This window comes from Synechococcus sp. WH 8016, from assembly GCF_000230675.1.
Lineage (GTDB): Bacteria > Cyanobacteriota > Cyanobacteriia > PCC-6307 > Cyanobiaceae > Synechococcus_C.
The window spans coordinates 218074-273166 of record NZ_AGIK01000002.1 but is presented as its reverse complement, the minus strand read 5'-3'; the positions used below and the strand labels follow the sequence as shown (position 1 = coordinate 273166).

Genomic DNA, 55093 nt, shown 5'->3' with positions numbered 1-55093 from the left:
CAAATGGCATAAGTATGTCTGATTTAGATAGCAAGTTCGAATAATATCTTTGCTTTTCCTTAAGCTGAGCAAATTCGTACTCAGCTGTCTTTACTTGTTGTTCACTCTTTGCGATAACACTTTTCTGAGTATTAATATTATTTTTATCTATATTCATCTGCCTTTCAGTATCCCCTATCTTATTTAAAGACACACTCCCTGATTTGTATAAGCTATACTCTCTTTTGTACTTTTCAGAACTGTTACTATACAAATCTTGGTATTGCAATAGTTGCTTAGTGTCGACCTGTATTTGTGCTTGAAGTGTTAGTATTTTAGATTCTTGTGCTTGTATTTGCTCCTCAATTTCATACAGCTTTGTTTCTATCTGGTCTGACGATACTGTTGCGATTAATGTACCTTTTTTGATTTTATCATTAAACTCTTTTTCGTTTATCGTTTTTACTATTTCTCCATTAAATGGCGCTTGTAAATTTTGTTTACCTTCAGCTGTTACTGTAAACAACCCACCTGGTGAGCTCTTGTATGGGATTGACAATCCTATCAAAAGCAGAAATATATATGTCGATTGCTGTCTTTTAGTTTTGGGAGGAAATTTTAAGTATTTAGTTAAAAAGTTTGACATGATTTTTTTTATACTCATTTTTTTGTTGTGGGAATGCTTCCCAATTTAGCTTCTCTCGCATTGCTCATTGCTTTCCAAAATTTGTAAACCACATTAGCAACGTACAACGTTAGCCCTAGTGATATTAGCCACCGTGCCCCTTCACCGAAGACTTCCTTAACAAAAACATCCGATATCCCTCTCGACAAGAACGATATTAAGATATATATTATTATAAGCCCTTCTATCAGTCCTATTATTCCGATAACTTTAGAAATATTTATCCTTCTAGCTGATAGCTCCTTAGGCAAGCTTACTCCTTTAATAAGCATCAGCCAAATGCTTATTGTGCTTCGGATTACATCTTGTTTGTCTATTGCAGATATAAGGCTATAATATCCTGGTGATGGCCATAAAGGGAATGAATCAATTATCAAGCCTATAAAACCTGTAATTATGAAAATAATCGTATAAAACGGTAATGTGGTTCCATAGGTGTGACTTGTTTGCCATATATATACCGCTACCGATAACACAAACATTCTAACTTTAATAATTGATGAGAAAGCTATTCTTCTCTGCCTGCTTGTTAAATACTCAGACTTAAATCTTATTGCAACTTGTGGAATAAATCCCATTAGTAGGCCAAAGCTAATACTTGTAGGAGGGTTATTAAACGACTGTGTCACGATTCCTGATGCCAATCCCGCCAGTGATGCTTGAACTCCAGCCACTGTTAGCAAGCCGAAAATATTCGGAATGTTTTCAATGAGGTAAGTTGTATAATCGGCTTTGAGTTGGTCTATATTGTTTAGTATGGTTCCAATTGCTAATGGGAATAGTATGACTAATGAATATTGAGCTAGGTTTATAAACCCCCTGATCGATTTACTGAATTCGCTTGCCCCCTTTAATATATTCTGCGGATTTCTAGACTCCCATATCCATATCATTAAGCTTGGTTCTTCGATATTATTTTCATCGTCTATTTTTAATTCAGTCTCTCTTTTTGACTCTTTAAGTATATCAGCATATATCCTCGCTTCGTCTTCTATGTTTATAGTTTTTGACGATTCTATTTGAATTATCTTATCTATTATACCCTCTTTTTCTAGTTCTTGAAGAAATTCTATGAGTGATTCTCTGTCTACATCATCACCAGTTACTGTTGAGAAAGTTTCTATAATTGTATTTATTGTATTTTTTCCATTACAAAGTTTACACAGATAGTAGTCTTTTATGTCTAATTCGTACACTGTGTTTTTATCTTTGTTTATTAATTTGTATACTTTGCTCTTTTTTCCAGCGCAGTTGGCACAGATTACTTTGTTCACATTGTTGAATCTGTATACATCTGTTTTCATTGTATTACTTGATGTCATTGACTCATCCATACTTCAAGTCCACCTTCTGGGTTATCTATATATTCCCAATTTCCATTTATTTCTTTCGCTATTTTTGGCCCGAACGGATTTGCTGTACCTACAAATAGGCCCTTTGGTGTTGAAACTAAGTTTCTTATCCCATTATTAAAAATGCAACCAAAACCCTTTCGATCAACCGGTATCCAATTTTCACCATCGTAGCTTCTCCATAGTTCAAATCCTCTATTCTTCTTGATCATATCTAAGCCTATATGATTAAACAATTCTGCGTTTAATTTAGATAATTTATCTACTTCTATCCAATCTACAAGGCAACTAGCATCGTATGTCCCTAGATACAGCCATCCCTCATGACTTGTCATCCTCCAGAAATATCCATTGAATTTATTTCCAAAACCATCCGATAATCCTGATATCGGCATAACTACATCTCCATTTCTCTTATATGGTGTCCCTACAACTAATTCATTTTTTCCTGTTTCTTCGTTTATTCTGATTAATGTTGATGCTGCTGGACCAATCATGTTTACCCTGTCGTATCCTCCATTTTGAATTCCACTCCCTACATATAGATTGTTTTTGAAGTAACATATACTTAATGCTATTTGATTAGTGGACCCTCTACCTGCCCCATCTTTTACTACGCATTCCCAGTCGTGCTCTGCATACTTTCCTCCTTTTGTTCTCCATATCTGGTATCCATTGCAATTAAATGTACCTGCATATAGCCAATCTTTTGATACTCCCAGTGAAAATATACTTTCATTTTTTATGTCGCCAAATCCCGATATCATAGTTTGTTTCCAATTTCCTTTTGCTGGATCATCACTCGCATAGACCACTTGAATATCAGAGGTATTTGCATTACCCCCCCTGCTACCCGTAGGTGACATATATAATTTCCCTTTAAATTTTATAAGCGATCTTATGCTTGTAACTGGTAACCCTATTACGCCGTATTCTGAGACAATATCAAAGTTTTCTCCATCTTCAGTCCTAAGTATCAATGGTCCTGGTGCTAGACTTGGAGCCCACGAAGCTATATATAGCGCTTCCACTTTATCTGATTTTCCCTTAAAAACACACATTCCTCTATAGCCAATATCGCGCGGTACAAGGTCTTTTTTCGTACTTACCTTTCGCTCCTTTCCATCATTTCCTTTTAATGTTTCCATATATTTCTCGACGGGACTAACAAGTGGCGACCTATACACCATTTTCCATTCATTGAGTTCAGGCCTATACCTCCAGATCTGTGCTCTTCTATCTAATTCATATATTCCTTCTATTGTATCTGGGCATTCTACTGGCCAAATTTTCATTTCTTCAAGTGCTGTCTGAGAATTATGGGACACACTAAACTTGAGCATACACATGTTACATCGCGTAGTCCCCACATAGAGCGCTCCATTAAACCAAGCCGATGAGTGTGCATAACTATTGTTTCCATCGCCAAATCCATTTTTACTTATCTTTTCAAATTGCTTTCTTTGACATCCCTTTTGTGGGCATGGGTTATATATTTTTTTGTTATTAACTTTCATTAATTTGGAAGATAAAATGGATTTAATGTTTTGATCATTTTGTTCGATTCGATCATATCTGCTATTGATTTTGCCAGGTTTTTTGGTTTCATTGCTTTTCCGTCAAAAAGTGTTTTTAGTGCTGTGTTTTCCGTTAATGGTGTCTCTACTAAACCAGGGCATATTGTTTGTACCGTTATCCCGTATTCTTCTAATTCGTGTGACAAGGATTTACCTAAGCCCATTACTGCAAATTTTGAAGCACAATATGCTGGAGCATATGGCTGGCCTCGTAGCCCATATTTTGTTGTTGATGAACCTATATTTATTATTTGCCCATACCGCTGTTTTTTCATAATGTTTGAAATGGCTTTATTTGTCAAGAACACTCCTTTTAGATTTACATTGAGAATAGAATCCCATTCATCTTTGGGTAGTTCTTGTATAGAATAAGGCATTACTCTTTCGGATTCTTTACTTTTACTAACTCCTGCACATGTGATTAATATAGAAACTGTTACTTTCAATTCTTCTACTTTTGTTATCATCTCTTTTACATCTTCTTCTTTGGTTACATCACATACTATCGCTTTGAGATTTTCACCATTTTTATTTTTTTGAATTTCTTCGTATGTATTATATAGTTTTTTCTTGTTACTGCTAGTAATAATCACTATATAACCCCTTTTTATGAATTCTCTACCTAGCTCTTTTCCTATCCCACTACTTCCTCCTGTGATTAAGACTAGTTCTTTGCTTTGTTCACACATTTCACTGACCTCTTGCTTCTATATCTTTTATGAATCTTGTTACTTCTATTATAAATCTATCAGGGTTTAACGCTGGATGAAAGTGACCTAAATTCTCTACCTCTATATTTTTACAATCTTTTGTTAGCTCTTTTATCTTCTTGCTCGTTGGAAGGCAATGTGACAACTCACCATATAAACATAATATTGGTAATCTCAATGAAGTAATAATTTCTCTTTTCAATGATGATTGATCTTCAAAATCCTTTTTGGCAGTAGTATTTTTAATTAATTGATGCCAACTCGTAGAAGCCTTGTTTTTTAATGATAATTTCTTTAACGACCTTTTTCCTTCTGCTTCTCCCCGTATTCCTGTTAATGTATTTAAGTATTGAAGCAATGTAAAGTCTATGTTGCTTGTATCCTCTGGTAATTTTTTTATACCATTATCTAGCAGTTCTTTTTTCCACCTCTGCCAGTGTGGCCATTCTTTTAATTGTAGTATTGGTTGTAAACTTGTTATCTGCATATCTGCAATTGTTAATGTTTTTACACTTTTTTGGTTTTTTGCTGCATGCAATATGCATATTCCAGCACCATAACTATGGCCGACTAAATGGTAACTTTTTACATCATTGATTCTTAACAGCTCTGCTAAATCCTTTTCCATCGTACTAGTATCGTAACCTGATGGAGTTGTATCACTATAACCATGACCCCGTAAGTCGTATATAATCACTTGCCTATCTTCTGTTAATTTTTTAGCTATTTTCATATACCAGAATGATATATTCGCACCTAGACCATGAACAAGTACTATTGGTGACTTGTCCTGTCTCGTACCTAATATCATATAATTTATTTTTGCTCCTAGACAATTTGCTTTTTTCATTTTGACTCCGATGTGTCTATTTGGTTAATCAATTGCATGAACTGAGTTCACAACAAATGCTTTTATTGAGTGCTAGTCCATATATCCTAACATTTTCAATTGAGCCATAAGAGCTTCTTTTTCCTCTTCTGATATTTCTTTTTTGTTTTCAGATTCTTTCCTTTCTGTATTCAATTTATCTGATACAGTTACTGGATTTTCCTTCAAGTATTCCGAATTAATTATATGTTTTGGCACCTCGCCGTCCAGACCAGTTGGTATCGAAGCTCCTAAGCCGTATAATAAGATTGGAGTAATATCATAAATCGACAATTCTTTTCCGGTTCCCTTATTAAACATTGGCCCGTAGCCTATAAATATGCCATTCGGCCTATGTGTTCCATCTATTACTTCACGTTTTCGTACTACTTCTGCTGATCTTAAGATAGAAACGAAACCGCTGTCTCTTAGACCAAGAGTTATATCGGGTGCACAGTTTAAATCTTCCTCTTTATTCATTCTTTTTTCGTTAAGATCGGCTTTGACGAAAATTTTGCCTCCATCAATCTCGCAACTATAGGCTAATAGTTCTTCTTGTATTTTTTTGCAAAATCCAGGGTAATCCTCCACACTTATGCCATTCTCATTGACTTCTGATTTTCTATTTATATAAATAGCGTTACTGCTTGGTGTGAGTACATATGCCATAGTATTTTTCCAATCAATCATTGATGAATGGTCTTTTATCCTATCCGCAGTTAGTTTTGTGTTATCTTCTTCTTCTGTGTCGTTGGCCCATTTTAAATATCCCTGTCTGTGTAGCCACTCATTTATGTATACTACTTCATCTGTTGGTCCAAAGCCATGATCTGATGTGATTACCAAATTCGTTTCACCACCAGATTCTTTTACCAAATCTCTAATTGAAATATCGATTTGCTTATAGTAATTAAGGCACTTTTCTCTTATACTCTTTGCCCATTCATTTGTTACCGTTTTTTGCTCAAGTTCTGGATCTAAATATCTCCAGAATAAATGTTGTATTTTATCAGTACCATCGTAAACTATTGCTGTAAGATCTGTTGGATCTTTTCTCATAAGATATTTCATTAGTTTTGTCCAGTTCTCATCTCGTACTGCTTGCATCTCTATCCATTCTTCATATTCTGATTCTGGCAATCCTTGGATGCATTTTTTTTCTTCACTTATATCCATACCAAGCTTCTTAATATCTATATCTTTACTTACTTTTATTTCATCAAATAATGATTCAGGTGTCGTAGCACTCCTTAGATGTTTCCAAGGTATGAAGCCAGATATTAGATAACCGTCAAGCTCAACAGGTGGAGACATTCCATAAAAGTTCATGCTTGTTATTTTTTTGCCCTGACGGCTTGCTATTGTCCAAACTGTATTGTTTTTGATATCTCTCGAATCATTCACCTTAAGATATACACCATTATTTGTAACTTCTGGTCTTAAAAAGTCGTATATTCCATGTGTCTCTGGTTTTACACCAGTGACTGTAGAGATCCAGCCAGGTGGTGTAAGTGGTACTGGAGTCGATATCAATTCAGCATGATAACCCTCTTTTAGGATTTCCCCTAAAAATGGCATATATCCTTGATTAATCAGGGGTTTCAGTAGTGAGAAAGTTGCCCCGTCAAGCCCTATCATTAGTACTTTTTTCATCAGTTGTCTCCTGTTGTTGCGTTTTCGTTTAAAAATGTTGCAATTTCATTTATTCTTAACTCTGATATGTATTCACCATCTTTCATGAATAGTTTTTCAAATGGAATTCCTCTACATTCAAAATGTTGCTCTAATGCTACGACTAATCTTACAATATCGATTGATTCAAACTCCAACTCTCCAATTAGCCCTGTTTCGTTACTTATTTTTTGCTCAGATTCAAGATCCCAATCTTTTATGATTTCCGCCACCACTTCAATCACTTCGTTTTGGAGGCTCTGTTCTGACAAAGTTTTCAGCTTGGACATTTGAACTCTGAGGATGAGCTCATTCTAGCATATACATCGATTTTGTTCTCATTTTTTGTTTTTTCTTAAGTGTATCCCAACTTTAGTCCCATCTTCTTTACATGAGGATAAAGTTTTCTGCCTTTCTCTACCCAATCAAGATTATCCTCTAGGCCACCGCTTATGATATTATTTTGTCTTAATTCTGGTGATCGTAAAAAATTAGGATCACTACCTAACTCAGCTCCAATTGGCCCAAATTGTGCATAGGGAGAGTTTTCGGGATGGATCATTTGTTCGTACGCATCTGTAGACCAACTCCAACTCATCCATGAGCATATTTTTCTTAGAGACTCCTTTCTATTGTTTATTATTTCCTCCCCTTTTATTGTTAACTTTTTTTCTTCACTAATATTTTTCAGAAACTCTAATATATTAGCGTTACAGGTATACCACATAAGTTGTGGGTCTATAAGTTCATTTTCTTTTGAGAAATCTATCGAATTTGATAATATTGCCAACAGTTTTCCCTTCTCAAGCTTATACATTGATTTGTTCATATCTATTGGGTGTCTTGTTATGTGTAGGTAGTAGGCATCAGGAAAATACTTTTTTATTCTCGCTAACCTCTGAGGAAGTAGTGCATATGCTGGGCTCTTGTCTATTAATGTTAACGGGTAAATTTTCTCACAAATTTCCTCATATATATCACTTGTTTTTCTATCTGCTCTTCTAATTATCCATCTGTGTGACATTGATATAGTTTCCATTGTTTGTTCGCCTGCATATAGTTCCGATACCGTTCTTAGCAATCCGTGTGTTTGTGGAATAAAAATATCCCTATACTCTTCCATGAACTTTTTCATGTTTTCTTTGATCAGTATGTTCAATTCCGGTACAGAGTATGCTTCGGGATGTCCTCCCAGTATAGAAGCTGATATTGATGAGAATGATCTAGGCGCTGATAATACAAATATTGGTGGTTTTCTTTTCAAGACCAATCTGCATATGTCTTATTTTACCCTAAAACCCCCTCTTTGTTTTACACTGTCATAACTTTTTTGGTTTTTTGTATTGTGTTTGCCTGTGTTACCCTGTATTATTATTCTTTAACTTATCTTTAATTTGCTTACCCCTTTTTTAATCAGTACTGTCTTTGGTCTTCATATTCTGGCCAATTCTGTTTCGTCTTTCGACAATTTTTCAAATATTATGGCTTCTTCTTTTCATGAACGACGCTTAGAGCGTCAGCTTAAGCGGCAGGAGCGACGTTTAGAGCGTCAGCTTAAGCGGCAGGAGCGACGCAATATGCTTTTTGGTTCTACACCTACTCGTGAAAATCAATCTTCCATTTCAACCACTTCGGTTCGTTATCTTGAGCAAGATGGTCTAAAAAGGTCATACCTTCTCCATAAACCCGCTGTTTCTTCTGATGTTCAACTCCCTCTCGTCATTGCTCTTCATGGCGGTAAAACCACTGCCGACAGACTTCGTAAGACTTCTCGTTTGAATGACTTGGCTGATAGCGAAAAATTTGTAGTTGTTTATCCTAATGCACATAAGAAAAACTGGAATGATGGACGTACATCTATTGGACATAATGCCAATGATGTTAGTTTCATTAATTCTCTTATAGATACGATCATTTTGAGTGAGAATGTTGATTCTTCACGAATTTATGCCATTGGAATATCTAATGGTGGCTTTATGTCTCAGCGTTTAGGTTGTGAATTGTCCAATAGAATTGCTGCCATTTCTGTCATAGCCGGTGCAATGCCAATAGATCTTGAACTATTCTGTAAGCCAAGTCGGCCCATGCCAGTTATCATGTTTTCGGGTACTTTGGACAGATTTGTCCCTTGGAAGGGTGGTACCTCTTCTAAAGGACGAGTCGGTACTTTTCTTTCTCCACTTTCAACTGCAAAATGGTGGGCAACTAATAACAATTGTAGTATCCAACCACGTCAAGAAGACGTAGTTTCGTCCTCATCTGTTTCAAAAGATTCTACAAATGTCATCAAATATTTATTTTCTGAATGTCAAGACTCGTCAAGCGTTGTTCTTTATAAGATTATTGGTGGTGGGCATACATGGCCCAGCGGTTCTTCACAGCCCAGATGGCTTGTTGGCACCACATCTTATAAAGTTGATGCTTCAATGTTAAGCTGGGATTTCTTCAAACAGTATAGGAGGTAAAGCTCATGACTTTTCCTGACAATGTGAATCTTCGTGGCTCTGTTTATCTTGTAGCTGGTGCTTCTGGTGGAATTGGAAAATCCCTTTCTACATTGTTACACAGTTTAAACGCAACAGTCGTCTTGGTCGATTTATCCACTGAATTATTAGTTGATTTAGTTGATGATCTATCGAAAAGCAATCCTAATGCTCCCAAACCTCAAGTCTTTGCAGCAGATATTTCTTCCGAGTCTTCACTAAAGGATTTAACAACATGGTATTCGGCGCATTTTCAGCATATAAATGGTCTTGTTAATTGTGTCGGCTTGCTTAGAACTGGAGAATCTCTCAAGCCTATATCCGAGACATCCCTCTCTGAATGGGAAACAATTATCAATGTTAACCTTACAGGTACATTTTTGCTAAATCGTGCTTTCATACCCATTATGCAGAAGCAGCGATTTGGCGACATAATCAACATTTCTTCAGTATCTGGTACGCAAGGTCGAGCCTTTGATGGTCCATACTGTTCGTCTAAATTTGGCATAATTGGGTTATCTGAGTCCATAGCCGCTGAGGTTTCTTCTAGCGGTATACGTGTTCAATGTCTTCTTCCTGATGCTGTCAATACTGATTTGTGGCTTCAAAATGGATCAACTTCTATTCAACCGTCACTAATGATGACTTCTGAGAATGTTGCCAGCGTTATTCTTTACATGCTTCAACTTCCTGCTGATATCTATATGTTGAATCCCATTATTGCTCCGATGAAACGACCTAAACGTCGTCGTAATAACAACTGAGTAGTATTTATATTGTTTCTTTCGTCAGTCTCTTTTTAATAATTTTTTGCACGTTAGAATGTACGACTTTTTGTTTTCTGCGCCTACCCTTTTCTTTTCTTGTTTTATTTAGCTCATTTCTTGTTTTCTGATTGGTTTCATGCGCAGCTATGTTCTTCATTCAGGCTTCTCGAGTAGTAGTAAGATAAAATTCATACTTTTTTTGTGACTCACTATTTGTCTGGCTATGTTTTCTATCAGTTTAATTAAATATTTCTTTTTTAGCCTTCATTCGTTTTCTTGTCTTGTTTTTTTATGCTTTCTAGGTTTCTATCTTTTTAGCCTAATAATCGCTTTATCTTTCTTTTTTGGAATCAGGTGTTTCTTTTATTCTTATACTATCGAGCTCGCTCACTGTTTTCTTTCCTTGTAGGTTTTATCATTCTTTGTGCTTGTCTATATGCTATTATCGATTTGATGGAATTCTTTATGTTGCCTCCCCATTGTGATCCTTTTGGCTTTTAACTAGTAGTGCTTACTGACTGCAATTGATATTATTGATTTGATCACGTCCCTTTCAATCCTTTTTGTTTTTTCATTATTTATCTTGTTATGCACAAACCAAGGCTTATCTGTACTCCTCTTACCCCTTTAACTGCAGTTCAGTACACTATGCAGAGTGCTAAGGATAAGCAATATGATATTTCTATTGATTTTCTTTTGAATTACATCGATAGAAACCCACCCTCCTCATTCCTTTCCCGTTGTTTATCTTATTTGTTTTGTCAGATTTATGATTTTGAAAATGCTTTTTTATGGATTAACAAGTCTTTGGACTTAGATTCAAGTTGTTCTGATACATATGCTCAGCAAGGTTTGATTTATATCTGTTTACAGCAACATGGTTGCGCTGAGACTGCTTATCGAAAATCTATTATAATTAATCCTACAAGTTCTCTTGCTAACTGTGGATTAGGATTAATCTATTGTGCTAAGAATGAAATTGAGCTCTCTGTTGAGTACTTTTCACGTGCTTATCACTTTTCCCCTCCCAATGAATCCCTCTCTATTTTATATGCCCGTGCTTTAATGGAGGCTAATCAGTATGAGACGGCACTTAAAGAACTTGACCACTTAATGATTGTTAATTTAGCCTCTTATCGTTCATTTGAGCTGTTAGGCGAACTTTATCTTATTATGGATAATGTTGATTTAGCAAAATCAATGTTCGAGGCTGCTCTTATTGATAGTCCTGACTCTGTGCGTTCCAAGCTCGGTCTTGCACGTACTTTGTTGCGTACTAATCATTTTGAGGATGCTGACTCTCTTTTGAATAATCTTATTGATTGAACAAACTTATTTGTTTCTTTCCATTTCGCCTCTGATTTGCTATAGTAAATTACCTTTTGCTTTGATCATGGCTAATAATCTTGTCTATATCATTCTCGATAGTTGTCGTTACGACAGTTTCCTTAGTGCTAATGCGTCTAATATTTTAAGTTTGGGTAAACTATCTAGAAGATTTACTTATGCTTCATGGACCTCACCTTCTCACCATACCATTTTAATGGGTTTATTGCCTCATGAAAGCCCTCGCAATGTTTTTGCTTCTGAGGTTTATAAAAACGAATTTTCTAAGTGGGTTGAGCGTCTTGATATTCCCAATTTATCCTTCAAGAGTTTTGTGCCTTATCTCTCCTTGCCACGAATGCTCAAGGACAATGGCTATCGCACAGTAGCTCGAGTTTCAATGCCTGTTCTTAATAAGTTTACACCTGCAAGTCAACATTTTGATGATTATGAGTTGATGTCTAATCATAATGACTTTCAGGGTATGATTGATATTGTTGATTTTGACAATGAATCACCTACTTTCTATTTTTTCAATTTAGGTGAAACCCATTATCCTTATATGTTAACTGATGAGACTCTTCCACATATTTCTGGAGTTCATGGAGTTTTTAAGGCAATGGATGATTTCATGCTTACTAATCGCTCAGAAACAAATAATGGCTCTAGTTTTTTTGAAGACCAACAAATGAAATTCTTGCATGAACAGCAATCTTTGTGCGTTAATCATGTTGACTCATTAATGGATTCACTATTCTCTAAATGTCCTTCCAATACTTATTTTATTGTTTCTGCTGATCATGGTGAACTTTTTGGTGAAGATGGTTATTTTGGTCACGGACCTATTATGCATAAGAAGTGTTTTGAGGTTCCTCTTGTTGAGGGTATGTGTCCTTAGGCCTGTTATGTATGTTTAATTAGAGTTTGTTATACATCTGTGTAATTATTTTTTTAAATTTATATCGGTTTTGCTTTATGCTTTTTGTATCAATTGCTTTGCAATTTTATTGTTTTTTAAAGTTTTTATATCAATTATTGATTTTTCTTTTTCTGACAATACTTTGTCCTCATTTTTCGTACAACTGGCATAGGTCTTTTTTTCACTTTAGGTCGAGTCATATTATTCTTTGTCTTTTATGAGTATCCATTTCCTAATTTAGGAAATGACTCTATGTATATTCTATATAGGTATTTGCAATCAATTGTTTCTTTTATTCTCATCTAGCTTCCCTTTTCTTCTTGTTTATCTGTAGTATTTGTTTTCTTTGCTTATTGCTCTTTGTGCCTGCTTTGATGACAGCTTTCACACGTTATCGTATTGCACTTTTCTGCCCTTTTTTAAGTCTTATATCTGTTGACTGCTATTGTTTTTTCTGCTAATTCTTATCTTATTTGTATGTTCCAATGCCTCATAAGTGAGGTGTACTGGTTTTTCTGGACAGGCCCCATCGTTAACCTCTGATGCGGGGCACCGCCCCTGATCGGGGCTTCCGCCAATGAGTAAGCGCCGCACCCACAGTCCCGAGTTCAAGGCCCGAGTCGCCATGGAGGCGATCAGTGGCCGCAAGACGATCTAGGAGATCACCGCTGACCATGCCATCCACTCGATCCAGGTAAGCCAGTGAAAGCGGCAGCTGCTGGACGGTGCCAGCGAGCTGTTCGCCAGGGGCAAGAGGAGCAAGGACAAGGAGGCAGAGCTGTTCCAGCAGATCGGCAAGCTGCAGATGGAGCTGGAGTGGCTCAAAAAAAGTCTTAGCTGCTCTGACGCCCGTGAACTGCGCAAGCTGGTCGATCCAGGCCACCCCGAGCTCAGCGTCAGCCACAATGTGCGCTGCTGGGTCTGTCCAGATCCATGCTGTATTACAGGCCCACGCCGGTGCGGGCATCGACACTACGGATCATGGCCAGGATTGACGCTCTCTACTTGGTGGCGATCGTTGATCTGTTCTCCAGAAATGTCCTCAGCTGGAAGCTCTCGAACAGCCTTGACACGGAGTTCTGTCTCGATGCCCTGGAGATGGCGTTGGCAGGGGATTGCAAACCAGAGATCTTCCGCTCCGACAAGGGCTGCTAATTCACCTCTAGCGACTTCGCGGCAAGGCTGCAGGCAGAGGAGATCAAGATCAGCTGGTCAGGAAGGAAACGCTGCTACGACAACATCTTGGTCGAACGGCTGTGGCACACAGTCAAATACGAGGAGGTGTATCTGCACGCCTACAGCGATGGTTGGGACGCTGAGATTAACCTGGCGCGATTCCTCTGGAGATACTGCCATGTAAGCCCACACAGCACTCTGGGAGGCAGAATTTCCCACGAGGCCTACGCTCAGATCGAACCCTGTTCCTCCCGCCCGGAGTTAACGATGTCAGGGGCCAGAACTTTCCAATAAAAGGCATCCACCTCAAAGTTCACGCCGTTTATTTTTCTCTAATTTGTTCGGTGTTGCTTAATCTTTGTCATTATACAATTTTCTTTTATATCTTCTAGTGCTCGCCGCTATTTCTTTCTTGAGTTTATTGTCATGTTTCTTGTGAATCTGCGTTTTAACTCTCTTTTCGCCTTGGCTTCTCTGCGCTTCCATTATTCTTCTGCATTCTAAAGTTTTTGATTAATTTCTCTGTGTCTATTTTTTCTTCATTTCTCTTTATGCATCTTTTGCTTTGCTAGGTGGTGAATGGATTGGCCTTTATGCATTTTCTGCCGCTCTATATCTTTTGTTTGATTAATCCAAATTTGTCATTTATTGCGCTTTCCCCGCGTTCTCTCTTTCGCTTTTGGTGTTATCCAACCTCAAGTATTTTTTGATAATCAATCTTCCTCTGTTTCCCCCTTTTTTTTTAGGTCAATCTCCAACAGCTGTTGATATGGTAATTATTATCATCTTTTTTTTTGAAGGTTTTATCTTCCTTTTTTAATGAGCCATTGGCTCTTGGCTTAATTTGCTAATCCTAATCCCTCTTTAATTTTTTGTTAATTGGTATATACTTTTTTTTTGTTCTTGCTTGATGTCTCTGTCTGAACTGATTACCCAGCTTCCAGAGCTGATTGGACAGGCCGTCGAGGCAAATCAATGGTTGGGGTATGGCGCCATTTTTGCGGCCATGTTTCTCGAAAATTTGTTTCCGCCTATTCCCTCTGAGCTGATCATGCCTTTGGGAGGCTTCTATGTGCAGCAAGGGCAACTGCAATTTGTCCCCGTTGTGCTGGCGGGTTTGATTGGAACGGTGCTGGGGGCGTTGCCTTGGCATGGCATAGGCCGTTTGATCAATGAACAACGCATTGAGCAATGGCTCGAGCGCCATGGCCGCTGGATCGGCATTAGCCCCGAGGAGTTGGCGCGGAGTCGCCGCTGGTTTAGCCGCTACGGCACGGCCCTCGTGTTTTGGGGACGGTTGGTGCCAGGCATTCGCACCTTGATTTCGGTTCCTGCAGGAATCGAGTTGATGCCGATGGCGCCATTTTTGATTTGGACCACGGCTGGCAGCCTGATTTGGACGCTGTTGCTCACCATCGCTGGGATGGTTCTTGGTGAGGGATACAGCAATGTTGAGGTCTGGATCGACCCTGTCTCCAAGGTGATCAAGGTGGGCTTGGTGATTGCCGTTTTGGCTGGTGGGATCTGGCTGGCCCTCAGGATTTGGCGTCGCCGCCAGTCGGCCGACTAACCAGCGGATAGGCGCCGGCGACCGGCTGTGTTGAGCCCCTCCACTCGAGGAAGTCGCCGGTCGCCGTGGGCCCCTGTTTCAGAAGGGAACTTCTTCGTCGCTCGGGCTCCCTCCCCCGAATCCACCGGTGCCCGCTTCGCTGTCGCGTTTGGAGCCGAGGAGTTCGAGGCGATCGACGCGAACAACAGGCTTGCTGCGTTCTTCACCGCTGTTGCGATCGGTCCAGCGATCCAATTTGAAGCTGCCGATGATGCCCAGGAGTGATCCTTTTTTGACGTAATCGGCGGCAACCTGGGCCTGTTTGCCCCAGATCTCAAGGTTGAACCAATCTGGTTCGTCGTCGCGGCTGCGGCGATTCACGGCAATGGTCAGGTTGGCCACCATGCTTCCCGATTCGAAGTAACGAACTTCGGGATCTCGGCCGGCGCGGCCGACCAGGGTTACGGAATTGACACCCATAAAGGTCTTGTTCTGTGTGGATCAATGATGCGCCACGGTTGACGTGGCTGCTTTTAAGGAGTTCCACCCTCAGCGCCGGATGTATCAGCCGATGGATCAGGCGATGCATGAGCCAGCGCATGACACCCCTCCTAAGATTCGGCGACTTGTGCCACAGCCAGTGCTTTTTCGTCGATTTCAACTCTCCCGTGACATCGGTATCGACCTCGGCACTGCCAACACCCTGATTTACGTCTCCGGAAAGGGGATCGTGTTGCAAGAGCCTTCTGTGGTGGCGATTGATCTGGAGAGGGGAGTGCCCCTGGCTGTCGGTGATGAAGCGAAGCTGATGCTGGGCCGGACGCCCGGGAACATTCGTGCCGTTCGGCCCCTACGTGATGGCGTGATCGCGGACTTTGATGCGGCTGAGCAGATGCTCAAAAGCTTCATTCAAAAAGGCAATGAGGGGCGCGGGATCATTGCGCCGCGTTTGGTGGTGGGCATCCCGAGTGGTGTGACGGGTGTGGAGCGCCGCGCCGTGCGTGAGGCGGGCCTGGCCGGTGCCAGAGAAGTGCATCTCATCGATGAGCCCGTGGCCGCGGCGATTGGTGCTGGGCTGCCGGTGACAGAGCCCGTCGGCACGATGATTGTGGACATCGGTGGTGGAACCACCGAAGTGGCGGTGCTCAGCCTCGGAGGCACCGTGCTGAGTGAATCCGTTCGCGTTGCTGGTGATGAAATCAGCGATTCGATTGGCGTCCATCTCAAAAAGGTTCACAACCTCGTGGTGGGTGAGCGCACGGCCGAAGACATCAAGATTCGAATCGGCTCTGCGTTCCCAGACAACGACTTCGACCAGACCGTGATGGATGTGCGTGGTTTGCACCTCTTGTCTGGTTTGCCGCGCACGATTCAGCTCCAAGCAGGTGATCTTCGTGAGGCGATTGCTGAGCCCCTCAACGTGATTGTTGAGGCGGTGAAGCGCACGCTTGAACGCACTCCCCCTGAGCTGGCCGCGGACATCGTCGATCGCGGAATCATGCTCGCGGGCGGTGGGGCTCTGGTGAGGGGGATTAGTGATCTGATCAGCCATGAAACCGGGATCTTCACCCACGTGGCGGAAGATCCGCTGCTGTGTGTGGTGAATGGCTGCGGACAGGTGCTGGAGGATTACAAGCGCCTGCAGCGTGTGTTGGATACCCCTGAATTCGTTCGCTCTGCCTCGAGCCTCTAATTCCGATGGGCTCCTCGCCGTGGCCGCAGGGAACACGTTCCCGGAGCCTGAAACGAATTTGGCCTTGGCTGGCTCTGCTTGGCGTGCTGGGGATGGTGCGTTGGAGCAAGGGCGCCGGTTTTGTCGACGCCTATGCCTTGCTCACGCGTCCGTTTTGGCCAGGTTCAGCTCAGAAAGAGTGGGTTCAGTCAGCGCAGCAGCAGGACGATGCCACGCGTTTGCAGTTGCTCGAGGTGGATAACGCCCGTTTGAGGGGGTTGCTTTCGTTGGATCGTCAAGGTGCCCAAGGGGCGATTTCTGCTGCTGTGATCTCCCGAACGCCTGAGGGCTGGTGGCAGCAAATCGTGCTGGGGAAGGGGGGGCTGGATGGCATCAAACAAGGGGATGCGGTGAGCGGTCCGGGTGGATTGATTGGTCGCGTGCAAAGTGCCACGCCAGCGACAAGCCTCGTGCGTTTGCTCACCGCCCCGGGAAGTCGTGTCGGCGTTTGGGTGCCTCGGACCCGTCAACATGCCCTCCTGGTGGGAATGGGCACGGCCCGTCCTGAACTGAAATTCATCGATAAAGACGTAAAGGTTCGTCCTGGTGATTTGGTGAGCACCTCCCCGGCCAGCACCCTGTTGCCTGCAAACCTTCCTGTGGCCGTTGTGCAGTCCTTGAACTCCAGAGCGGTTCCAGCTCCCACGGCCCTGGTTCAGTTGATTGCGCCTCCGGATGCGATCGACTGGGTGCAGGTGAGTCGGCGCTGATCGATGGCTCGTCTTCACAGCCAACCGATCTGTGTTGCCTCCGGATTGTTGGTGCCGTTGATCAGCTTGGCGGCACCGTCATGGCTGAGCTTGGGAGGTGTCTTGCCGAGCTGGGCGGTGCTGTGGCTGTTGCCCTGGGCTCTGGTGGATGGACCGGTATCGGGAGTGATCGCGGGCGCGGCGATGGGATTGGTCCTGGATGGCCTCAGTGTGGGAGATGTCAGTCAGGTGCCTGCTTTGATGCTGTTGGGCTGGTGGTGGGGACGGCTCGGGCGGCGGGGCCGACCGATTCAACGCAGTCTCAATCTGGGGTTGCTGGCTTGGATCGGCACGATGTTGCTTGGGTTGAGCCTTTGGGCGCAGCTGTTGGTTCAGGGTGTGGATGCTCCTTTGGCCCAAGCCTTTGCATTGCACACCTGTTTGGCCCAAGGCCTGATGACGGGCCTGATGGCCCCGATGATTGGGTCTTGGCAACTTCTGATCTGGCGACGGCGCACTCCCGCATGATTCAGCACACTTCTCATCGCCATAGGTCCCATCGCTTTAGGTGGCTCGCCTTGGCCGTTGTCAGCACGTCGTTGCTGATGGGGGGATGCCGGCGTGCCGCCGCTCCAGAAGGAGCTCTCCAGCTTTGGACGCTGCAACTAGCGCCCAAATTCAACACCTACATGGAACAGGTGATTGATCGCTGGGATGATGAGCATCCCGATGCGCCGGTGCGTTGGACCGACCTGCCCTGGGGTTCGGTGGAACGGAAGCTCCTGGCAGCCGTGTTTGCGCGCACCGCTCCGGATGTGGTGAATCTCAATCCCCCCTTCGCGGCCAATTTGGCAAGCAAGGGTGGGTTGACCGATCTCACGCCGCTGTTGCCGCCCGATGCCGCTCAGCGCTATTTGCCTTCGGTGTGGCGTGCCGCGCGCGATCCAAAGGCGGGTCAGATTGCCGTGCCCTGGTATCTCACGGTCCGCCTCAGCTTGGTCAACCAGCAGCTGCTTCAACAAGCTGGCGTGAAAGAGCCACCCCGTCGTTGGGAGGATGTCCCGGCCTTCGCCCGCCGCATTCGAGAGCGAACGGGACGCTACGGGCTGTTTGTCACGGCCGTGCCCGACGATTCCGCTGAATTGCTGGAGTCGATGGTGCAGATGGGTGTCGTGTTGCTCGATGAGCAACAGCGCGCTGGATTCGATTCGCCAGAAGGGCGCAAGGCGTTTGCGTTTTGGACCGATTTGTATCGAGAGGGGCTTCTTCCTCGGGAAGTGGTCAGTCAGGGGCAGCGCCGCGCGATTGAGCTTTACCAAAGTGGTGAGCTTGCCTTGCTGGCCAGTGGGGCTGAATTTTTACGCAGCATTCAGACCAATGCCCCTGGAGTGGCGGCGGTGACCATCCCTCAACCGCCTCTCACAGGAGACGACGGCACTGCCAACGTGGCTTTGATGACGCTCGCTGTTCCTCGCCAGAGTCAGCGACCGCAAGAGGCGTTGTCGTTCGCCCTGGATCTCACCAACGGACCGAACCAAGCGCGCTTTGCGCGCGAGGCCAGAGTGTTGCCCTCCTCCCTGGCGGCTCTCAGGCAGGTGCGTGCTGAGCTTGAGGCTGAGCGACCTGCCACTCCCGAGCAGGCTCAAATTCGAGAGGCGAGGTTGCTGTCGGCCAAGACGCTGGAGGGAGCGAGGGTCCTGGTGCCTGCGACGCCAGGGGTGAAGCGACTGCAAAGCATCGTTTACACCCAGCTTCAGAGGGCGATGTTGGGTCAGATCAGTAGTGAGGAGGCGGTGCGTACCGCTGCTGAACAGTGGAACCGTTATTCAGAGGCGCGCTGGCCCTAAGGGAGCCATTCACTGCCTTGAATTGAAAACATAAAGACAATCGAAAGCCTGAGTCGATAGCTTTTTGTCACTCACGAACCGTTTGCGCTGACCGGTAGAGTCGCTTCTCTTCACATTGTGTTGCGATGCCCACAGATGGGCCTTCTGTAAAAGGAACCATTCTTGTGGTTGACGACGAGCCCGCAGTCAGGCGGGTTTTGTTGATGCGTCTGCAATTAGCTGGTTACAACGTCATTTCCGCTGAGGACGGGGAAGAAGCGTTGGAGATGTTCCATAACGAAGCTCCAGATCTCGTTGTGCTCGACGTCATGCTTCCCAAAATGGACGGCTTTGCCGTGTGCAGGCGTCTGAGAGCGGAATCCTGCGTGCCCATCATTTTTCTCTCGGCGCTGGAATCGATTTCTGAACGCGTCGCTGGCCTCGACCTCGGAGCCGATGACTATCTGCCAAAACCTTTCAGTCCAAAAGAGCTGGAAGCCCGTATTTCCACGATTTTGAGACGGGTTGGCTCTGGCTCCGCCACCGTTGAGCCACGGGAAATTCCCAGTGGCCAAGGGGTGATGCGGGTTGGCGACCTCGTGGTTGATACCAATCGCCGTCAGGTGAATCGTGGAACCGAGCGGATCGCTCTTACCTACACAGAATTCAGCCTTCTTGAGTTGCTGTTTCGGGAGCCAGGTCACGTGGTGCCTAGGGCTGAAATCCTGGAGCAGCTCTGGGGATACCCGCCCAGACGTGCGGCCGATCTCCGGGTCGTTGATGTTTATGTCGCACGCCTGCGCGGCAAGCTTGAGCCCGACCCTCGCAATCCTGAATTGATTCTCACGGTGAGAGGGATTGGCTACGCGTCTCAACGCATGGGTGAGCCCGCGGGAGCACCGGCAGCAGTTTGATGAATTTGGCGTAATCCGCTCGCTCTCGTCCCCGTCGCGGGGCAGGATGGCGCCCGACTGCTTCTTCTCTCTTGTCTGAACTTCGTGAGACCCGCTTGGAGAAGGCGAATGCTCTCAAAGAACAGGGGCAAGAGCCGTATGCGTTGCGTTTTGATCTCACCGATCGCATGGCTCGCTTGCAAGCCGATCATGCAGATCTCCCGAACGGCACCGAGCGCGACCTGAAGGTCTCTGTGGCTGGTCGGGTGATGACGCGCCGGGTGATGGGCAAGCTTGCCTTCTTCACGCTGGCGGATGAAACGGGAACGATCCAGTTGTTTCTCGAAAAAGCAACGCTGGGAGACAGCTTTGCTCAGCTCAGTTCCTTGGTGGACGCAGGCGACCTGATCGGGGTACACGGCATCTTGCGCCGCACCGATCGCGGTGAATTGTCCGTCAAGGTGAGCGAATGGCAGATGCTCACCAAGTCGCTGCAGCCCCTGCCAGATAAATGGCATGGCCTCGCCGATGTGGAGAAGCGCTATCGCCAGCGTTATTTGGATTTGATCGTCACGCCGCAGTCTCGTGAGACCTTCCGGCGTCGAGCGATGGCCGTTAGTGCGATCCGCCGTTGGTTGGATGAACGCGACTTCCTAGAGATCGAAACACCGGTCTTGCAATCCGAAGCCGGTGGAGCTGAAGCGCGACCGTTCATCACGCATCACAACACCCTTGATCTGCCTCTCTACCTGCGGATTGCCACGGAGCTCCACCTCAAAAGGCTTGTGGTGGGTGGATTTGAACGGGTGTATGAGCTCGGGCGGATCTTTCGCAACGAAGGGGTGAGCACGCGCCATAACCCTGAATTCACCTCGGTGGAGGTGTATCAGGCCTATGCCGATTACAACGACATGATGACGCTCACCGAAGAGCTGATCGCCTCGGTTTGTGAGCAGGTTTGTGGGACGACCCGCATCACCTACCAGGGCGTGGAGGTGGACCTGACGCCTTCCTGGAGGCGCGCCACGATGCATGAACTTGTGCAGGAGGCCACCGGCCTGGATTTCGCCTCTTTCCAGACCCGTGAGGCGGCTGTGGAGGCGATGCGAGCCGCGAATCTCCCTGCACCGGATAAGGCCGACACGGTCGGACGGCTCTTGAACGAAGCGTTTGAGCATGCGGTGGAACCCAATTTGATCCAGCCAACCTTTGTGCTCGATTACCCGCAGGAAATTTCCCCCCTGGCGCGTAAACATCGCAGCAAGCCAGGTCTGGTGGAGCGGTTTGAGTTGTTCATCGTGGGCCGTGAAACGGCCAATGCCTTCAGTGAGCTCACGGATCCTTTGGATCAAAGAGGCCGCATGGAGCTCCAGCAGGAACGCCGTGCGGCAGGAGATGTGGAAGCCAGCGGCGTGGATGAGGATTTCATTCAGGCCCTGGAAGTGGGGATGCCCCCCACGGGTGGACTTGGAATCGGGATTGATCGCTTGGTGATGCTGCTCACGGATAGCCCCTCCATTCGGGATGTGATTGCCTTTCCGTTGATGCGACCGGAGGGGTGACCTGTCAGCATGGATAATTAAACCCAGTGGCAGGGTCCAATTCCCATGAGTGGTGAGCGCGTAGGTTTCCGCTTCAAACACGCCGATGCGGTGGTCAAGCGCAATCCGCAGGGGCGGTCCCGTCGCGGATGGGTGATGGAGCCCGTGGAGCAGACCACGAGCCGAGGCACCAAGATGCCCGCTTATCGCATCCGCTGGCGTGACAGTGAGCGTCCTGAGATCGTGCTTCAGCACATGCTGATTGCTGATCCAGACCCCACTCCTCCGCCTGAAAATGTGAGCCTCGAGCCACCCGCGCCGAAGGCTTGATCGAAAGCGATCAAACATGTGACGAGCTGAAGCCTTTTTAGCTAGGGCGCTTTCAGCTGAGGCCCTCTTAGCTGAGCCCTTTACGGCGCCTCAGCTCTTCGAGCCCTTGCTGTGCCTCGAAGAGGGCCCAGTCCTCATCAAGGCTTCGCCGAGATGTTGACTGCTTTTCCTGAGTTTTCAGGCTGTTGAGCTGCTCTTCGAGTTCGGCGAACTGAAGGCCAAGCGCCTCGAACTCTTCCCAGAGTTCACGACCTTGCTGCATCAGGGCAACCACGTGCTGATCCGCCCGTTGCGCCAGTTCAAGGGCGCCAGCCCTACGTGCTTTCTCTCCACGCTGAGTCCAGGCTTGGACTTGTTCAGCAAGCGTGAGCAGTTGTCGGCGCAATTCCCTCGCTTGGAGTTGCTGTTGCCCGCGACGGTTGTGAAGATCCCTTTGGCGGTCCTGCAGGTGTTGTTCGCGCAGGAGTTGATCTTGGCTTGGATTGCTGCGCAAAAACTGCTCAAGCCGTTCTTCCAAGCTGCGTTCGAGGTTGTCAATCCAGGAGGGACTCATGGGATTTGATCCGGTGCGCGCGTGATCAATGGAGCTTCGATCTCCTGCTCGAGCGGATTGATCGCCCCTTCCCTTGAACGCAGCAACAGCTGGGTGAGACGGGCGACCGAGCCCTCACCCAGCTCGAGTGCGCCTAGGCGATCAAAGGCATTGCGGTAGACCGTTTCCAGCTCTTCGATCAGGGTTTCACGTTGTAGGCGGACGGTGGCCCGTTGCTCGTCGCGACTCATGGCTCAGCAGGGATGAAGGTCTGGATCTCAGTCTGTGGGCTCTAAAAGATGCAAGGAGAGATCATCCTCTGGATCATGCCAGCGACGCAGCCAGCGCCATCCGGCCCGTTGCGCTAACGCAACAGCGCGTTTAGGGCTGTACTTGAGGCTGTATTCGGTGATCAGGGGTTCATTGCATTGGAAGCTCCAACGCTCACCGGCAATCCTGACCACTTGGTCGCAGCGGCTGATCAAGGCCATCTGCACGCGGTGTTGCTCGGCTTGCCAATCCGCTTGGTACGAAAAGGCTTGGGGGTCAAAATTTGCTCCCAAATCGGCATTGAGGCGATGCAGCAAATTGCGTGCAAAGGCGGCTGAGATCCCAGCGGCATCGTTGTAGGCCGCTTCGAGGCGAACCTTGCTCTTGGGTTGGTCAAGACCAAGAAGGAGAGGTCCCCCATTCAGCAACTGCTTGAACTGGCGCAGCACGCGGATGGCATCGTCCTGTTCAAAATTGCCGAGCGAGCTGCCAGGGAAGAAGCCGATCCGCCGTTGCTGTCGCAGCAATGGGTGCTCAGGCAGGGATGAAAGCGTGCTGTGATCGCAGCAAATGCCCAGCATGGGCACCCTTGGGTGGCGTTGTTGCAGGGCTGTGGTGGCCTTGCCTAAATGCTCGGCACTGATGTCCAATGCCACGTAGGCGGCGGGATGGGCCGCCTCGAGAAGAGGGCCTACTTTTTGGGCGCTGCCAGCACCGAATTCCACGATCACCCCTTCACCGATGGCGGCCGCAATCTCTGGGGCAGACGACTTGAGCAGGGCAATTTCGGTGCGGGTCAGGCTGTATTCGGGTTGCTCACAGATGCGATCGAACAGGCGCGACCCCTCCTCGTCATAGAGAAACCAGGCCGGCAGCTGGCGGGGACAACGATTGAGACCGACCCTGACGAGCTGTTCCATATCCGCTGCTGGCGGATGGAGGTCGATCAGTTCTGTTTTTTGATCGGTTGTGTAATGGGGCTGTTGAGAGGTGGTTGTCATCGGGCCAAGCGCAGGCCAGCCGCCATCCAGCGGCTAGAGGGAGCAAAAAAGTTGCGGTAGGTGTTGCGGGAGTGGCCATCCGGGGTGAGCTGACTGCTGCCCCGCAATACGAATTGGGAGGTCATGAACTTGCCGTTGTACTCGCCAACAGCTCCTTGGGCCGGCTGAAATCCGGGATAAGGCCTGTAGGGACTCGCTGTCCATTGCCAAAGCTCAGCATGGCTTTGCTTGAGCTGAAGCCCCTGCTCCTTGGCGCCCATCTCCCATTCGGCCTCCGTTGGTAGGCGAGATCCAGCCCAGCGTGCATAGGCATCGGCTTCAAACCAGCTGAGATGGCGTACCGGGCGATGGGCCTCCAATGGGCAGAGGCCTGCCAGGGTGAATTCCCAGGCCCAGGCTGAGGGGTCTCGCTGTTGTGGAGCACCCTTCTGTTCATTCCACTCTTGGCGCCAATAGCGCGGTGCTTGCCATTGCCGCTCTGAGCGGATGGCCCAGCCTTCACTCATCCAGAGTTCGGGGCGTTCATAGCCGCCGTCCGCGATAAAGGCCTTGTATTCGCCGTTGCTCACCAAGCGATCCGCTAGGGCATAGGGCTCGAGCCAAACGCGATGCCGGGGTTCCTCATTGTCGAAATGAAAGGGGTGGGCGTTGTGGGTGCTGTTTTGCTCGATGTCTTGGCCGATCTCCACCAGGCCCCCCGCACAGGGCAGCCAACCGGGAGCTGTCCCGTCGTTTGTTGTTCCCTTAGGAGAAGACTCTTCGGCCTCCGGCCAATCCGTTCGGTAGGCCGGTTCCAAGGGCTGACGGCTGAAGGCATCGAGAAGATCCATCAACATCAATTCCTGGTGCTGTTGCTCGTGTTGAAGGCCCAGTTCGACGAGTTGCAGCCAGGGGGAAGGGGAGTCGCCGTTGCTTTGAAGCAGGTCCTTCAGGGCCTGGTCCACTTTGTGGCGCCAAGCGATCACCTCTTTCATCGGCGGCCGGCTGAGTAAACCCCTCTGAGGTCTGGGTTGCCGAGGGCCAACCGCTTCGTAATAGGAATTGAATAAATAGTTCCAGCGGGGATCGGCTCCCTCGTAGCCAGGGCAGTGGGGGATCAGAACAAAGGTTTCGAAAAACCAGGTGGTGTGGGCGAGATGCCATTTAGGGGGGCTCGCATCGGCCATGCCCTGGAGGCAGAGATCTTCGGCTTCAAGCGGCTCAATCAACACTTCGCTGGTGCGGCGCACGTCCATCAGCCGGCGGATCAGCGTGCCGGAGTCCATGGCGGGTTGATGCACGAGATAGTGACCTTAGGGAGGCCAGGCTGCAGGTGCTTTCCCAAAACTCGCCCTAGCATCAACCCATTTAGGCAATGTCGTTGTGATCGGCACGCTGCTGGCTGAGCGCTACCGCTTGGATCAATGTCTGACGTCAGACACGTCCGCACCCCAGGGGCAGCTTTGGCGTGGAACGGATGTGTTGGCCTTAGATGCGCCCGTAGCACTGCGGCAGCTGCAGGATCCTGATGCGCAAGACCGCTTTCGCCAGCTTTGGCCGGCCATGCAATCGGTTCTTCACCCGCTGATCCCACGCTTCGGAGGACTGCTGGAGGAATTGGATTCGCTCTGGCTGGTGAGGGAGTGGCAGGAAGGATCCAGCTTTGGCCAAATCCAGCAGCAGCGTTGTGAGCGTCAGCTGGTGTTTGGTGGCGGTGAAGTGCTGTTGCTGTTGCGTCAGCTTCTTCCAGTGTTAGGCGTTCTCCATGGCAAGGGACTGGTCCATGGAGACATCAATCCCAGCAACCTTCTTCGCCGGGATCAGGATGGGCTGCCGGTTTTGCTGGATTTTGGCCTGCTTCAAAAACTCGGCACCGCCCCGCTCCTAGGAGCCACGGCTAGTTATGCCCCGAGGGCACAAGGCCGTGGCGAGCTGGCCGCTCCCTGGATGGATGTTCATGCTCTTGGCGTGACCGCACTGACGTTGCTAAGTGGACGGGCCCCGGAGGCCTTGCTGCCCGCTGATGCCAGTGAATGGCCATGCCCCCCAGATCTCGAACTCCATGAGGGCTTCCGCGACGTGTTGGAACGGATGCTGAGCGAGCTGCCAGGTCGCCGTTTTGAGCAGGCCGCGGAGGTCTTGCAGGCCTTGAAAGCGGTTCCCATGCCGGAATCGACGGGCCCCATGCCGAGTTCGGATCGAACGGTTGTGCTGGCGCCTGTGCTGCTGCCCTCTCCTGAACGTCCTGCCATGGAGCCGCAGGCTGTTGGCCCCTCGTCTCCTGAGCCTCGCCGGCGTCAGCGCGCCGATGAGCGCCAAATGGCGGCGGAAGGACGGCTATGGCCCGTGGTGATCGCCCTGTTGATGTCAGCGGTGGTGGGTACGGCCATCGGTTGGTTCCTCCTCAGCCGGGGCAACGCCCCGTCTGGCGTCCCCTCCACCGAGCGTGATGTGGTGGGCCGCTCGCCGACGGCCAGCCTGCCGCCGGCAGAAGTGGATCAGCGTCAACAACTGCTGAGTCGATTGAGAGCGTTGCAAGTCGACCGCAGCTGGTTCTTGGAGCTCGTGGATGTCAGCCTGTTGGCCCGTTTCCCGGAGCGGAGCGGTCGCTTGCCCAGTGATTCCCTCGAGGATGCTCCCCTGCGCCAGGTTTGGAATGCGTTGGCCAACGAGTGGCTGGCAAGGGTGGAACAGCTGCCTCCAGGGCTGCGGCGACGCCTGGGGAAACTCGATCAGAAGGATTGGCAGACCCAACGTCAGGCCCTTGTGGCGCAAGGGGTGAATGACAGGGTGGTGGAGCAGCTGGTCTCCGTGGCGGCCAACACCCTGTTGCCGGGTGTAGCCACGGGTACCAAGCCACCAGAACCCTTCCGGCAGCTTTGGTACGCCGCTGCCTTGCGCAGTCTGGAGGAGGTCAAGATTGAAAAGGTGAAGGCAGGGGCCGAGATGGCCACCGTGCTTTCCAGTCGGGTCCCAGCCGATAGCGCGCGCCTGATTTCCATTCAGGTGCCGGCCAATCGTCGGCTTGTGCTCGGCATTAACGGAACACCGTTGATGCAGATGACCGTCTATGCCGCTGACGGCTCTGTCGCGGCAGAAAGGGGCCCTTTGCGAGTGGTCACGCTGGAGGCTGATGTGGGCACGCCTGTGCAGGTGCTCGTGACGAATGAAGGTGTCGCATCCGGCCTGTTGACCTTGTCCTGTCGCGCTGATCTTCCGACTCCGACCCCTGCACCGAAAGCCGTGTCGAAACCGCTGCCAAGGGTGGATCTCAATCCGATTGCCGATCCGGCGACTGGAGCGCAGGGACCGGTGGAGGCTCTGCCAGAACCTCCTGGGCCGAAGCCAGCTGGCGTGAAGGAGAAGGTTTCCCAAGAGCCATCTGCCCAAGAGCAAGCGGTCCAAGAGCCCTCCGCTGAGCCAGAAGGGCTGAGGGGTCAGTAGCGGGCGATGGCCTCCCGTGTTTCTTTCTTGACCTGCTTGTCTTTGGCAGCGGCCCGTTTGTCATGCAGCTTGCGCCCCTTCCCCAAGCCGATGGTCACCTTGATCCAGGATCCCTGCAGGCGGAGGTTAAGTGGGATCAGGGCGAGTCCTTTTTGTTCGAGCTGACCCCGCAATTTGTCGATTTCGCGGCGATGGGCGAGCAGGCGTCTCACCCTCAGTGGGTCGTGATTGAAATAGCGGCTGGCGTGGGTGTGCGGGGAGATATGAACGTTGTGGAGGTGCAGTTCGCCGCGTCTAATCAGGCAGAAGCCATCGCGCAGATTGGCCTGTCCAGCGCGCACCGACTTCACTTCGGTCCCCAGAAGTTCGATTCCCGTTTCTAGGGTTTCGAGGATTTCGTACTGGTGTCTGGCCAGCCGATTGTCGGCCAGCAGGCGATTGGCCGCTGCTCTTGCCGCTGCACTCTTTTTGCCGCCTCCCTTGCCCATCTCGCGTCAGGCCCCACGGCCGATCGGTCTCCCGACCTTATCCAGCTATCGGTACCCTGCGACCATGGCGATTGTTTCTTCTAACGCTGGATCCTCCAAGGGAGCTCCCCGACCGAAGCCGTCGCGGGTGGTGGATGCAGCGCGTCAACAGGATGATTCGGCCGAGCTGAGCGCCACGAAAGAAGACGGTCTCCGGCCGCGTCGGCTGGACGATTACATCGGCCAGCGCGAACTCAAGCAAGTGCTGGGAATTGCCATTCAGGCAGCGATGGGCCGGGCGGAGGCCCTCGATCACGTGTTGCTGTATGGCCCTCCCGGCTTGGGCAAAACCACCATGGCGATGGTGTTGGCGGAAGAATTGGGGGTCACCTGCCGGATCACCAGCGCTCCGGCCTTGGAGCGCCCCCGCGACATTGTTGGCCTGCTCGTGAACCTGCAGCCAAGGGAGGTGTTGTTCATCGACGAAATTCATCGGCTCACCCGCGTTGCCGAGGAGCTTCTCTATCCAGCGATGGAAGACCGACGCCTGGATCTCACCGTTGGCAAAGGCAGTACGGCGCGAACGCGAGCCCTGGAGTTGCCGCCCTTCACGCTGGTGGGTGCCACCACCCGGGCCGGCGCGCTGAGCTCGCCCCTGCGTGATCGCTTTGGATTGATTCAGCGCCTGGAGTTCTACGGACAAGAGGATCTGCAAGCGATTGTGATGCGAGCGGCTGGTCTGTTGTCTTTGCAGCTTTCTGCTGAGGCTTGTGCCGAGATTGCCCGACGTTGTCGGGGCACACCCCGGATTGCCAATCGTCTGTTGCGCCGCGTGCGGGATGTGGCCTGTGTGCGGGAGGTGTCTGGTTGCATCGATGTGCAATTAGTGGATGAAGCACTCACCCTGCATCGTGTGGATGGCCGGGGCCTGGATGCCAGTGATCGTCGCCTTTTGGAGCTGTTGCTCCAGTCCCATGGAGGCGGACCCGTCGGTCTCGACACCTTGGCCGCGGCGCTCGGCGAGGATCCCACCACCCTGGAGGCCGTGGTGGAGCCCTATTTGCTCCAGCTCGGATTTCTTCAGCGCACCCCCCGTGGGCGTGTGGTCACCGCCGCGGGCCGAGGCCATCTGGGCTGGCCGGCGGACGAGGGAGATGCGGCATGAGCATCGATCTCAAGCGTTGTTTGTCGTTGTTGTTGGTTGCCTTCGGGGTTGTGCTGTTCCTGGGGGCCGATCCGGTTCTGGCTGAATCGCTTCCGAAGGACCAGCACCGGGAATTGTTTGAACAGGCCCTGCGCTTCAGCCGTCAGGGCGATCCGCAACAGGCCCTTGAGGGATGGGATCGGGTGCTGGAGCTGGCTCCAGAGGATGCGGCTGCCTGGAGCAACCGCGGCAATGTTCGTCTTGTTTTAGGTGACACCGAGGGGGCGATCGCCGATCAAACCAAGGCCATTGCGCTCGCTCCAGAAGAATCCGACCCCCATCTCAATCGAGGCACGGCTGAGGAGGCCTTGCAGCACTGGACGGACGCCGAGCAGGATTACAACTGGATCTTGAAGCGGGATCCACAAGATGCTTCGGCGCTCTACAACCTCGGCAATGTGCGCGGCTCCGAAGGCGATTGGGAATCGGCTGAAACTCTGTATGGGCGCGCCGCTGAGGCCCGTCCCGGTTTTGCCATGGCGCGCTCCAGCAGGGCGTTGGCCCTCTATCAACTTGAGGCCTTTGACGAGGCTGAGCGGGAGATGCGCAACTTGATCCGTCGTTATCCAATGTTTGCGGATGCGCGGGCTGGCTTGAGTGCTCTGCTTTGGATCCGGGGCTCTAAGGGGGAGGCTGAAAGCAACTGGGCGGCGGCTTCAGGCTTGGATCCGAGTTATCGCGAGGCCGATTGGTTGCTAGAGGTGCGTCGTTGGCCTCCACGACCTGTTGCTGATTTACAGCGTTTTCTGGCTTTGGAAAGTCCATGACCACCACCACCAATCCTCTCCTTAAAGCCCGGCTTGAGGCGATCTTGCCCGCGTTGATCGAGTTGCGACGCCATCTGCATTCCCATCCGGAATTGAGTGGGGAAGAGCATCAGACCGCGGCCCTGATTTCAGGGGAGTTGCGTCAGTGCGGCTGGCGTGTGCGAGAAGGGGTGGGGCGCACCGGTGTGCTGGCGGAGCTTGGTCCGCAGAGCGGTCCGCAGCTGGGCTTGCGCGTGGACATGGACGCTTTGCCGGTGGAGGAGCGCACGGGTTTGCCCTATGCCTCCTTGCAGCAGGGAGTCATGCACGCCTGCGGTCATGACATCCACAGCTGTATTGGTCTGGGGGTTGCGCGTTTGTTGGCGCAGGAGTCGTCCTTGCCCGTGGGGATGCGCCTGTTGTTTCAGCCTGCTGAGGAGCTTGCCCAAGGTGCTCGCTGGATGCGTGCTGATGGTGCCACCGCTGGGCTCAGTGCCCTGTTCGGCGTGCATGTGTTTCCCACCTTGCCGGTGGGCACGATCGGGGTGCGCAGCGGCAGCTTGACAGCGGCTGCGGGAGAACTGGAAATTGAGGTGATCGGTGAAGGCGGTCATGGAGCGAGGCCCCATCAATCCCTCGATGCGATTTGGATTGCAGCCCGGGTGGTGACGGGATTGCAGGAGGCGATCAGTCGTCGCTTGGATGCCCTCAATCCAGTGGTGGTCAGTTTTGGGAAAATCGAGGGGGGCAAAGCCTTCAACGTGATCGCCGATCGGGTCACCCTCCTCGGCACGGTTCGCTGCCTGTGTGCGGATCTCCATGAACGCTTACCGGCCTGGATTGAGGAGACGGTGCAAGGCATTTGCGGGAGCTTTGGCGCCACTGCTCGGGTTCGCTACCGCTGCATTGCACCCCCTGTACGCAACGACCCCGCCCTCACCGCCTTGCTAGAGCGCAGTGCCGTTGAACAACTGGGGGCAGAGCACGTGCAACGCCTGGAACAGCCTTCCCTTGGTGCCGAGGATTTTGCAGAACTGTTGCAGGACGTTCCTGGCAGCATGTTTCGCCTGGGGGTGGCGGGTCCTGATGGATGTGCACCGCTCCATAACGGTCATTTCAACCCTGAAGAGCGGGCCCTCGGCGTGGGGGTGCAGGTGTTGACCGCTGCGATGTTGGCTTGGACTCCCACACCATGAGCCGTCAATCCAGGACAAGGATCCACACCGTGTTGTCACTGGCGGCGCCGTTGATGGTGCTGCTTGGAGTGTCAGCGATGCTGCAGCGAGAAGGTCCCGACCGCTGGCAAGCTCTCCCTGCCATCCTTGTGGGATCTGGTTTGGTGATCCATGCAGTGGTGGGCCGTCGTCAGCGCCGCCATCAGTTGTTGATCGCCTTGCGCACCACCCGTTCTCAGGAGGATTGAGATGGCTAGCACCCCTGAACAGACCGCACCCAACCCTGAGGAGTTGCGTGCAGCGATCGCCTCGGGTGATCCAGTGCAAGCGATGCCAGCCCTCGCCAAGCTGCGAGCGCTTCCCGATTCCGATAACGACAGTGTTGTGATCCCCCTGTTGATCCTGGGCAGTGAGCAACAGGCGTTTTTGGTGCGCTCTTTGAGCTGCAGTGGCCTGGGCTATCGGCGCAATGAACAGGGCTGGCAGGTGCTGAGCCGCTTGCTGCTGGCCGATGACGATCCCAATGTGCGGGCTGAAGCGGCGAATGCCTTGGCGAGCTATGGGGTGGAGCGGGCCTGGCCCCTGTTGCGCGACAGCTTCGCGAAGGATGGCGCTTGGCTGGTGCGTTGCAGCATTCTCTCCGCTCTTGCTGAGCAACCTGGAATCAACCCCTCTTGGCTGCTGGATCTCGGCAGGCAAGCGATCGCAGATGCCGACGGAACCGTGCGGGTGAGCGGGGCGGAAATTTTGGCCCGGGTGGTGCGTGAGCAGGCCGGAGATGCCAACGGTTCCGAAGCGAGAGCGCTGCTTCAGCCTTTGCAGCAGGACGATGATCACCGTGTGGTAGCTGCTGCCCTGAATGGCTTGCAGCCCTGAAACCAGAAGTGGGTCAGACCTGAAATGCGTTGCTAGCTTTCAAAGACCACTAGGGGTGCCCCTGCTTTTTTTGATCGCTGGGGCTGAGATCACACCCTCTGAACTTGATCCGGGTCATGCCGGCGCAGGGAAGTGAATGATGTGATCTGCGGCTGTTAAGTCGGCTCCTGGCAATTCCGCTGCTGCCAAGACCATGCGTACTGAATGGGTTTCCGCTCGCAAGGGCCAGGCCAATGTCTCTCAGATGCATTACGCCCGTAAGGGTGTGGTGACGGAAGAGATGGCCTACGTGGCCACGATCGAGAATCTTCCGGAATCCCTCGTGATGGAAGAGGTGGCGCGGGGCCGGATGATCATTCCCGCCAATGTCAATCACACCAATCTGGAGCCGATGGCGATCGGTATTGCCAGCAAATGCAAGGTGAACGCCAACATTGGTGCCTCTCCGAATGCTTCGGATGCAGCGGAGGAGGTGAACAAGCTGAAGTTGGCCGTGAAATATGGCGCCGACACCGTGATGGATCTGTCCACCGGTGGCGTGAACCTGGATGAAGTGCGTACGGCGATCATTGGCGCATCACCCGTTCCGATTGGCACGGTGCCTGTGTATCAGGCCTTGGAAAGTGTGCATGGCTCGATCGAGAAACTCGATGAAGATGACTTCTTGCACATCATCGAAAAGCATTGCCAACAGGGCGTTGATTACCAGACGATTCATGCTGGCCTGTTGATCGAGCATCTCCCCAAAGTGAAGGGACGTCTCACTGGAATTGTGAGCCGAGGAGGCGGAATTTTGGCCCAGTGGATGTTGTATCACCACCGCCAGAACCCTTTGTTCACGCGCTTTGACGATATTTGCGAGATTTTTAAGCGCTACGACTGCACCTTCTCCCTAGGAGATTCACTGCGTCCTGGTTGCCAGCATGATGCCTCCGATGCTGCCCAGCTGGCTGAACTGAAGACGCTGGGAGAGCTCACCCGTCGGGCTTGGAAGCATGACGTGCAGGTGATGGTGGAGGGTCCAGGTCATGTGCCCCTCGATCAAATTGAGTTCAACGTGAAAAAGCAGATGGAAGAGTGCAATGAGGCGCCCTTCTATGTGCTCGGCCCGTTGGTGACAGATATCGCTCCTGGCTATGACCACATCACCTCAGCGATTGGTGCGGCAATGGCCGGTTGGCATGGCACAGCGATGCTTTGCTATGTGACGCCGAAAGAGCACCTGGGTCTTCCCAATGCAGAGGATGTGCGCGAAGGGCTGATTGCCTACAAGATTGCCGCCCACGCAGCGGACATTGCCCGTCATCGCCCTGGTGCTCGGGATCGTGATGATGAACTCAGCCGGGCCCGTTACAACTTCGACTGGAATAAGCAGTTTGAATTGTCCTTAGACCCCGAGCGGGCGAAGGAATATCACGACGAAACCCTGCCAGCAGATATCTACAAGCAAGCGGAGTTCTGTTCGATGTGTGGTCCCAAGCATTGCCCGATGCAAACCAAGATCACGGATGAAGATCTGGCTGGTTTGGAAGATGTTTTAAAAGCCAAAGGTGGGGCTGGTGAGTTGGCAGGTGTGAAACTTGATAAGTTGTCTTAATCGCTTAGAGAAGAGTGAAGTGTGTGATTCTCTTCACCCTCCATTTATTTGCGAGTGCCACTCTTTGCTCAGCGCTTAGCATTGACAAAAGAGTAATAGATTTTAGTTTTGGCATGAATTAAGCAGTAAAAGTCCTGTCTTTCTTCGTTTTTCTATTTTTATTTTTAATAGCTTACTGCAACATTTTCGTATTGAGATTTGAATTGTTGCTTTTGGGGAGACTTCTTGAAAGCATTAAAGTGCCATTGATTGAGCCCTTGGTCATTACATAAGAAGCGGCTAAACGGAATCAACTGGCTCCTGTCTCTGCTTAATTAAAAACAAGTATTCAAGAATATTTGGCATAATAATTGTTTTGGCATGAGTTGCCATTTTTTATTTTTGAGATTAATTGCTCAATTTATGCAATATAGCCTCTATTTATTATTTTGTCGAAAGGCTTCACCTGAGACTTTGTTGACATTTAATTGGATAATTTCAATCAATGTTTTAAAGGATCATGGTGGTGAAATGTAATTTTTTCAGTTTCTATCGCCTGACAAAAGCTTGTTGCATGTGTGTTAGGGGGCAAGAGAAAGAAATTCTTCTACTGGCCTCATTCATGAATTTAAATGCATCTATTGAGATTAGTATTTATTTCAGGTGTTTATTGATTTTGAATGTGGAAATTTATGATGCGTTTAGGATTAAGAGTTTTCCGTAGATGTGCTGATTGTTTATGCTGCAAATGCATTAAATCCAACCACTGCCAAAGACGTGAACGCCCCTAGGATCAATGCCATAAGTGGTAGCAATTGTCTTATTAATTTGGGCTTAAACGTAATTGCAGCACCAATATAAAATATGGGGTTCGTTCCAGCTATGCGTGCATAGGAAAGTAGGTTCTGATTATCAGACGTGCTAACGATGAGCAGTGCTGTCAAGTAAATAGGGATTGGTATTAAGTCTAAGAACACATTGTGATCGGGGGATCTAAGCTTTTTTGCAGCGTATATTACAATCTGCACTATGCAGTATATGGATATTATGCAAACTATAAAGTTAGCCGCCTTAAAATTTGAATATGATGTGACAGTAGTAAGGCTTTTGAAGGATTCAAAATATGATAATAGTCCCTTCATCGGGTAGCCTCCAGATCTTCCCCATGCACTTTGGATATCTTTGAATGCCAATGGGTTCCCGGTTATGGTGTACAAATAAACCATGAATGTGCCTAAACCAAGTAATGGCGAAATTGCGTACAAAAGTAATTGCTTTATTCTTTTAGGATTTTGATTTTTCTTGTGTTGTAATTCACGTATTGCTTCTGATATTGTAAAAACTGAATTGAAAATCCCCGTTGGCCTTGTCAGGCCTGATATGTACCCACTGGCAAATGCGACAATTGTGAAGTGTCGATTTTGTTCTTGGCGAAATGCGGTGGCTAAGAATAGACCTGTACTAGCAAAAAATAGAGATTCGGGTAAGGGTAAGGAAAAAAAGTAGCTGAATGGATAATAGCTTGAAATTAGGGCAAAAGATAATATTTGATTGTGAGTTGCTAGTTCTTTCTCTTTAAGAAACGAGCTTGTCGCAATTACTCCGATCACGAACAAGAAATTTGCTAACACTATTCCCGCCAAATTGTTGACTGTTCCCAACGAGAACACTGACCAGAAGATTGGCCAGCCAGGAAAGAATGCCCAGTTTTTTTGTGAGGTATGGCTGTCGGTCGTGGAAAATTTCTCTTTGGTATAGCCACGTTTGGCTATACCCCTATACCATCCAGCATCTGCTTTCGCTATAGACTTGGATGAGTATATTATGTCAGATGTGCTTGTATCTCCTTCAAGAAATATGTATGTTCCAGGCTGTCCTTTAGAGATGTTTGATGTTGCTTGTACAAGAAGAATAATTAGAACAACGATGATTCTAGAAGTGATCGATATTCTTAGGATTTGCCTATCATTAGAATTGGTCATTTTGTGAATTTTTGGTTGTGCTCGAAAGGGTTAGGGTTGTGGTGGTAGTCTTTAAGGCGTATTCCATACGAATTTGCTACTTGCTACATAATTCCACGTAAATCCTACAATGATTCCAACTAGTTGAGCTAGTACTGTGTTGCTGGCAACTACTGAATAAAAGGCTGTCGCTAAACCTACATTGGCCACAATAGGCAATGAAGAAACAATTAAAAACTTTAGTAACCCTTTGGCTAATTCCCATTCTTTTAATCGATTGGATCTGAACGTCAGGAAATTATTGATCAGGTAATTTGAGCAAGCGGCAGTAATGACTGCTATCGGTAGGGCGCTTTCAAAGCTAATATTGTCTGAGATTGTTAATATCTGTGAAGTAAAAAGTTGGACAAATACTCCACTGATTCCAACTATTCCGAAGCTGATAGCTCTTCTTGGGATTATTCTGGCGCAAAATGTGTGTATTACAGAGACTAGGAAGTCCCATAAGATTGCGACATCCAGTTTTGAATCACCACTTACTCTGGCCTGAAAATGAAGTGGTACTTCACTTACTTTAAGGCTGCCTTTACTTACTGAAAGAAGTTCGTATATGAATTTGAATCCATGTACTTCCACTGCTCGAACGTTTCTTAGTGTCTTTTCATTTATGCGTAATGCAAAAAAACCGGTCATGAAATCGCTTAAATTTGCGTATCTAGGTGAAAGGCTCCTTCTAGCAAGATTGTTTGCATATGTAGACCCTTTCTCTCTGTTGCTTGTGAGACCATTGATAATAGCATCTTTATGAAATCGACTTCCTATCACAAGTTCTAGATTTTCTTGGATTAAATGTTTTATAGCTTCTGCAGCTGTTTGAGGTTCATGTTGACCATCACAGTCCATAGAGATAACAATGTCCCCTGTTGCATCCAGAATACCCTCCTTAATGGCACTTGCTAAACCGTTTCTCCCTACTCTTCTAATCAATCGTATGTTTTTATGTTTTCTTGCTAGTTTTCTGACTGCTTCCGCGGTTCCATCGGGAGAGTCGTCGTCAACTACAAGAATTTCTAAATCATATTCACTATTGAGCTCGAGGAGTTCAGCGACGATCGGTTGAATGTTCTCTTTTTCGTTGAACGTGGGAAGTACAATGGAAATTAGTTTATTCATTTGCGTACAAATCTGAAGGCTGCCTTTTTGACTGTGCTTGCTGTCTTAATAGAAGACAGCAAGCACAGTTTAGTTTTTGAATTTAACTCTTTTGTATTAGCCTAATAAAGCCTTTGACTTCGTAACAACATTCTCTACGGTGAATCCGAACTTCTCCATGCAAGTGCCGCCTGGAGCGGAGGCGCCGAAACGATTCATCGTGATGCTGTCTCCATCGAGACCAATGAATCGGTGCCAGCCGAATGTTTCAGCGGCTTCCACCACGATCCGCTTGCGAACGGCGTTGGGAAGAACTTGTTCTTTGTAGGAATCGCTTTGCTCATCGAAGAGCTCTACGCAGGGCATCGAGACCACGCGCACTTTTTTGCCATCAGCGGTCAGCTGTTTGGCGGCTTGGACGCAGAGATCGAGCTCGGTACCCGTTCCGATCAGGATCAGATCGGGTGTGCCTGCACAGTCTTCAAGGACGTAGCCACCTAAAGCCACCTTGTCGATCGACGAGTTGGCCTGGTTGGCCATTCCTTGGCGGCTTAAGCACATGGCGCTGGGGCGGTTGCGGTTCTCGATCGCAACTTTGTAGGCGCCACTGGTTTCATTGCCGTCGCCAGGGCGGAACACCAGCATTCCTGGCATGGCACGCAGTGATGGGATGGTTTCAATCGGCTGGTGGGTGGGGCCGTCTTCGCCCACGCCGATGGAATCGTGGGTGAGCACGTAAATCACACCCAGCATGCTCAGTGCTGACAAGCGCATGGAGCCACGCATGTAATCGGCAAACACCAGGAAGGTGCCGCCGTAGGGGATCAAGCCACTGTTGTGATAGGCGATTCCATTGAGGACAGCCGCCATGGCATGCTCGCGCACACCGAAGTGGAGGTAGCGCTTTTCAGGGCTTTCGGGCTGATAAGAACCTGTTTCCCCGGCGATGTCGGTGTAGTTGGAGTGGGTGAGGTCAGCTGATCCACCAATAAGTTCGGGGATTGTGGCTCCCAGTGCTCCAAGGCAAATCTGGGAATGTTTGCGGGTGGCCAGACCTTTGTCGTCTGCGGTGTAAGTGGGAAGGTTCTTGTCCCAACCCTGGGGGAGCTCACCGCGCAGCATGCGCTCAAATTCTGCGGCTTCTGTGGGGTACTTGCTGCGGTAGTTCGCCAAGGCTTGATTCCACTCGGCTTCCTGTGACGCGCCACGCTCGACCGCTTGGCGGTACTGGTCGTAGGCCTCTTGAGGAATTTCGAAGGGCCCATGGGTCCAGCCCAGCTGTTTGCGTGTGAGCTCGGCTTCCTCTTCTCCAAGAGGGGCGCCATGGACACCGGCTGTATCACTCTTGTTGGGTGAGCCGTAGCCGATGGTGGTGGTCACCTTGATGATTGAGGGCTTGTTGGTGACGGCTTTCGCGGCCTCAATCGCGTTGGCAATGGCATTCACGTCGGTGTCGCCGTCGGCTACGTGTTGTACGTGCCAGCCGTAGGCCTCGTAACGCTTGAGAACGTCCTCGGTGAACGACACATCGGTGCGTCCGTCGATGGTGATGTGATTGTCGTCGTAGAGGGCAATCAATTTGCCCAACTTGAGGTGACCGGCCAGGGAGGCTGCTTCTGAAGCCACGCCTTCCTGATTGCAGCCATCACCCATGATCACGTAGGTGAAGTGGTCCACAACTTTGGCGTCAGCCTTGTTGAATTTGGCGCCTAGGTGTGATTCGGCAATGGCCAGTCCCACGGCATTCGAGATCCCTGCTCCAAGGGGGCCGGTGGTGACTTCAATACCAGGGGTCTCAAATGTTTCCGGGTGACCTGGTGTTTTCGAGCCCCACTGACGGAATTGCTTGATGTCCTCGATGGTGACCGAGTCGTAGCCGGTGAGGTGCAGGAGGGCGTATTGCAGCATGCAGCCATGGCCTGCTGAGAGCACAAACCGATCGCGGTTAAACCACTTGGGGTTTTTGGGGTTGTGCTTGAGGAATTTGTCCCATAAGGCGTACCCCATCGGTGCGCAGCCCATGGGCAAACCGGGGTGACCGCTATTGGATTTGTTGACGGCATCAACGGCCAGCATGCGGATGCTGTTGACGCAGAGCGTGTCGAGAGAGGCGGTTGCGGCGGCCATGGAGTGAAGAGAAGGGGGACGAGGGGGGATTGGGCTGAGCTTGGTGTTAGCTCATGCGTCGGAAGGCGAGGCAGACGTTGTGACCACCGAAGCCGAAGGAATTGGACAGCACTGTTCCCAGTGTTAGTTCACGAGCCGTGTTCGGCACAACATCCAGATCACATTCGGGGTCCGGATTGTTGTAGTTGATGGTGGGTGGAACCACACCGTTGCGCAGGGCTAGCACACAGGCCACAGCTTCGATACCGCCCGAGCCTCCGAGCAGGTGGCCCGTCATCGATTTGGTGGAACTCACCGGAATGTCGTTGGCATGACTGCCTAGCGCATTCTTAATTGCTGCGGTTTCGTTGCTGTCGTTGGCAGGTGTGCTCGTGCCGTGGGCGTTGACGTAGTCGACGCTGTCAGCTGAGATTCCGCCATCTTCAAGAGCGAGGCGTATGGCAGCGGCGCCACCGACCCCGCCTGGTGTGGGCGAGGTGATGTGGTGAGCATCGCAGGTGGTGCCGTAGCCCACGATTTCGGCCAAAATCGTGGCACCTCGCGCCTCAGCATGGGCAAGGGTTTCCAGGACCAAAATCCCTGAGCCTTCCCCGATTACGAATCCATCCCTCGTTTTGTCGAACGGCCGACTGGCACTGGAGGGATCGTCGTTCCGGAACGAGAGCGCTTTGGCACTGGCGAAGCCTGCAACGCCCAGGGGCGTGATCGCTGATTCGGCACCGCCGCAGATCATGGCGTCGGCTTTTCCCAACTGCAGGAGCTGGAAGGCATCACCGATGGCATTGGAGCCTGCGGCACAGGCGGTAGCAACAGCGGAGCTGGGACCTTTGGCACCCAGAGCGATCGCAGCCAGACCTGTGGCCATGTTCGGGATCATCATCGGCACCGTGAAGGGGCTGACGCGACCCGGAGCTTTGTCTTTCAAGACATGAGCTTGGGTTTCCATGGTGAGCAGCCCGCCCACCCCTGAGCCGATGCTGACGCCAATGCGATGGGCATTGTCCGGAGTGATCGTGAGGCCGGAGTCGGCGAGGGCCTGCTTAGCCGCCACCACGCCGAACTTGCAGAAACGATCCCAGCGTTTGGCGTCTTTGGGCTCAATGAAGCCGCTGGGATCGAAATTCTTGACTTCAGCAGCGAAGCGACAGGCGTGCTGCGCTGCATCAAACAAGGTGATCGCATCGACGCCGTTCTTTGCGGAGGTCAAGCCCTCCCAATAATCAGCGACGGTATTGCCGATCGGTGTAACGGCACCGAGGCCTGTGACCACGACGCGCTGGAGACCCTCCACCATGCAGATCCTCAGGCTTGCTTGTCTTCGATGTATTTGACGGCATCGCCGACCGTGGCAATTCCTTCGGCTGCTTCATCGGGAATTTCGATGTCGAAGGCTTCCTCAAGAGCCATCACCAACTCGACGGTGTCGAGGGAGTCAGCTCCCAGATCGTTCTGGAAGTTGGACTCAGGTTTGACTTCGCCGGCGTCGACGCTGAGCTGCTCCGTAACGATCGAACGGACTTTTTCGAGGATCGATTCCTGGGACATGGCCGTGCAGACGTGACGCCGCATCTTACGGGCTTGCCCCATGCGTCACCTCGTGGCGTTAACAACGGTGACGGCGTGCCTGCGTTAATGGCTCAGTGGCACCCGCGACGGGTACCTTGATTTCAAGTCATCCGCACCGGAACGGGCACATGTCCCACGCCGTCAAGATCTACGACACCTGCATCGGTTGCACACAATGTGTGCGTGCTTGTCCCCTGGACGTTCTCGAAATGGTGCCTTGGGACGGCTGCAAGGCCGGCCAAATTGCCTCGTCTCCTCGCACAGAAGATTGTGTGGGCTGCAAGCGCTGTGAGACCGCCTGCCCTACCGATTTCCTCAGTATTCGGGTCTATCTCGGGGATGAGACCAGTCGAAGCATGGGCTTGTCCTACTAAATCCAGCTTTTATACCCATAAGATCAGCCCGGCACCGCCGGGTTTTTTTGTATGTGCGGAATCGTTGCGGTGATCGGTTCGCGAGATGCGGCCCCGCTCCTGTTGGAAGGACTTCGGCAGTTGGAATACCGCGGTTACGACTCCGCGGGCATTGCCACGTTGCAGGGCAAGGATTTGCATTGCCTTCGCGCCAAAGGAAAGCTGAACAACCTCAGCGTGCGTGTGGGCAGTGAGGGGGCGCCAGGGCTTTGCGGGATCGGCCATACCCGCTGGGCGACCCATGGCAAGCCGGAGGAGCACAACGCCCACCCCCACCGTGATGGCAGTGGCAGGGTTGCGGTTGTTCAGAACGGGATCATCGAAAACCACCGGGCCCTGCGCGAGGAGCTCACGGCCGCTGGTGTGAGCTTTCTGTCGGAAACCGACACCGAAGTGATTCCCCATCTGATTGCAGCGCAGTTGCAGTTGATGGGGGCAGGAGAGGGAGCTGGAAACGGTGAGATTCTTTTAAAAGCTGTGCAGGCTGTTTTGCCCCGGCTTAGAGGTGCTTACGCCTTGGCGGTGTTGTGGGCGGATGCCCCCGGCGCTCTGGTGGTGGCACGCAAAGCGGCACCGCTGTTGATTGGCCTTGGGGAAGGTGAGTTTCTTTGCGCCAGTGACACGCCTGCATTGGCGGGTTTCACGCGCACGATTCTTCCCATGCAAGACGGCGAAGTGGCGCTGCTCAGTCCGCTTGGAATCGAGCTCTACGACGCGGAAGGAGCCCGGCAACAGCGCACCCCCACCACGCTCAGTGGTTCGGATCACATTGCCGACAAGCGCCATTTCCGCCACTTCATGTTGAAGGAAATCCATGAGCAGCCGGAAACGGCGAGGCTCTGGGTGGAACGGCATCTGCCGGTGGGGCTGCCGGTAAGCAATCCGGTGGCACTTCCGTTTGAAGAGTCGTTCTACGAAGACGTGGATCGGATTCAAATCCTGGCGTGCGGCACCAGTCGCCATGCCGCTCTGGTGGGGGCCTATTTGCTGGAGCAATTCGCTGGACTTTCCACCTCGGTGTTTTACGCCAGTGAGTTTCGTTATGCCCCACCACCGCTGGCGCCCAACACTCTCACAATTGGGGTGACGCAATCTGGTGAAACGGCCGACACGCTGGCGGCGCTCAGCATGGATGCCAAGCGCCGGCAGGCGCATGGCCGGCCTGGTTATGCACCAAAGCAGCTTGGCGTGACCAATCGCTCCGAGAGCTCCTTGGCCCGGCAGGTGCCCTACATCCTTGATATCGGCGCCGGGATCGAGGTGGGGGTGGCGGCCACCAAAACCTTTCTGGGTCAGTTGTTGGCTTTCTATGGCCTGGCGGTTGCTTTTGCTGCCAGGCGTGGGCATCGCACCGAGGCTGAAATCAGCGGATTGCTGGAGGAACTGCGGGCCTTACCTGAGCAACTGGAGAGCTTGGTGGAGCATCACGACAAGGGCTCAGAAGCGCTGGCTCACCGCTTTGCTGAAACCCAGGACGTGATCTTCTTGGGGCGCGGAATTAACTACCCGATTGCCCTCGAGGGTGCCCTCAAGCTCAAGGAAATTAGCTACATCCACGCCGAAGGCTATCCAGCTGGGGAGATGAAGCATGGGCCGATCGCCCTGCTCGATTCACACGTGCCGGTGGTGTCGATTGCGATGCCTGGCCCAGTGTTTGAGAAGGTCCTGAGCAACGCCCAGGAGGCCAAAGCCCGCGATGCGCAAATGATCGGGGTGGCACCGGAAGGCCCGGATACGGAGTTGTTTGATGCGCTCTTGCCCGTGCCTGAAGTGAGCGAGTGGGTGAGCCCCCTGCTAACCGTGGTGCCGATGCAATTGCTCAGCTATCACATCGCTGCCTATCGAGGCTTGGATGTGGATCAACCACGCAATTTGGCCAAGAGCGTCACGGTGGAGTGATTGCAGCAAATTTCTTCGTTTCCACCAGGGACAGACGCGATGAGATTTGAGATGAAAGCGATTGGAATGGTCGTGCCTAAAGCAGCAACTCCTTGAAGGACGCAATCGTTGGCTCAAGACCTTTCTCTAGCGCCACCGCAGGTGTCCAGCCCAACTCCTTCTGTGCAAGATCAATGGCGGGCTGCCGTTGCAGCGGATCATCTTGGGGCAACGGCTTGCAGATCAACTCCAACTCTGGATTGATCTTCTTTCGCACCAGCTCTGCCAGCTGCCGGATTGTGAATTCCGTTGGGTTGCCGATGTTGATCGGTCCGGTGTGGGTTCCATTCATCAAGCGAATCATTCCCTCGATGAGATCATCCACAAAACAGAAGCTGCGGGTCTGACTTCCATTGCCATAAAGAGTAAGCGGTTCTCCTTTCAGAGCCTGAACGATGAAATTGCTCACCACTCGGCCGTCATCAGGAAGCATGCGCGGGCCATAGGTGTTGAAAATCCGCATCACCCGGATCTCCAAGCCGTGCATGCGCTGATAATCGAAGCAAAGCGTTTCGGCGATGCGCTTGCCTTCGTCGTAGCAGCTTCGGATACCAATTGGATTCACGTAACCGCGATAACTCTCGGGTTGGGGATGGACCTCAGGATCGCCATAGACCTCACTGGTGCTGGCTAACAGCAGCCTTGCCCCGACGCGGCGAGCTAGGCCGAGCATGTTGTAAGTGCCCAGAAAGCTAGTTTTCGCCGTTTTCACCGGGTTGAACTGGTAGTGCACTGGGGAGGCCGGACAAGCCAGATGCCAGATCCGGTCCACTTCGAGCTTGATTGGCTCGGTGACGTCATGACGGATCTGCTCAAAGCGGGGGTTCCCAATCCAATGCGCAATATTCTGCTTTCGGCCTGTGAAGTAATTGTCCAGACAGATCACCTCTTCTCCGGCTTCCATCAGGCGGTCACAGAGATGGGACCCCAGAAAACCAGCACCACCTGTGATCAGATTGCGGGTGAGAGCTGCTGGCATTCAGGTCGTAAGGATTCGATGAAAGATGAGATGGGGCTGAACGTGTTTGGGCATGTTCAAGCCACTCACTGGAATGAATTGCCTTTATCAGAAAATCTACTAATGCCGGTGGGTGAGAGCTTATCGATCTGTTTGGACAAGGACGTGATCGGAACGCTCTGCCCTATGGATCGCTTCTCCCGTAGCGGTCTTCAAAGCGCACGATGTCGTCTTCTCCGAGGTATTCGCCGCTTTGAACCTCGATCATTTCCACCGGGATGCGGCCGGGGTTGGTGAGCCGGTGCTTGCAGCCCAACGGGATGTAGGTGCTTTGGTTTTCGCCGATCAGCTGCTCTTTGCCGTCGCGTTCCACAACGGCGGTGCCGCGTACCACCACCCAATGCTCGGCGCGATGGTGATGCATCTGCAGCGACAAGCTGGCCCCCGGTTTGACGGAGATGCGTTTGACTTGCCAGCGGGTGCCTTCCACCACTCCGGTGTAGGCCCCCCAAGGGCGATAGATCTTGCGATGGGCTTTGCCCTCAGGGCTGCCCTCAGCTTCCAGTTGTTTCACCACCGTTTTGACGTTTTGCGCTTGGCTCCGGTCAGCGATCAGCACGGCGTCATCGGTTTCGACGACCACCAGATTTTCCACGCCGAGGCCCACCACTAGCCTGTGTTCACTGCGTAAGTAACAGTTTTTGCTGCCCTCGCTAATCACTCTTCCGCGCAACACATTGCCGTTTTCATCGCGATCTGCCGTGTCCCAGAGGGCACTCCAGCTGCCCACATCACTCCAGCCTGCAGCGAGTGGAAGCACGGTGCCGAGTTCGGTTTGCTCCATCACGGCCACATCAATGGCCACGTTGGGGCATTTGGCAAAGGCGTCTCGATCGAGGCGCAGAAAATCGAGATCGGCCATGTCTTGCTCTAGAGCGGCGCGGCAGCTGCTCACCACTTCAGGGGCGAGACGCTCTAGTTCGGCGAGCATGGCGCTGGCCTTAAAAAGAAACATGCCGCTGTTCCAGGTGAAGCGCCCACTAGCGAGAAATTGTTCGGCGGTGGCTTGATCGGGCTTCTCCACGAAGCGCGCAATCGGAACGGGCGTTAACGCTCCAGGCACGAGCGGTTCAGAGGCTTCGATGTAGCCGTAGCCTGTTTCCGGTGCGGTTGGCACTATCCCAAAGGTCACCAAGCGGCCTGCCTCGGCTTCCTTGCGGCCGGCGGCGATGGTGGCTTGAAAGTGCGCCCCATCGCGAATCACATGGTCTGCGGCAAGCACGAGCAGGAGGGGATCGTCGCCTTTGGCTGTGGCTTGAAGAGCCGCCACGGCCACCGCAGGAGCGGTGTTTCGCCCCATCGGCTCGAGCAAAATCGCTCCAGGCTCTACCTCGATTTGGCGCATCTGCTCGGCCACGATGAAGCGGTGGTCCTCATTGCAGATCAGCAGCGGGGCACCTAGCGCTTCGATTCCCGCCAAGCGCTTCTGGGTTTGCTGCAGCAGGGTGTCGTCGCCGTCGCCGCCGAGCGGCCAATATTGCTTGGGATAACTAGCCCTCGAAAGTGGCCAAAGGCGTGTTCCCGTGCCGCCGCAGAGAATGACAGGGATCAGCGGGGTGGTCACCAGGGCGCAGGCATTAATGCGAGTTAGTTTCGCTCAGTTCAGGAGCCTGGTTCAAGGGGGGATGAAAAAGATCGTTGCTGGATTTTGTGGAAGCCAGGAGCAGGCTATTTTTTGGAAGCAATTAGGTTGATGCCTGATGGCTTCGCGATGGCGCCGCGCTAAGCAGTTTTTCTCGAAAGCGCCAGAAGAGGTTGATCCTTTCTTGCTTTGGCGGCGGGAGTCAGCCGATGCAGGCCTGGATGGATTCGGCTCCTTTCCCTTTAATCGCACCCTGGAGACGATTCAAAAGAGTGAGGCGAAGGGAGCCCTGGAAGGGGTTCAACTGCTTACGCGATTTTGCGCCTCGGAGCAGCCCTATTGGCATGCCTTTGTGGAGCATTACCGCCGCATGAACGTGAGCGGGATTCATGTTTGCGTGCAAACCGACGTCGATCGCGATTGGTTACTTGCTGATGCGGCAGAGCATGGCTGGACTGAGTTCGAGGTGCATCGCCTGGACGGCTCGCTCACTCCTGATGCGGCGCTCCGTTCCTTGAACCTTGCTCCTTTGAAGGATCTTGCTCCCTACACGTTGTTGTTGGACTGCGATGAATACTTCAGTTTTCAGCGAGCCGATGGCCCGTTGTGCGATTTATTGGAGCGTTATCCCCATGCTCAGCAGTGGCATCTTCCTTGGGTGATGCGGCCTTTGCTGGGCGCTCATGATTGGCAGCAGGGTGGCTTTTGGGGCCATGTGGGCAAGCCCGTGGTTCGTTCAGCCTCGATGCATGGTGTAGCTCATGATCATCTGTTTGATCTTGGCCCTGATGAGAGCTCTGGATCTGTGCCGATCGGGGCGTTTGGTGTGGTGTTGGTGCATCTCTGGGGGCGCAGTTTTCGTGATGGCCTGCTCAAGGTGTTTCATAACCGTTTTGTCGATGCGAAAAGTGCTGATCAGGGCCAGGCTCTTGAGCTGATGCGCCGAGGAGAATTGCCGGTGCGTTTGCGGCTCTTGGCTTATCTCGATCTGCAGCTGGGGTACTTGCCTATGGGGTTTGAGGAGGCTCCAAGTTTTGATCTTGCGCTAGAAGAGGTTCTGTTGCGGCGGGTGATCAGTGAAGACGACGAAATTCGGGCTTGGGAACTGTTTTGCGAGTACCGGGAAAAGCTCCAAGAAATGAAAGACAGCATCCCCTCGTATCCAGCCGTTTCTTTGATTGATTTGGCCAACTGTTTGCCAACGTTGCAGAGCTGATCGCTTAACTAGCAGAGCTCAGAACCCAAGGCTGGCCCTGAACACCCAAGTCCATTGATTGGTCTTTAACACTTCATTTTTGCCGGCGAAATTAACGCCCCAGGTGAACCGCAAGGGGATGCCATCGGACAATGAAACGGAGGCGGCTGCTTGGGCAGTGCCGCTGCGATATTCCACAAAGGTGCCGATGTAATCGTTGAGCACCAGGCTCACGGTGCCAATCGGGCTCCAGCAGAGGTCATTGTCGACTGAAAACGTGCCTTGGCGGTCCTCGAAGCCATCAACGCAGGCGAAACGCAGCGGGTTTTTCCAACTGAGGATGTCTTGGTTAGCGAAGCGCCCAGTTCCAAAGCCTCCGTTGGCAACCAGCAGCGGGTAATCGGTGCCTTGGTTGCCCAGCCACCAGCCCTTGGTTGCCATCAAATACAGATTTCGCCCGGTGTCTGTTCTGTCGTCCCATTGGAGAACCTGTTCTCCGCCAAAGGCGATGCCACCGGTGTCGCCAATCGCGGTGGCGATTCTGAACCCGCTGGAGATGCCTTCTCCCACCTGAGTGCTGCCACCTGCAGATTGATCTCCTTGGTACACACTGCGGAAGGACGTGTTGAGGCCAACGCTCCAGCTTCCCGCTTGGAGGATGTTGGCGTGCACGATCGCTACGGCATCACCACCATTCCACTTGTAGAAGGGGCCGTTGTTCTGACGGCGGCTTTGACCTAAAAGCGAAGCGCTACCAAACCAACGCTCCGACCAGCGCAGGCCATTGGGCACATTCCAGCTGATGTCTGGGCCAACTAAATCGTTGCCAAAGGCGATGGATCGATCGAGTGCTTGAAGTGAAGGTGGCGGCGTCAAAAACTTCGTTGTGGGTGAAGCTTTTGGTTGTTCAAGTGCGATATTCTCATGTAGGAATGGATCGTCTATTTGGATCCAGACGAGTTTGTGAGATGAAGATGTTGATTCGGAGTCACCAGGCAATATTTGCCATTCAGGGTCTTGTTGGGATTTTGCAGAAGATGTTTGGTTGAGTGGTTCCCAGACAAGGGAATCTTTGGTTCTGACTTGATTGATTGTTTCAATAGGAGGTAATGGGGGGATGGGTTCCCATCGGATTGGCTGTGCTGAGGCCGAGAAAGTTCCGAAAAATAGTAGGGGGGTTGGTAAGAATTGAAATAATTTTCTCATTTGCTATTGATTTTGCGTCTCATTAAGCTGCTTCAGCAGAGCAAGTTGCCTCGGCAATGGGTTGCTGCCGGGGTGAACTTGCATCAGATAGTCGAGCGCTTCAGAAGGATTGAGCTGTTGTTGTTGTACCAACCAAGCCATACAAATCAAGGGCGAGCGTTCAACAGCTGCTACGCAGTGCACAAAGACTGGGCCTTGCTGGCGCAGTTCAGATAGAGCGATTAGAGAGCTCTTGAGTTGATGCAGTGTGAGAACCTCGGGGCTGCGATGGTCCGGCAGCAATATGCGTTGGCATTGGAATTGATCTGTGAATCCTTGAGGGGGTTTTGCTTCTTCAAGAGAACACAAGCTCAGTACTCCATGAATTCCGGCTGCTTTTAAACGCTGTATGTGCCGTTCTGCCCTTGGTGCTGGACCAATGGCTAGATCGTTGATTAGGACCCAGTTGATGCGGAAGCGTTGAATGGATTGTGTTGTGCTGGGCTCAACAGCCATTAATTATCCACCCAGCGCATGAATTGGGCCCTGCGAGCCTTCAACCGTTCACTCAACGTGAGGGATTTATTTTTCTTGTCTTGATCACGCTGAGACGATTGCGGCCCAGCTGAATCAGTGCTGTCCTCAGCATCGTCCACATCGGCGTAGTGGGCATAGGCCGATGTGGTGTCGTAAGCGGCGTAACCGTAGCCTCCATATCCATATCCATATCCATATCCATATCCATATTTGCCGTAGCCATATTGCCCATAGCCATAGGCAGAGGAGCCTTGCTGCTCTTGTTTAATCGCGTTGGTGACAATTCCAAGCAAGGGGGCACCGCTCGAGCGGATGCGATTGATAGCTTCCTTGGGAAGGCTTCGATCCACTCGATCGAGGCTCACGAGCAACATCAAACCATCACAGTGCTCGGCAACCAAAGCGGCATCGGCTAGGCCAAGCACCGGTGGGGTGTCAAACAAAATCAGATCAAATTCCTCACTTTTGCCTAAGTCCTCTACCAATTGATGCATCCGTTTCGAGCTCAAAAGCCGGGTTGGATCTGGTGGCCGGCGACCGGCGGTCATGACTGACCAGCCTTCGTAGCCATTAATGGGCTGAAGGGCTTGGCGCCAATGGCTCGAATCGTCCGTTAAGACATTGGATAAGCCACGAAGATTGTTAAGACCCAGACGGGTATGCAGTTGGGGTTTGCGTAAGTCAGCGTCGATCAGTAGGACCCGTTGCCCCATTTCTGCCAAGGTTTTGGCAAGCAGAGTGTTCACTAGGGATTTGCCCTCTGCTGGTAAGGAGCTGGTCAGTGCGATCGAGCGCAGGGGCCTGTCGCTGTTCAGGAAACGGAGGGATGTGAAGAGGTTGCGGAACGCTTCCTGATAAAAAAAGCGTTGGTAGCGAGCTGCTTTTCTCTCGGTCTCACCAACATCGGCTTGGGTTTCACTGTCGAGTTCTTTCAGGGGAAAACGCTTGTCTTCTCGAACGCCTTTAAAAAAGTCCACGTAGGGGATATGGCCCAGCAAGGGGAGATCTCCTATCTCTGCTTTCACCTCACCTGGACTGTGGAAGACATGATCTTTGCGATCGCGCAACAGACCTGCCCCCGCTCCAGCCACCAAGCCAAGCAATGTGCCTAGGGCCAGATTTCTGGGAATGGATGGCTTGATGGGATTTGGATTGATTTCAGGAGGATCGATCACGCGCCAAGGAACGCTGCGCTGGGCAATTTCCAATTGAAAGTTTTCTCGAGCACTCACAAGACCGGCCAGATTTTGATTGGCGATGGTTAAGCGGGTTTGCAGGGCTTCGTATTGCTTGATCAAGGCCGGTTGTTTGAGAAATTGGGCATTGAGTTGAGCTACTTGTTGTTGAGCCGTTTGCAGGCGGCCGTTGTTGAGATTGAGGGCTGCATCAACCGCCTCGAGCTGGTTGCGTAATAACAATGGTTTGAGTTGATTGATGCGCTCTTCCAATCCCGTAACCATTGACGAGTTGGGCTTATAGGTGGAGCGAGCTTCTGCTAGCTCTGTCTCAACTTTGAGAAGCTGTTGCAGCAGACTTTGGTCCACATCGCTAATGGTGAGGCCTTGTACGCCTCCGCCTGCAGTCAGGCCGTTGCCCATGCCACCAATTGCTTCCTGAAATCCCCGTGCTGTGAGCGTTCCGTTGGCAATTTCTTCGCGCACTTTGGAGAGCCGATTGCGACCGGCTTGCAGCGCGAGCACTTGGCTCGACAATCCAGCTTCTTGCTGCCTTAGTGCGCCACCCTCAGCAGTAGGTTCGAGCAAGGAATGCTTGATGCGGAAGGCAGCAACCTCGGATTGAATTTGTTCGGTCTTTGCTTCAAGGGCAGGAGCCTGTTTATTCAGAAAATTCAAACCGTCAGCAAGACGCTGTTGGCGTTCCTGCAGGGCTACTTTCAAATAGGTGTCACTCAGCGCGGTCAACAATTGCTGGTCTTCGTCTTTGTCTCGGCCCACCAAGCTCACTCTAAGAATGCCTTCTGCTTCTGTCCGTTTTTCACCACCTGTGGTGATCGTGATGCGGGAAGCCAGTCCGTTTTCGCTGAGATCGAAGCGCTCGGCGATCGGACTCAGCAGTAGGGGGCTCTGCAGTAGTTCGATCAGGGTGGGCAGGTCATTGCTGGTGGTGTTGCGTGCTAGCTCCTCAAACATCGAGCCGTTGAGCCCACCTGCTGAAGCTGAGTTGTTGCCTGAATCATTACTGATCGGATCTGTAATCAGGAGCGCAAACGAGCCTTGGTAGACAGGCCGAAAGATCCTTTGATATGCCGTGGACACGCAGGTGAGCGAGATCACCCCAGCGGCAGTGACGCCAACTAACTTCTTGCGGCGCTTCAGGGCACGCCACAAATCACGCAAATCGATCTCATCACTTCCATCAACCTGAAGCAAGCCGTCAACCGCTTGTGGATTGGGTTGTGCAGACAGGTTGCTCATAACCACTTCACTCAGCCATCCATTCAACCTAAAAATGGTTTAAATGGCGCGTCCCTATGGGACACTTAGCGCCGCATCTGTGATCTCCTCTCTTCCTTCTGCCATGACGACGCTCAGACCATTGGCACTTTCCGTTCTGATGGCTGCCCAGTCGTTGGTGGCACTCCCCGCTGTGGCCCTTGAAGCAGAGCCGATCAATGCGATGGCTGCAGGGAGCAATGCATTGCAGGCCAATCGCACTTTTTTGGAGGAAGACGCTTACATCATCGGGCCAGGTGATGTACTCGAACTGCGTCTGTTTGATTCTCCAGAGTTGTCTGGACAGCTCGAAGTGTTGAACGATGGATCTGTTCCACTTCCACTGATCGGAAGTGTGCGGCTCACCGGTCTCACCCTTCAGCAGGCAACGGTTTGGGTGAAAACGTTGATGGGCCAAGAATTGCTGCGACCCGACTTGCAGCTGCGGGTTGTGAAACCTCGTCCGATTCGGGTGGCCTTGGTGGGCCAAGTGGAACGCCCGGGTATTTATTCGCTCTCAGTAAGTGAAACAGTTTCAACGGAGGGGGGGCCGTCTACATCGGTGAGTGGTTTGCCAACCGTTGTGGATGCGATTCAGAAAGCGGGTGGCATCACCCAAAAAGCGAACTTGCGTGATGTGCAATTGCAGAGGCGTCTTCCAGGGGAAACGCCTCAGTTCAAGCAGGCACGTTTGAACCTGCTCGATCTGATTCTGGAAGGCAATCAGAGTCAAAATCCTTATCTTTTTGATGGAGATACGGTTCGGCTTGGTAAAGCGGATGAAACGCCAGAAGAGGCCATTGAACTGGCTTCAATGAATCTTTCGCCTCAGGTGATTGGGGTGAATGTGATTGGTGAAGTGGTGACACCGGGAAGGTTGCAGTTGCAAGCGAACACGCCTTTGGTGCAGGCAGTGTTGGCGGCTGGTGGCGCGAAAAACTGGCGTGCCAACAGGGGCAATGTGGAGTTGGTACGTATTAATCGCAATGGCTCTGCAACACTCGAACGTTTTAAAATTGATCTGAGTCAAGGTGCTTCCAATGAGAAGAATCCACCTTTACGCGATGGCGACACCGTGAAAGTGAATCGCAGTGGATTGGCAAAAGCCAGTGATGCGATTGGGGCTGTGAGTCAACCCTTAAGTGGTCTCGTTACGATCTGGACATTGCTGCGCCTAGTCAATGATGGTACGAATTAAGTGATAAATTGATCAGAGTTGAGAAATAAAATATTTAAGCGAGCATTCATTGCGCATTGTTAATGAAACTAGTATATTATAAATGTATTCATCCCTTAATTGCTTTTGTAATAGCGTATTTGCTGTTATGGCAGTACTTTTGGGGTTGATATTTTGGAGAAATGGGAGTATTGACCGGCCTATTGTGAGAAGCTGAACCCAACGGAGAGGGTGTAGGCCTTTTAAAGAAAGCTCCAGGTGTGTAATCAATGCTGACTCAAAGCAGGAAGTCGACCTGCTGATGTTGCCAATCGGAACAAGAGAAAAGCTTTTCGGTCCTTAGATAGAATTCTTTACTCAGTCAATTCATTGCTCTGGGCTTAGCCGTGATGCGCGCTGAGGACGTTTCGACCATGGTGGTGTTGAGCGTGCCAAGCGTACTCATTCTGCGATATCCCATGCCTAACGCTTTAAAGGGGCTGTGCTGACGACGTTTCGATGATTTATCTACTCAGCAAGCTTCTCCCCCTAGCCCTGCTGCCCCTTGGCTTGTCTCTGATCCTGTTGCTGGTTGGACTGATCGGTCGTTGGCGTTGGCCTGTGATTACAGCAGTTGTGCTGCTTTGGGTTTGTTCTCTGGGGCTGGTGAGCCAAACCCTGTGGCGCTGGCTGGAGGCACCCTGGCAACGCACCACTGCTGCTGAAGCTCCTTCTGCTGAAGCGATCGTGGTGCTCAGCGGCGGCCGTCAACCTGCTCCGGGTGCTGCGCAGGTGAGCGAGTGGCACGACCCAGACCGCTTCTTGGCGGGGCTTGATCTGTATCGCGCCGGCAAGGCGCCGCGTTTGCTGTTTACCGGTGGAGTGAGTCCGTTCCTACCCGGCCAACCCCCAGAGGGGCAGCGCTACCTAAGGGAAGCGCAACAGCTTGGAATCCCTTCTGGCGTCATGGCCAGCACGCCCCCTGTGGTGAACACGGCTGAGGAAGCGGTTGCGATTCGCCGATTGCTGGAGGTGCCAAAGACTGCATCGGCGCCGCCCACCCGGATCTTGTTGGTCACCAGTGCTTTTCATATGCGCAGGGCTCAGCGTCTGTTTGAGCGCCAGGGTCTCGTGGTGAAACCGTTTCCCGTGGATTTTCAGGCCCGCGGCGCTTGGGCTGGTCCTCTGTGGCGTGACCCAACCGAGTGGCTTCCCTCTGCGGCGGCTCTAGATGGCAGCTCCCGTGCCTTGCGCGAGCTATTGGGTCGCTTGATCTATCGGGCTTGGTAGCTCTTTTGCTTCAGGGGTTGGGCATGTTGATTGCAGCCATCAGACTTGGTCGTTGAATTACGTATAGGCTATTTTAGTAATTCACTGGTTTGGTTTTGAGAAGCACGATTACCTCGCGTGGCCAGACCGTGATCCCGGCTGCAATTCGCGAGCGCTTTGGCTTAGGCCCGTCTCAACGCTTGGAGTGGCTTGTGGAAGATGACGGTTCGATTCGAGTGATACCTGTGGCAGCGTCTTCTGTGCAGGCCTTTCGCGGGCAGGGCCGACGTGGTGGAGCAACAGCGAGGCTCTTGGCGGATCGGGAGCTCGATCGAAATGCTGAACTGTGATGCCCGCTTTTTGCCTCGACACCTCAGCAATCCTGACCTTGCGAGACGACGAGCCGGGTGCCGAGCGCGTCGCCATGTTGTTGGAAGGGACGGATCCCTGTTTCGCCTGTTTCATTACGCGCATGGAGGTGCTCTACCGGGTTTGGAAAGACGAAGGAGAGAGGAGTGGGCGTCTTGCCTATGAACAGTTGCAATCCCTGCCAATCCAATGGGTTGACCAGACAGAAGCCTTGCTGCTGGAGGCCTCCAGGATCAAGGCGTTGCATCGGCTTTCCGTTGCTGATGCTTGGATCGCCGCAGCGGCTCTTCTCGGCCGAGCAACGTTGCTGCATAAGGATCCGGAATTCGAGGTCATCACTGAGCTGGATCAGGATTGGTTGGCCTGATTACCCACCTGAGCTGAGTGAGAGCCGTTGCAGATCACCGAAACGTTCGAAGTTGCGATCAAAGCTCACCAGGCGCCAGCCGTTGCTGATGGCCAGCGCTGCAAGGTAGGCGTCGGTGCAAAGGCGGGCTGAGAGATCGCCCTCGCGCATCAGTTGGTGAAACACATCCCAGCCATCGCTGGCTGGGAACGCGAGGCTTACCCCTGGTTGTTGGCACAAGGTTTGAAGGAGGGCAGAAGCCTCATGCGTGGTTTTAACGGCTGGGCCCATCAGCTTGGGTTGGCTCAACAGGCGCACCAGGCCCAAGGCCGTCACGGTGCAGAAGTGCACTTGCTCAGCAGCCTGTTGCTCCCAGTAGTTCAGAGCTTGCTGATGATGGAAGTGATCAGGGGTTGCAAGTGCTAACCACACATTGAGATCCGGAAGATCTGCGTTGTTGTTCATGGCTCGAGCAGGTCAAAGAGATCTGCGTTGCTGGTGGTGCTGGAATCAAAAGCAAGTTGGCCCTCAACCTTTGGGAGTTGGCTGGCAGAGCGCGTTGTTGGTATCGCGCAGTGGGTTGGCGTCATGAGCCCTTGTTCCACATAGCTCTGCAACAGCTGCTTGAGTGAGATCTGTTCTCTGGCGGCCCTGGCTTTGAGCCGCGCAAAGAGAGGGTCGGGTAACTCAAGGGTGGTCCGCATTGCTCTTTGAAGCCTTGATGCGCATATTAATGCGCATCAAATGATTTGCGGCAGTCGTCATCCTGCGTTCCGGAAGCGCTAAGAGTCTTGTGGAGGCAAAGAAGTAAGCGATGGACTTGTCAACGTTGACGGCAAAGGGGCAAGTCACGATCCCCAAGGCTGTAAGGAAGCTTGAGGGCGAGTCGGTTCGTCTCATGGTGGTGTCTCCGATCGACCTGGGCTATTTGCGGGGAGTTCAGGCTGGGCTAACGGAATGGGGCAGTGATGAGGATGAAGTTGCCTTTGCGGACTTGTGATGTGGTGTCCAGAGCAGATTGCATGAAGTGGCAGCCCTTAGCCCTGTTGATCGAAAGCCTTGAGGATGCTCAGCACTTCACGGGCCGTTGTTAGGGCTTGGTCTGTTTCATCTGGATCGAACAGCTCGGAAGGCGGTGTTGCATCCACGGGGTAGCGGGATTGGATCGCCATCCGGCTGAGGCTTCGTAGAGGTAGTGCCTCTAAATCCTTGGTCTCTAAGCCTGTCTCCTTAAGCCGCCTCGTCAAATCGTTGAGCACATGCGTGTGCGGAGGCTCCAGTCCCAATTCCAGAAGTGCGCTTTTTAAGCCTTTTTCGGCTGCTTGTGATGCGTAAAAACAGGCTTGCGCCAAGTAGCCGTTGTCACGTGCCAGTTGAGCGAGCTCAAGGTCGTTTTGGGCTTGGCGTATCCATGCATCTGGCCGGGCATTCATGGCTTCTCTGCCAGTAACGGAATAGCGACTTTGGCAGCGTTGCGCCAAAC

At 51.3% G+C, this 55093-nt stretch carries 58 protein-coding genes and 1 riboswitch (2 of these 59 running past the window's edge); of the genes, 29 read left to right on the top strand and 29 right to left on the bottom strand.

Features of this window, described 5'->3' with window-relative positions; translation table 11 throughout:
- The 8 genes from SYN8016DRAFT_RS08240 to SYN8016DRAFT_RS08205 form a co-directional block, all read right to left on the bottom strand.
- Positions 1 to 625 carry the 5' portion of an HlyD family secretion protein gene (locus SYN8016DRAFT_RS08240; protein ID WP_159098317.1) on the bottom strand. 473 nt of this gene lie to the left of the window's left edge, so 625 of the gene's 1098 nt are visible here — the first part of the coding sequence; its start codon is at positions 623 to 625; its stop codon lies beyond the left edge, outside the window.
- Between the two features lie 14 nt (positions 626 to 639).
- Positions 640 to 1986, bottom strand: coding sequence for a PqqD family protein (locus tag SYN8016DRAFT_RS08235; protein ID WP_216725585.1), 1347 nt, complete (start codon positions 1984 to 1986; stop codon positions 640 to 642).
- Entirely contained in the window at positions 1983 to 3533 is a 1551-nt protein-coding gene (locus SYN8016DRAFT_RS08230) for a hypothetical protein (protein ID WP_006853897.1), read from the bottom strand. The genes SYN8016DRAFT_RS08235 and SYN8016DRAFT_RS08230 overlap by 4 nt, the downstream gene beginning before the upstream one ends.
- On the bottom strand, positions 3533 to 4282 hold the full coding sequence (locus SYN8016DRAFT_RS08225; protein ID WP_006853896.1) for an SDR family oxidoreductase: 750 nt from the start codon (positions 4280 to 4282) through the stop codon (positions 3533 to 3535). Before SYN8016DRAFT_RS08225 ends, SYN8016DRAFT_RS08230 begins: the two co-directional genes overlap by 1 nt.
- Before the next feature lies 1 nt (position 4283).
- Positions 4284 to 5153 carry an alpha/beta fold hydrolase gene (locus tag SYN8016DRAFT_RS08220; RefSeq protein WP_006853895.1) on the bottom strand — a complete coding sequence of 290 codons (870 nt, stop codon included), beginning with the start codon at positions 5151 to 5153 and terminating at the stop codon, positions 4284 to 4286.
- A gap of 72 nt (positions 5154 to 5225) precedes the next feature.
- Complete coding sequence (locus SYN8016DRAFT_RS08215; RefSeq protein ID WP_006853894.1) at positions 5226 to 6824, bottom strand: alkaline phosphatase family protein; 1599 nt, start codon at positions 6822 to 6824, stop codon at positions 5226 to 5228.
- Positions 6824 to 7132: an acyl carrier protein gene (locus SYN8016DRAFT_RS08210; RefSeq protein ID WP_006853893.1), complete on the bottom strand. Its 309-nt coding sequence runs from the start codon at positions 7130 to 7132 to the stop codon at positions 6824 to 6826. The genes SYN8016DRAFT_RS08215 and SYN8016DRAFT_RS08210 overlap by 1 nt, the downstream gene beginning before the upstream one ends.
- Before the next feature lie 65 nt (positions 7133 to 7197).
- Positions 7198 to 8106 carry a sulfotransferase gene (locus tag SYN8016DRAFT_RS08205; RefSeq protein ID WP_038014155.1) on the bottom strand — a complete coding sequence of 303 codons (909 nt, stop codon included), beginning with the start codon at positions 8104 to 8106 and terminating at the stop codon, positions 7198 to 7200.
- A gap of 217 nt (positions 8107 to 8323) precedes the next feature.
- On the opposite strand from SYN8016DRAFT_RS08205, the gene SYN8016DRAFT_RS14535 reads away from it, so the two are divergent.
- The 4 genes from SYN8016DRAFT_RS14535 (at position 8324) to SYN8016DRAFT_RS08195 (ending at position 12316) form a co-directional block, all read left to right on the top strand.
- Positions 8324 to 9307: a PHB depolymerase family esterase gene (locus tag SYN8016DRAFT_RS14535; protein WP_006853890.1), complete on the top strand. Its 984-nt coding sequence runs from the start codon at positions 8324 to 8326 to the stop codon at positions 9305 to 9307.
- Between the two features lie 5 nt (positions 9308 to 9312).
- Entirely contained in the window at positions 9313 to 10089 is a 777-nt protein-coding gene (locus SYN8016DRAFT_RS14530) for an SDR family oxidoreductase (protein WP_006853889.1), read from the top strand.
- A 591-nt stretch (positions 10090 to 10680) separates the two neighbouring features.
- Positions 10681 to 11418 carry a lipopolysaccharide assembly protein LapB gene (locus SYN8016DRAFT_RS15060; RefSeq protein WP_141561434.1) on the top strand — a complete coding sequence of 246 codons (738 nt, stop codon included), beginning with the start codon at positions 10681 to 10683 and terminating at the stop codon, positions 11416 to 11418.
- A gap of 67 nt (positions 11419 to 11485) precedes the next feature.
- Positions 11486 to 12316 carry a sulfatase-like hydrolase/transferase gene (locus SYN8016DRAFT_RS08195; protein ID WP_006853887.1) on the top strand — a complete coding sequence of 277 codons (831 nt, stop codon included), beginning with the start codon at positions 11486 to 11488 and terminating at the stop codon, positions 12314 to 12316.
- A gap of 553 nt (positions 12317 to 12869) precedes the next feature.
- Here SYN8016DRAFT_RS08195 and SYN8016DRAFT_RS15775 read toward each other — a convergent pair.
- Positions 12870 to 13304, bottom strand: a complete 435-nt coding sequence (locus SYN8016DRAFT_RS15775) for a hypothetical protein (RefSeq protein ID WP_006853886.1) — start codon at positions 13302 to 13304, stop codon at positions 12870 to 12872.
- A 14-nt stretch (positions 13305 to 13318) separates the two neighbouring features.
- On the opposite strand from SYN8016DRAFT_RS15775, the gene SYN8016DRAFT_RS15770 reads away from it, so the two are divergent.
- From SYN8016DRAFT_RS15770 to SYN8016DRAFT_RS08180, 3 genes are all read left to right on the top strand, one after another.
- Positions 13319 to 13492, top strand: coding sequence for an IS3 family transposase (locus SYN8016DRAFT_RS15770; RefSeq protein WP_006853885.1), 174 nt, complete (start codon positions 13319 to 13321; stop codon positions 13490 to 13492).
- 87 nt (positions 13493 to 13579) lie between these two features.
- Positions 13580 to 13807, top strand: a complete 228-nt coding sequence (locus tag SYN8016DRAFT_RS15765; RefSeq protein ID WP_071778041.1) for an integrase core domain-containing protein — start codon at positions 13580 to 13582, stop codon at positions 13805 to 13807.
- Positions 13808 to 14423: 616 nt separating this feature from the next.
- Positions 14424 to 15083 carry a DedA family protein gene (locus tag SYN8016DRAFT_RS08180; RefSeq protein ID WP_006853884.1) on the top strand — a complete coding sequence of 220 codons (660 nt, stop codon included), beginning with the start codon at positions 14424 to 14426 and terminating at the stop codon, positions 15081 to 15083.
- Between the two features lie 78 nt (positions 15084 to 15161).
- Here SYN8016DRAFT_RS08180 and SYN8016DRAFT_RS08175 read toward each other — a convergent pair whose 3' ends face one another.
- Positions 15162 to 15542: a single-stranded DNA-binding protein gene (locus SYN8016DRAFT_RS08175; RefSeq protein ID WP_006853883.1), complete on the bottom strand. Its 381-nt coding sequence runs from the start codon at positions 15540 to 15542 to the stop codon at positions 15162 to 15164.
- 160 nt (positions 15543 to 15702) lie between these two features.
- On the opposite strand from SYN8016DRAFT_RS08175, the gene SYN8016DRAFT_RS08170 reads away from it, so the two are divergent.
- The 7 genes from SYN8016DRAFT_RS08170 (at position 15703) to SYN8016DRAFT_RS08140 (ending at position 22073) form a co-directional block, all read left to right on the top strand.
- Positions 15703 to 16755, top strand: coding sequence for a rod shape-determining protein (locus SYN8016DRAFT_RS08170; protein ID WP_038014152.1), 1053 nt, complete (start codon positions 15703 to 15705; stop codon positions 16753 to 16755).
- A gap of 5 nt (positions 16756 to 16760) precedes the next feature.
- A complete protein-coding gene (gene mreC / locus SYN8016DRAFT_RS08165; protein WP_006853881.1) occupies positions 16761 to 17504 on the top strand; it encodes a rod shape-determining protein MreC in 744 nt (247 codons plus the stop codon).
- Positions 17505 to 17507: 3 nt separating this feature from the next.
- Entirely contained in the window at positions 17508 to 18011 is a 504-nt protein-coding gene (locus SYN8016DRAFT_RS08160) for a hypothetical protein (RefSeq protein WP_006853880.1), read from the top strand.
- The gene (locus SYN8016DRAFT_RS08155; protein WP_006853879.1) at positions 18008 to 19330 is read left to right on the top strand and encodes a sugar ABC transporter substrate-binding protein; all 1323 of its coding nucleotides are present in this window, start codon (positions 18008 to 18010) and stop codon (positions 19328 to 19330) included. Before SYN8016DRAFT_RS08160 ends, SYN8016DRAFT_RS08155 begins: the two co-directional genes overlap by 4 nt.
- A 125-nt stretch (positions 19331 to 19455) precedes the next feature.
- Positions 19456 to 20223, top strand: a complete 768-nt coding sequence (gene rpaB / locus SYN8016DRAFT_RS08150; protein ID WP_006853878.1) for a response regulator transcription factor RpaB — start codon at positions 19456 to 19458, stop codon at positions 20221 to 20223.
- 71 nt (positions 20224 to 20294) lie between these two features.
- Complete coding sequence (gene lysS, locus SYN8016DRAFT_RS08145; RefSeq protein ID WP_006853877.1) at positions 20295 to 21764, top strand: lysine--tRNA ligase; 1470 nt, start codon at positions 20295 to 20297, stop codon at positions 21762 to 21764.
- Positions 21765 to 21809: 45 nt separating this feature from the next.
- Positions 21810 to 22073 (top strand): hypothetical protein, encoded by a 264-nt coding sequence (locus tag SYN8016DRAFT_RS08140; protein ID WP_006042532.1) that lies wholly within the window; start codon positions 21810 to 21812, stop codon positions 22071 to 22073.
- A 67-nt stretch (positions 22074 to 22140) separates the two neighbouring features.
- On the opposite strand, the gene SYN8016DRAFT_RS08135 is transcribed toward SYN8016DRAFT_RS08140, so the two are convergent.
- Genes SYN8016DRAFT_RS08135 through egtB form a run of 4 tightly spaced genes read right to left on the bottom strand, consistent with a single transcriptional unit; the run spans position 22141 to position 25141 of the window.
- Positions 22141 to 22626, bottom strand: a complete 486-nt coding sequence (locus tag SYN8016DRAFT_RS08135) for a hercynine metabolism protein (RefSeq protein WP_006853876.1) — start codon at positions 22624 to 22626, stop codon at positions 22141 to 22143.
- Complete coding sequence (locus SYN8016DRAFT_RS08130) at positions 22623 to 22856, bottom strand: hercynine metabolism small protein (protein WP_006853875.1); 234 nt, start codon at positions 22854 to 22856, stop codon at positions 22623 to 22625. The genes SYN8016DRAFT_RS08135 and SYN8016DRAFT_RS08130 overlap by 4 nt, the downstream gene beginning before the upstream one ends.
- Positions 22857 to 22883: 27 nt before the next feature.
- Positions 22884 to 23876 (bottom strand): L-histidine N(alpha)-methyltransferase, encoded by a 993-nt coding sequence (egtD, locus tag SYN8016DRAFT_RS08125; protein WP_006853874.1) that lies wholly within the window; start codon positions 23874 to 23876, stop codon positions 22884 to 22886.
- On the bottom strand, positions 23873 to 25141 hold the full coding sequence (egtB, locus tag SYN8016DRAFT_RS08120) for an ergothioneine biosynthesis protein EgtB (RefSeq protein WP_006853873.1): 1269 nt from the start codon (positions 25139 to 25141) through the stop codon (positions 23873 to 23875). Before egtB ends, egtD begins: the two co-directional genes overlap by 4 nt.
- A 97-nt stretch (positions 25142 to 25238) precedes the next feature.
- Here egtB and SYN8016DRAFT_RS08115 point away from each other — a divergent pair, with 97 nt between their 5' ends.
- The gene (locus SYN8016DRAFT_RS08115; RefSeq protein WP_006853872.1) at positions 25239 to 27299 is read left to right on the top strand and encodes a serine/threonine protein kinase; all 2061 of its coding nucleotides are present in this window, start codon (positions 25239 to 25241) and stop codon (positions 27297 to 27299) included.
- On the opposite strand, the gene smpB is transcribed toward SYN8016DRAFT_RS08115, so the two are convergent.
- Positions 27293 to 27787, bottom strand: coding sequence for an SsrA-binding protein SmpB (gene smpB, locus SYN8016DRAFT_RS08110; protein WP_006853871.1), 495 nt, complete (start codon positions 27785 to 27787; stop codon positions 27293 to 27295). The two genes, SYN8016DRAFT_RS08115 and smpB, sit on opposite strands and share 7 nt — an antisense overlap.
- A gap of 64 nt (positions 27788 to 27851) precedes the next feature.
- Between smpB and ruvB the strand changes: the two genes are divergently transcribed.
- From ruvB to thiC, 6 genes are all read left to right on the top strand, one after another.
- Positions 27852 to 28931 (top strand): Holliday junction branch migration DNA helicase RuvB, encoded by a 1080-nt coding sequence (gene ruvB / locus SYN8016DRAFT_RS08105; protein WP_006853870.1) that lies wholly within the window; start codon positions 27852 to 27854, stop codon positions 28929 to 28931.
- Complete coding sequence (locus SYN8016DRAFT_RS08100) at positions 28928 to 29737, top strand: tetratricopeptide repeat protein (RefSeq protein ID WP_006853869.1); 810 nt, start codon at positions 28928 to 28930, stop codon at positions 29735 to 29737. Before ruvB ends, SYN8016DRAFT_RS08100 begins: the two co-directional genes overlap by 4 nt.
- Positions 29734 to 30912: an amidohydrolase gene (locus SYN8016DRAFT_RS08095; protein ID WP_006853868.1), complete on the top strand. Its 1179-nt coding sequence runs from the start codon at positions 29734 to 29736 to the stop codon at positions 30910 to 30912. The genes SYN8016DRAFT_RS08100 and SYN8016DRAFT_RS08095 overlap by 4 nt, the downstream gene beginning before the upstream one ends.
- Positions 30909 to 31139: a DUF3188 domain-containing protein gene (locus SYN8016DRAFT_RS08090; RefSeq protein WP_006853867.1), complete on the top strand. Its 231-nt coding sequence runs from the start codon at positions 30909 to 30911 to the stop codon at positions 31137 to 31139. The genes SYN8016DRAFT_RS08095 and SYN8016DRAFT_RS08090 overlap by 4 nt, the downstream gene beginning before the upstream one ends.
- Position 31140: 1 nt before the next feature.
- Positions 31141 to 31767: a HEAT repeat domain-containing protein gene (locus tag SYN8016DRAFT_RS08085; protein ID WP_006853866.1), complete on the top strand. Its 627-nt coding sequence runs from the start codon at positions 31141 to 31143 to the stop codon at positions 31765 to 31767.
- Between the two features lie 41 nt (positions 31768 to 31808).
- Positions 31809 to 31915, top strand: a riboswitch (TPP riboswitch).
- A gap of 45 nt (positions 31916 to 31960) precedes the next feature.
- Positions 31961 to 33364 carry a phosphomethylpyrimidine synthase ThiC gene (gene thiC / locus SYN8016DRAFT_RS08080; RefSeq protein ID WP_006853865.1) on the top strand — a complete coding sequence of 468 codons (1404 nt, stop codon included), beginning with the start codon at positions 31961 to 31963 and terminating at the stop codon, positions 33362 to 33364.
- Positions 33365 to 34080: 716 nt separating this feature from the next.
- Here the strand turns inward: thiC and SYN8016DRAFT_RS08075 are convergent.
- The 5 genes from SYN8016DRAFT_RS08075 to acpP form a co-directional block, all read right to left on the bottom strand.
- The gene (locus SYN8016DRAFT_RS08075) at positions 34081 to 35325 is read right to left on the bottom strand and encodes a hypothetical protein (protein WP_006853863.1); all 1245 of its coding nucleotides are present in this window, start codon (positions 35323 to 35325) and stop codon (positions 34081 to 34083) included.
- Positions 35326 to 35376: 51 nt separating this feature from the next.
- Positions 35377 to 36477: a glycosyltransferase family 2 protein gene (locus SYN8016DRAFT_RS08070; protein ID WP_006853862.1), complete on the bottom strand. Its 1101-nt coding sequence runs from the start codon at positions 36475 to 36477 to the stop codon at positions 35377 to 35379.
- Positions 36478 to 36573: 96 nt separating this feature from the next.
- Complete coding sequence (gene tkt, locus SYN8016DRAFT_RS08065) at positions 36574 to 38583, bottom strand: transketolase (protein WP_006853861.1); 2010 nt, start codon at positions 38581 to 38583, stop codon at positions 36574 to 36576.
- 46 nt (positions 38584 to 38629) lie between these two features.
- On the bottom strand, positions 38630 to 39877 hold the full coding sequence (gene fabF / locus SYN8016DRAFT_RS08060; protein ID WP_006853860.1) for a beta-ketoacyl-ACP synthase II: 1248 nt from the start codon (positions 39875 to 39877) through the stop codon (positions 38630 to 38632).
- 8 nt (positions 39878 to 39885) lie between these two features.
- Positions 39886 to 40128, bottom strand: a complete 243-nt coding sequence (gene acpP / locus SYN8016DRAFT_RS08055) for an acyl carrier protein (RefSeq protein WP_038014040.1) — start codon at positions 40126 to 40128, stop codon at positions 39886 to 39888.
- A gap of 149 nt (positions 40129 to 40277) precedes the next feature.
- Here acpP and psaC point away from each other — a divergent pair, with 149 nt between their 5' ends.
- Both psaC and glmS read left to right on the top strand, forming a co-directional pair.
- Positions 40278 to 40523 carry a photosystem I iron-sulfur center protein PsaC gene (gene psaC / locus SYN8016DRAFT_RS08050; protein ID WP_006042515.1) on the top strand — a complete coding sequence of 82 codons (246 nt, stop codon included), beginning with the start codon at positions 40278 to 40280 and terminating at the stop codon, positions 40521 to 40523.
- Positions 40524 to 40574: 51 nt separating this feature from the next.
- Complete coding sequence (glmS, locus tag SYN8016DRAFT_RS08045; protein WP_006853858.1) at positions 40575 to 42461, top strand: glutamine--fructose-6-phosphate transaminase (isomerizing); 1887 nt, start codon at positions 40575 to 40577, stop codon at positions 42459 to 42461.
- Between the two features lie 76 nt (positions 42462 to 42537).
- Here the strand turns inward: glmS and SYN8016DRAFT_RS08040 are convergent, their stop codons facing one another.
- Together SYN8016DRAFT_RS08040 and SYN8016DRAFT_RS08035 are read right to left on the bottom strand one after the other, a co-directional pair.
- Positions 42538 to 43479, bottom strand: a complete 942-nt coding sequence (locus SYN8016DRAFT_RS08040; RefSeq protein WP_006853857.1) for a UDP-glucuronic acid decarboxylase family protein — start codon at positions 43477 to 43479, stop codon at positions 42538 to 42540.
- A gap of 163 nt (positions 43480 to 43642) precedes the next feature.
- On the bottom strand, positions 43643 to 45082 hold the full coding sequence (locus tag SYN8016DRAFT_RS08035) for a mannose-1-phosphate guanylyltransferase/mannose-6-phosphate isomerase (RefSeq protein ID WP_006853856.1): 1440 nt from the start codon (positions 45080 to 45082) through the stop codon (positions 43643 to 43645).
- Between the two features lie 136 nt (positions 45083 to 45218).
- On the opposite strand from SYN8016DRAFT_RS08035, the gene SYN8016DRAFT_RS08030 reads away from it, so the two are divergent.
- A complete protein-coding gene (locus tag SYN8016DRAFT_RS08030; RefSeq protein WP_006853855.1) occupies positions 45219 to 46316 on the top strand; it encodes a hypothetical protein in 1098 nt (365 codons plus the stop codon).
- A gap of 18 nt (positions 46317 to 46334) precedes the next feature.
- Here SYN8016DRAFT_RS08030 and SYN8016DRAFT_RS08025 read toward each other — a convergent pair whose 3' ends face one another.
- The 3 genes from SYN8016DRAFT_RS08025 to SYN8016DRAFT_RS08015 form a co-directional block, all read right to left on the bottom strand.
- Positions 46335 to 47171 (bottom strand): hypothetical protein, encoded by an 837-nt coding sequence (locus SYN8016DRAFT_RS08025; RefSeq protein ID WP_216725584.1) that lies wholly within the window; start codon positions 47169 to 47171, stop codon positions 46335 to 46337.
- 333 nt (positions 47172 to 47504) lie between these two features.
- A complete protein-coding gene (locus SYN8016DRAFT_RS08020) occupies positions 47505 to 47996 on the bottom strand; it encodes a dual specificity protein phosphatase family protein (RefSeq protein WP_006853853.1) in 492 nt (163 codons plus the stop codon).
- Positions 47996 to 50452 carry a polysaccharide biosynthesis tyrosine autokinase gene (locus SYN8016DRAFT_RS08015; RefSeq protein WP_006853852.1) on the bottom strand — a complete coding sequence of 819 codons (2457 nt, stop codon included), beginning with the start codon at positions 50450 to 50452 and terminating at the stop codon, positions 47996 to 47998. Before SYN8016DRAFT_RS08015 ends, SYN8016DRAFT_RS08020 begins: the two co-directional genes overlap by 1 nt.
- Before the next feature lie 103 nt (positions 50453 to 50555).
- On the opposite strand from SYN8016DRAFT_RS08015, the gene SYN8016DRAFT_RS08010 reads away from it, so the two are divergent.
- From SYN8016DRAFT_RS08010 to SYN8016DRAFT_RS07995, 4 genes are all read left to right on the top strand, one after another.
- A complete protein-coding gene (locus SYN8016DRAFT_RS08010) occupies positions 50556 to 51668 on the top strand; it encodes a polysaccharide biosynthesis/export family protein (protein WP_253909831.1) in 1113 nt (370 codons plus the stop codon).
- A 477-nt stretch (positions 51669 to 52145) separates the two neighbouring features.
- The gene (locus SYN8016DRAFT_RS08005; protein WP_006853850.1) at positions 52146 to 52916 is read left to right on the top strand and encodes a YdcF family protein; all 771 of its coding nucleotides are present in this window, start codon (positions 52146 to 52148) and stop codon (positions 52914 to 52916) included.
- 89 nt (positions 52917 to 53005) lie between these two features.
- A complete protein-coding gene (locus tag SYN8016DRAFT_RS08000; RefSeq protein ID WP_371212443.1) occupies positions 53006 to 53245 on the top strand; it encodes an AbrB/MazE/SpoVT family DNA-binding domain-containing protein in 240 nt (79 codons plus the stop codon).
- The gene (locus SYN8016DRAFT_RS07995; RefSeq protein WP_006853848.1) at positions 53245 to 53631 is read left to right on the top strand and encodes a PIN domain-containing protein; all 387 of its coding nucleotides are present in this window, start codon (positions 53245 to 53247) and stop codon (positions 53629 to 53631) included. Before SYN8016DRAFT_RS08000 ends, SYN8016DRAFT_RS07995 begins: the two co-directional genes overlap by 1 nt.
- On the opposite strand, the gene SYN8016DRAFT_RS07990 is transcribed toward SYN8016DRAFT_RS07995, so the two are convergent.
- Positions 53632 to 54075 (bottom strand): TA system VapC family ribonuclease toxin, encoded by a 444-nt coding sequence (locus SYN8016DRAFT_RS07990; RefSeq protein WP_006853847.1) that lies wholly within the window; start codon positions 54073 to 54075, stop codon positions 53632 to 53634. It lies immediately after the preceding gene.
- Positions 54072 to 54314, bottom strand: a complete 243-nt coding sequence (locus SYN8016DRAFT_RS07985; protein WP_006853846.1) for a hypothetical protein — start codon at positions 54312 to 54314, stop codon at positions 54072 to 54074. The genes SYN8016DRAFT_RS07990 and SYN8016DRAFT_RS07985 overlap by 4 nt, the downstream gene beginning before the upstream one ends.
- Positions 54315 to 54424: 110 nt before the next feature.
- Between SYN8016DRAFT_RS07985 and SYN8016DRAFT_RS15055 the strand changes: the two genes are divergently transcribed.
- A complete protein-coding gene (locus SYN8016DRAFT_RS15055; RefSeq protein ID WP_006853845.1) occupies positions 54425 to 54610 on the top strand; it encodes a hypothetical protein in 186 nt (61 codons plus the stop codon).
- A gap of 37 nt (positions 54611 to 54647) precedes the next feature.
- On the opposite strand, the gene SYN8016DRAFT_RS07980 is transcribed toward SYN8016DRAFT_RS15055, so the two are convergent.
- Both SYN8016DRAFT_RS07980 and SYN8016DRAFT_RS07975 read right to left on the bottom strand, forming a co-directional pair.
- Positions 54648 to 55043, bottom strand: coding sequence for a HEPN domain-containing protein (locus SYN8016DRAFT_RS07980; RefSeq protein ID WP_006853844.1), 396 nt, complete (start codon positions 55041 to 55043; stop codon positions 54648 to 54650).
- Positions 55040 to 55093: the final stretch of a nucleotidyltransferase domain-containing protein gene (locus SYN8016DRAFT_RS07975; protein ID WP_006853843.1), read on the bottom strand. It continues 312 nt past the right edge of the window; the window shows 54 of its 366 coding nt (coding positions 313-366); the start codon falls outside the window, past its right edge — the gene reads right to left on this strand; its stop codon occupies positions 55040 to 55042. The genes SYN8016DRAFT_RS07980 and SYN8016DRAFT_RS07975 overlap by 4 nt, the downstream gene beginning before the upstream one ends.

Bases quoted from the DNA above. Each gene is read 5' to 3' on its own strand.
- SYN8016DRAFT_RS08235 (WP_216725585.1), bottom strand. From the start codon at position 1,986: ATGACATCAAGTAATACAATGAAAACAGATGTATACAGATTCAACAAT.
- SYN8016DRAFT_RS08230 (WP_006853897.1), bottom strand. From the start codon at position 3,533: ATGAAAGTTAATAACAAAAAAATATATAACCCATGCCCACAAAAGGGA.
- SYN8016DRAFT_RS08225 (WP_006853896.1), bottom strand. From the start codon at position 4,282: ATGTGTGAACAAAGCAAAGAACTAGTCTTAATCACAGGAGGAAGTAGT.
- SYN8016DRAFT_RS08220 (WP_006853895.1), bottom strand. From the start codon at position 5,153: ATGAAAAAAGCAAATTGTCTAGGAGCAAAAATAAATTATATGATATTA.
- SYN8016DRAFT_RS08215 (WP_006853894.1), bottom strand. From the start codon at position 6,824: ATGAAAAAAGTACTAATGATAGGGCTTGACGGGGCAACTTTCTCACTA.
- SYN8016DRAFT_RS08210 (WP_006853893.1), bottom strand. From the start codon at position 7,132: ATGTCCAAGCTGAAAACTTTGTCAGAACAGAGCCTCCAAAACGAAGTG.
- SYN8016DRAFT_RS14535 (WP_006853890.1), top strand. From the start codon at position 8,324: ATGGCTTCTTCTTTTCATGAACGACGCTTAGAGCGTCAGCTTAAGCGG.
- SYN8016DRAFT_RS14530 (WP_006853889.1), top strand. From the start codon at position 9,313: ATGACTTTTCCTGACAATGTGAATCTTCGTGGCTCTGTTTATCTTGTA.
- SYN8016DRAFT_RS15060 (WP_141561434.1), top strand. From the start codon at position 10,681: ATGCACAAACCAAGGCTTATCTGTACTCCTCTTACCCCTTTAACTGCA.
- SYN8016DRAFT_RS08195 (WP_006853887.1), top strand. From the start codon at position 11,486: ATGGCTAATAATCTTGTCTATATCATTCTCGATAGTTGTCGTTACGAC.
- SYN8016DRAFT_RS15775 (WP_006853886.1), bottom strand. From the start codon at position 13,304: ATGCCCGCACCGGCGTGGGCCTGTAATACAGCATGGATCTGGACAGAC.
- SYN8016DRAFT_RS15770 (WP_006853885.1), top strand. From the start codon at position 13,319: ATGGCCAGGATTGACGCTCTCTACTTGGTGGCGATCGTTGATCTGTTC.
- SYN8016DRAFT_RS08180 (WP_006853884.1), top strand. From the start codon at position 14,424: ATGTCTCTGTCTGAACTGATTACCCAGCTTCCAGAGCTGATTGGACAG.
- SYN8016DRAFT_RS08175 (WP_006853883.1), bottom strand. From the start codon at position 15,542: ATGGGTGTCAATTCCGTAACCCTGGTCGGCCGCGCCGGCCGAGATCCC.
- mreC (WP_006853881.1), top strand. From the start codon at position 16,761: ATGGGCTCCTCGCCGTGGCCGCAGGGAACACGTTCCCGGAGCCTGAAA.
- SYN8016DRAFT_RS08160 (WP_006853880.1), top strand. From the start codon at position 17,508: ATGGCTCGTCTTCACAGCCAACCGATCTGTGTTGCCTCCGGATTGTTG.
- SYN8016DRAFT_RS08155 (WP_006853879.1), top strand. From the start codon at position 18,008: ATGATTCAGCACACTTCTCATCGCCATAGGTCCCATCGCTTTAGGTGG.
- rpaB (WP_006853878.1), top strand. From the start codon at position 19,456: ATGCCCACAGATGGGCCTTCTGTAAAAGGAACCATTCTTGTGGTTGAC.
- SYN8016DRAFT_RS08140 (WP_006042532.1), top strand. From the start codon at position 21,810: ATGAGTGGTGAGCGCGTAGGTTTCCGCTTCAAACACGCCGATGCGGTG.
- SYN8016DRAFT_RS08135 (WP_006853876.1), bottom strand. From the start codon at position 22,626: ATGAGTCCCTCCTGGATTGACAACCTCGAACGCAGCTTGGAAGAACGG.
- SYN8016DRAFT_RS08130 (WP_006853875.1), bottom strand. From the start codon at position 22,856: ATGAGTCGCGACGAGCAACGGGCCACCGTCCGCCTACAACGTGAAACC.
- egtD (WP_006853874.1), bottom strand. From the start codon at position 23,876: ATGACAACCACCTCTCAACAGCCCCATTACACAACCGATCAAAAAACA.
- egtB (WP_006853873.1), bottom strand. From the start codon at position 25,141: ATGGACTCCGGCACGCTGATCCGCCGGCTGATGGACGTGCGCCGCACC.
- smpB (WP_006853871.1), bottom strand. From the start codon at position 27,787: ATGGGCAAGGGAGGCGGCAAAAAGAGTGCAGCGGCAAGAGCAGCGGCC.
- ruvB (WP_006853870.1), top strand. From the start codon at position 27,852: ATGGCGATTGTTTCTTCTAACGCTGGATCCTCCAAGGGAGCTCCCCGA.
- SYN8016DRAFT_RS08100 (WP_006853869.1), top strand. From the start codon at position 28,928: ATGAGCATCGATCTCAAGCGTTGTTTGTCGTTGTTGTTGGTTGCCTTC.
- SYN8016DRAFT_RS08095 (WP_006853868.1), top strand. From the start codon at position 29,734: ATGACCACCACCACCAATCCTCTCCTTAAAGCCCGGCTTGAGGCGATC.
- SYN8016DRAFT_RS08090 (WP_006853867.1), top strand. From the start codon at position 30,909: ATGAGCCGTCAATCCAGGACAAGGATCCACACCGTGTTGTCACTGGCG.
- SYN8016DRAFT_RS08085 (WP_006853866.1), top strand. From the start codon at position 31,141: ATGGCTAGCACCCCTGAACAGACCGCACCCAACCCTGAGGAGTTGCGT.
- thiC (WP_006853865.1), top strand. From the start codon at position 31,961: ATGCGTACTGAATGGGTTTCCGCTCGCAAGGGCCAGGCCAATGTCTCT.
- SYN8016DRAFT_RS08075 (WP_006853863.1), bottom strand. From the start codon at position 35,325: ATGACCAATTCTAATGATAGGCAAATCCTAAGAATATCGATCACTTCT.
- SYN8016DRAFT_RS08070 (WP_006853862.1), bottom strand. From the start codon at position 36,477: ATGAATAAACTAATTTCCATTGTACTTCCCACGTTCAACGAAAAAGAG.
- tkt (WP_006853861.1), bottom strand. From the start codon at position 38,583: ATGGCCGCCGCAACCGCCTCTCTCGACACGCTCTGCGTCAACAGCATC.
- fabF (WP_006853860.1), bottom strand. From the start codon at position 39,877: ATGGTGGAGGGTCTCCAGCGCGTCGTGGTCACAGGCCTCGGTGCCGTT.
- acpP (WP_038014040.1), bottom strand. From the start codon at position 40,128: ATGTCCCAGGAATCGATCCTCGAAAAAGTCCGTTCGATCGTTACGGAG.
- psaC (WP_006042515.1), top strand. From the start codon at position 40,278: ATGTCCCACGCCGTCAAGATCTACGACACCTGCATCGGTTGCACACAA.
- glmS (WP_006853858.1), top strand. From the start codon at position 40,575: ATGTGCGGAATCGTTGCGGTGATCGGTTCGCGAGATGCGGCCCCGCTC.
- SYN8016DRAFT_RS08040 (WP_006853857.1), bottom strand. From the start codon at position 43,479: ATGCCAGCAGCTCTCACCCGCAATCTGATCACAGGTGGTGCTGGTTTT.
- SYN8016DRAFT_RS08030 (WP_006853855.1), top strand. From the start codon at position 45,219: ATGGCTTCGCGATGGCGCCGCGCTAAGCAGTTTTTCTCGAAAGCGCCA.
- SYN8016DRAFT_RS08020 (WP_006853853.1), bottom strand. From the start codon at position 47,996: ATGGCTGTTGAGCCCAGCACAACACAATCCATTCAACGCTTCCGCATC.
- SYN8016DRAFT_RS08015 (WP_006853852.1), bottom strand. From the start codon at position 50,452: ATGAGCAACCTGTCTGCACAACCCAATCCACAAGCGGTTGACGGCTTG.
- SYN8016DRAFT_RS08010 (WP_253909831.1), top strand. From the start codon at position 50,556: ATGACGACGCTCAGACCATTGGCACTTTCCGTTCTGATGGCTGCCCAG.
- SYN8016DRAFT_RS08005 (WP_006853850.1), top strand. From the start codon at position 52,146: ATGATTTATCTACTCAGCAAGCTTCTCCCCCTAGCCCTGCTGCCCCTT.
- SYN8016DRAFT_RS07995 (WP_006853848.1), top strand. From the start codon at position 53,245: ATGCCCGCTTTTTGCCTCGACACCTCAGCAATCCTGACCTTGCGAGAC.
- SYN8016DRAFT_RS07990 (WP_006853847.1), bottom strand. From the start codon at position 54,075: ATGAACAACAACGCAGATCTTCCGGATCTCAATGTGTGGTTAGCACTT.
- SYN8016DRAFT_RS07985 (WP_006853846.1), bottom strand. From the start codon at position 54,314: ATGCGGACCACCCTTGAGTTACCCGACCCTCTCTTTGCGCGGCTCAAA.
- SYN8016DRAFT_RS15055 (WP_006853845.1), top strand. From the start codon at position 54,425: ATGGACTTGTCAACGTTGACGGCAAAGGGGCAAGTCACGATCCCCAAG.
- SYN8016DRAFT_RS07980 (WP_006853844.1), bottom strand. From the start codon at position 55,043: ATGAATGCCCGGCCAGATGCATGGATACGCCAAGCCCAAAACGACCTT.